This window comes from Ferruginivarius sediminum (assembly GCF_003344765.1).
In the GTDB taxonomy this organism is placed as follows: Bacteria; Pseudomonadota; Alphaproteobacteria; order Kiloniellales; family Rhodovibrionaceae; genus Ferruginivarius; species Ferruginivarius sediminum.
In genome coordinates this window covers 1-55,533 of the sequence record NZ_QPMH01000014.1, presented here as the reverse complement: position 1 = coordinate 55,533, position 55,533 = coordinate 1, and the positions used below count along the sequence as shown (strand labels likewise).

The window sequence follows — 55,533 nt, the reverse complement described above, 5'->3', positions numbered from 1 at the left end:
GCCGTCGAGATCGCCCGCGAACTGGGGCTGCCGAGGGTTCTGGTGCCGCGCTTTCCCGGCCTGACGTCGGCGCTTGGCTGCATCCTGGCGGACGTGCGCCACGACTTCGTGCAGACCGTGAACACGCCGGTGCGGGAGCTTGAGTCTGCCGATGTCGACCGCTGGCTCGCCGATCAGGCGAAGGCCGGCAAGACCTTGCTGGAACGCGAGGGCGTCACCGTCGAGACCGTCGAGGTGCGGCACGAGTTCGACCTGCTCTACCAGGGTCAGTCCCATGTCATCCGCCTGCCGCAGCGCGGCGCGTCCTTCGATCCGGAGACCGTGCTGGCCGACATGACGGCACACTACCAGGAGCGTTTCGGGATCACGCTGCCCGAGATGGTGCCGGTCCTGGTGAATATCCGCACGACCGTCATCGGCGTGCGCAAGCGTCCCGACCTGGCCCTGTTCGGCGGTGGCGAGGCGAAGGCCGAGGTGCCCGACGCGTCCGGACAGCGCCCTGTCTACTTCGGCGAGCGTTGGTACGACACCAAGGTCTACCGCCGCGAGGACATGGGGGATGGCAGCTGGATCGCCGGTCCCGCCATTGTCGAGCAACTCGACACCACCATCGTGATCGACCCCGGTGCCGCCGGGCGGACCGACGCCTTCGGCAACATGATCATCGACGTGAACGCCAACGCCGCATCCGCGGAGGCCAGCGCATGACCATCGATCCCGTTACTCTGACCGTCATCGAGAAGGGGCTGCAGCAGGTTTGCAGCGAAATGGACCTGGTGCACGAGAAGACCTCCTTCTCGCCCGTCATCTCCGAAGCCTTCGACCGCTCCAACGGCATCTACGGCCTGGCCGACGGACGGGTGATCGCGCAGGGCGAGCTGGGCCTGCCGATCTTCGTCGGCGTCATGCAGGAGACCACCCGCTCCGTCATTGCCGAGCGGCAGGACCTGGAGGACGGCGACGTCATCCTGGTGAACGACCCCTACCTGGGCGGGACGCATCTGATGGACGTCAAGATGGTGCGGCCCTTCTACTATCGCGGCCGGCCGTGGTGCTATCTGGCGAACACCGGCCACTGGCCCGACACCGGCGGCATGGTGCCGGGCGGCTTCAACAGCACCGCCACCGAGATCCACCAGGAAGGCCTGCGCATCCCGCCCGTCAAGCTGGTGCAGCGCGGCGAGATGGACGACGACCTGGTCAAGCTGGTGCTTGCCAACATCCGCGTCGCCGAGGAGCGCATCGGCGATATCCGCGCGCAGATCGCCGCCCTTGCCACCGGCGCGCGGCGGCTGACGGCGCTGCTGGACCGCTACGGCGAGGAAACCGTCGAGGCTGCGATCGCCGAGCTTGAGCAGCGCTCGGAACGGATGATGCGCAGCCACATCGAGGCCATCCCCGACGGAACCTACGCGGCCTCGGCCTACATGGACAGCGACGGCGTAGTGAACGCGCCGCTTGAGGTGGCCGTCGACGTCCGCGTCGAGGGCTCGGACATTCACTTCGACCTGTCACGCTCCAGCCCGCCGTGCCAGGGGCCGATGAACTCGGTTTGGGCGAGCACGCTGTCCGCCGTCTATCTGGCGATGAAGCACATCTTCCCGGACGTGCCGCTCAACGCCGGCTGCTTCGCTCCGATTCACGTCGAGCCGCCGGAGGGGACGTTCCTCTACGCCCACTATCCGCGCCCGGTTGCCGGCTGTGCGGCCGAGGTCTCGCAGCGCGTGGTGGAATCGGTCCTGCTTGCCCTGTCGGAAGCGATCCCCGACCGGCTGTTCGCAGCACCCGCCGGAACCAGCGGCAACCTCAGCATGGGCGGCTTCGACCCGGAAACGGGGCGGAGCTACATCATGTATTATTTCTCCGGCGGCGGTTACGGTGGCTGGTGGGCTGGCGACGGGATCAGCAACGGCTGTTCCACCATCGGCATCTCGAAGAGCCAGCCGGTCGAGATCCTGGAACAGCGCTATCCCATCCTCATCGAGCAGTTCGCGCTCCGCGAAGGCTCGGGCGGCGCCGGGCGCTACCGGGGCGGCTTCGGCGTTCGCTATCGCGTGCGCCTGCTACGCGGCAACGCCAAGGCATCGTTCCTGATGGAGCACGGGCGCTTCGGTCCGCCCGGCATTCTGGGCGGCGACGCCGGCGCGCCAAACGTCATCCGGATCTGCCGCAATGGCGAAATGACCTCGCCCGAACATCTCTCGAAGGGCGAGGGCTACCTGCTGGGCGAAGGCGACTGGATCGAGGTGGAGACGCCCGGTGGCGGCGGCTATGGCCCCGCCGGGGAGCGCGCGCCCGAGTTGATCGAGCGCGACCGCTTGCGCGGCTACTTCGACGCTGGTCCCGGCGGTCCGGATGCGCCCGCGAATGCCACGACCCGGAAGGAAAGTGCCTGACATGACGACGCCCTGCATCATCACCGTCGCGATTACCGGCTCCGTCCCGCGCAAGTCGCACAACCCCGCCGTGCCGATCACGGTCGACGAGCAGGTGGAATCGACGCACGCCGCTTTCGAGGCAGGCGCCACCATCGCGCATGTCCACGTCCGCAACGACGACGAGACACCGTCGTCGGACCCGGAGAAATTCGCGGCCTACCTGGACGGCGTGCGCCGGCATTGCCCCGGCATGATCGTCCAGTTCTCCACCGGCGGGCGGGGGCGCTCCACCGAGGCGCGCGGCAGCATGCTCCATCTGCGCCCGGAGATGGCGTCGCTCGCTACCGGCTCCGTCAACTTCCCCAGCATGATCTACGAGAACCATCCGGATTTCGTGAAGGAACTGGCCGACCGGATGCGGTGCGAGGGCATCAAGCCGGAGATCGAGATCTTCGACCTGTCGATGCTCTACAAGGCGGTCGAGATGGCGGCGGTCGGCGAGCTTGTCCGCCCTGTCCACGTGCAGTTCGTGCTGGGCGTGAAGAATGCGCTGCCAGCACGGCGCGATATCCTCGATTTTGAGGTGGCCCAACTTCGCGAGCTTCTGCCCGATGCTACCTGGACGGCGGCCGGGATCGGCCGGCATCAGCTTGAGGTCAACCACTGGGCGTTGGAGATGGGCGGCCACTGCCGTACGGGGCTTGAGGACAACATCCGCTTCGACAAGAGCCGGCTGGCCGAGAGCAACGCGGAACTGGTCGCCCGCGTGGCCGACCTCTGTGCCGACTACGACCGTCACCCGGCGACGGCGGTGGAGGCACGGCGGCTTCTGTCGATCCCGCAGGCTTGAGCCGGGCGGCTGGAGCGCGCCCGCGACGCTCAGGCCGCGCCGGCCCCTTGCAGCGAGTCGCGTAGCACGACGGCCAGGTGGTGCGCCTTTCGCCCGGTTGCGTCGGCGATCTGGTGGCGGCAGGAGGTGCCGTCGGCAACCAGGATCGCATCTTCCGGCGCCTGCCGGATGGCCGGCAGCAGCGACAGTTCGGCCATCCGCATCGACACCTCGTAGTGCTCTGCCTCGTAGCCGAAGGCACCGGCCATGCCGCAGCAGGAGGACTCGATGGCATTGACCTCCAGGCCGGGCACCAGTTCCAGGACCGTCTTCACCGCGCCGAACGCGCCGAAGGCCTTCTCGTGGCAGTGACCGTGCAGGTAGGCGGACGTGCAGGGCAGCGCGTTGAGCGGCAAATCCAACCGGCGCGTCGCGTGCTCTTGCGCCAGGAACTCGGCGAAGGTCTTGGCCTGCATGCCCACCGCCTCCGCCGCGCGGCCCGGTAGCACCGCCGCGAGTTCGTCGCGCAGGGTGAGGAGGCAGGAGGGCTCCAGGCCGACGATGGGAACGCCACGCTCCGCCAGGGGGCTCAGCACTGTCAGTGTCCGTTCCAGTTCCGCGCGCGCCTCGTCGACCAAGCCGGTGGCCAGGAAGGTACGTCCGCAGCATAGAGGCCTGCCGCCGTCGTCGGGGCGGGCGACGTTCACGCGGCAGCCGGCGGCCTCCAGCACGGCGATGGCCGCGCGGGCCGTCTCCGGCTCGTGGTAGGCGCTGAAGGTATCGACGAACAGCGCGACCTCGCGGGTGTCGGCCGACTTGGCGCGGCTGGTCTCGGCCACGTCCGGCCGGAAGCGGTCCGACCGCCACGCGGGCAGCGAGCGATGACGGGACAGGCCCAGCAGCTTCTCGCGCGCCGCACCCAGCCCCGGCAGCCGCGCGGCGAAGTTCAGCAGCGGCGCGAAGCGGCTGGCCAGCGGAGCGTAGCGGGGCAGGTAGGCGATGAGGCGGTCGCGGGCGGAAAGCGGCGCAACTTTTCGATACTGCGCGGTGGCCTCGATCTTCATCCGCGCCATGTCCACGCCGGTCGGGCACTCCCGCCGGCAGCCCTTGCAGCCGACGCACAGTGACAGCGTCTCGCGCATCTCCGGCGACGTCAGCGCGTCCCTGCCAAGCTGGCCGCTCAGCGCGAGGCGCAGGCTGTTGGCGCGGCCGCGCGTGGCGTCGCGCTCGTCCATCGTCACCCGGTAGGAGGGGCACATGACGCCCGGCGCGAACTTCCGGCAGGCGCCGTTGTTGTTGCACATCTCCGTCGCGCCCAGGAAGCCGCCCCAGGCGGACCAGTCCAGCACCGTTTCCGCCGGCCCTTGGTCGGCGTAGCCCGGCTTGAAGCGGAACAGCGTGCGGTCGTCGCTTTGCGGCGCGCGGACGATCTTGCCCGGATTGAAGGTCTCATCTGGATCGAAGGCGTCCTTGACCACCTCGAACGCATCGACCAGCCGCGGGCCGTACATCTTCTCGTGCCAGGACGAGCGGGCGAGGCCGTCGCCGTGCTCGCCGGAGTGGGAGCCTTCGTAGCGGCGCACGAGGTCCAGCGCCTCCTCGTGGATCGCCCGCATTTGGCGCGCGCCGGCCTCGGTCTTCAGGTTCAGGATCGGCCGCACGTGCAGGCAGCCGACCGAGGCATGGGCGTACCAGGTTCCGCGCGTGCCGTGGCGCGCGAACACCTCGTTCAGCTCCGCCGTGTAGGCGGCCAGGCGGTCCAGTGGCACGGCGCAGTCCTCGATGAACGACACCGGCTTGCCGTCGCCCTTCATCGCCATGACGATGTTGAGGCCGGCCTTGCGAACCTCCCAGATCTCTTGCTGAAAAGACGCGTCTTCGGCCGTCACTACGCTGTCGGGAAAACCGAGGCGCGCCATTTCCGCGTCCAGCGCACCGAGGCGGTCGCGAAGCTCGCCGGCGTCCTCCCCGGCGAACTCGACGATCAGCAGGCAGTCGGGCTCGCCGCGGACGAACCTTTTCATGGACTCGCGGAACAGGGGAATGCCGCCGGCGATCTCCAGGATGTTGCGGTCGACCAGTTCCACCGCGCTGGGGCCCAGCCTGACCAGATGCTGGGCACTGTCCATCGCGTCGAAGAACGTCGGGAAATGGCAGACGCCGAGAACCCGTTGCGAGGGAAGTGGCTGTAACGGCAGCGTCAGACGGCGGAAGAACGCCAGCGTGCCCTCGGAGCCGACCAGCAGCTTCGCCATGTTGTGGCCGCCGCTTTCGACGCTGTCGAGGTTATAGCCGCCGACGCGACGCTGCACCTTCGGGATGCGCCGCGCCATCTCGTCGCGCTCCCGCTCGGCCAGGGCACGCATTCCCTGTACGAGGTCGAGGACGCGCGGGTCGAGCGAGGTATCGTCCAGGTTGCCGGGTACCTCGGCGAAGCGATGGGCGCTGCCGTCGGCCAGCACCGCGTCGATGGCCTCCACGTTGTCCTTCATGATGCCATAGCGCAGCGAGCGCGAGCCGGCCGAGTTGTTCCCTGCCATGCCGCCCAGGGTGGCGCGGCTGGATGTCGAGACATCCACCGGGAAGAACAGGCCGTCGCGCTTCAGCCGGGCGTTCAGGCGGTCCAGCACGACGCCGGGCTGTACCGACACGCGCCGCGCGGTGGCGTCGTACTCGATCACCTCGTTCAGGTATTTCGAGGTATCGAGGATGATTGCCTCGCCGATGGCCTGGCCGTTCTGGGAGGTGCCGCCGCCGCGCGGGATGACGGGCAGGCCCTCCTCGCGCGCGATCTCCAGAACGGCGGCGATATCCTCTTCGCGCCGTGGCAGCACGACGCCGATGGGTTCGACCTGATAGTGCGAGGCGTCGGTGGCATAGCGCCCGCGCGTGAACGCATCGAAACGCACCTCGCCCACGACGCCCGCCGCCAGCCGCCGCGCCAGGCGGGAATCGCCGATGCGCCGGTGCCGTGGATAGCCGGCCACGCGCCGTTCGCTCATGCCTTCTCTCGCTCCAACAACGCCGGCGCAAAGCTAGCAGACCGGGCGCCGAAAATGCCATCGCGGGAAATGGCGCGCTTGCGGCTAACGCCGATGACTCCGCCCTGCATGTCGTTCAACGTCGTCAGCGGCGCCAGTTTACTTCTCCAACAGCGCTGATATTGACATCGGTATGCCCGCCGGAAAATTTTGACTCGCTGATAAACAAATGTAGCGTGGCGGCATCAAGGGCGTGCGCAATCATCGAATGGCGGGGCAATCACATGCCGGCGGACACTTCCTCGAATCTTCCCTGGATGCTTGGCGTCGACATCGGCACCGACAGCATCGGCTGGGCCGCTTTCCGATGCTGCGCGGGGCCGGACCGGCCGGCGGCGGAAAAGCTGCTGGCCGGCGGCGTCCGTCTGTTCGATAGCGGCCGTGACCCGGAGACGCAGACCTCCAAGCAGCGCGAGCGGGGCGAAAAGCGCCGCGCCCGCCGGCCCAAGCGCGCCCGCCGCTGGCGCAAGGCGCAGCTTGAGGCGTGCCTGAAACAGGCCGGCATCGACGGGCATCCTGGTGATGGCGCCGATCCCTATGCCCTCCGCGCCAAGGCGGCGAAGGGGGCCGTCGAGCCGGCGGAGCTGCGCGCCGTCCTGCTGCACATGAACAAGCACCGCGGCTTTCGCAGCAACCTTCTGGACCGCCGCCAGGCCGACACGCGCGCCGACTCGAAAAAGGGAAAGAAAGCCAATAAGGACGGCGGCCAGGAGGACAGTGGCCAGAATGAGGAGACCAATTTCTGGCTGGGCGCCGAGGCGCACCTGCGCGAGCGCATGGCAGCGACTGGGGCGCCCACCGTCGGCGCGCTCTTCGCGGCGGATCTGGCGCAGGGGCGGCCGGTGCGCATGCGCTATGGCGGCGGCGACGCCTATGCCCCGACGCGCGCGCTGATCGAGGAAGAGCTGGGCAAGATCCGCGAGATGCAGGAGGCGGCGTTTCCAGGGCTGGACTGGGATGCCGTCGCCGAACTGGTGCTGGATCAGCGTCCGCTGCGCTCGCCCGAGGCGGGGCGCTGCGGCTACCTGCCGGAGGAAGACCGCGCCTGGCGCGCCCTGCCGTCGGTGCAGGAGTTCATCCTGCGCCAGACGCTGGGCAACTTGCGCCTCCCACAGGGCTTCGACGAGGCGGACCGGCCGCTGACGGCGGTGGAATACGAGGCCGCGCTCACGGAACTGCGCCAGGTGCCCCGCCTGGAGTGGCCGAAACTGCGCAAGGCCATCGGTATCGGGCGGAACAAGTTCACGGTGGAGCTGCAGGCCGGGGCGGGCAAGCAGGCCAGCCGCGCGGCCGAGGGACACCAGACCGACGCCCTGTTCGCGCCCCTGATCCCCGGCTGGAACGAACGCTCGCTGACGGAGAAAGACGCGCTGTTCACCGAGCTGTGGGAGCGGCGCGGCCGGCGCGCCGGGCTTCTGGCGTATATCCGCGACTCTCGCCAGGGGCTTGGCCTGGACGGCGAGCGCGCCGGGATGCTGGCCGATGCCGTGCAGTTCGAGCTGCCGACCGGCCGCGCGCAGATCTCCGCCGCCGCGGCGCACAGGATCCTGCCGTACATGACGCCGGGCGTGCGGGTGCACGATGCCGTGGTGGAAGCGCTGGGCCGCGATCCGACCGACGCGCGCCCGGCCCACCGCTACGCGCGCCTGCCGTACTATGCCCAGGCGATGCCGGACGTCGGCATGAACGGCACCGGCGCGCCGGAGGACTTGGACGACCCGGAGCGGTTCCATGGCCGCATCGCCAACATCTCCGTCCACATCGCGCTGAACGAGCTGCGCAAGCTGGTGAACAAGCTGCTGGACCGCTATGGCTCCGACCTGCGGCTGGTTGTGGTGGAGACCACGCGCGAGTTGAAGGCCGGCGCGGAGGAGCGCCAGACCCGCCAGCGCGATCAGGCGGCGAAGGAGGCGGACAACGCCGCCATCGACGCCGAGTTGCGCCGCCAGGGCCAGTGGCTTTCCAACGCGCGCGAGCGCCGCCGCCGCCACCGTCTGGCGAAGCGGCAGAACCACCTGTGCCCCTATACCGGCAATCGCATCGCCGCCGCCGACCTGTTGAGCGAGGCCTATGAGGTCGATCACGTGATTCCGGTCAGCCTGGGTGGCCGCGACGTGGAATCCAACATGGTCATATGCGAGGCGGCCGCGAACCGCCGCAAGGGCGATCGCACCCCGTGGGAGGCCTTCCACGACGACCCGGCGTGGCAGGCGCGGGTGGACAACTTCCTGGAAGGTCTCGACCCGTCCGAGCGCAAGGCGATCGCCTGGCGTTTCGGCGAGAAGGCGGCGGCGCTGGCCAAGCGGGGCGGGGACGACGAGGACGACGAGTCGAGCTGGGCACCGCGCCAGATCACCGACACCAGCTATATCGCCCGCACGTCCGTGCGCTATTTGCGCCACGTCGTGGCGGAACGTCCCGGCAACGACGTCATCGCCAGCAACGGCCGCCTGACAGGCTGGCTGCGCGCGGCCTGGGACCTGACGCCGCCGATGCGCGGGCGCGACCTGATCCCGCTCAGCCATGCGGCGCTGGGCGATCCCCAGCTTCTGGACCAGGAGCTTGCCGCGCTTGAGCCCGCGCATCTGCGCAAGGCGGTCGACAGCCTGATCAAGGCCTGGACGCCGAAGGTGAGCAAGCGGCTGCCCGACGCCAACCGTGCCGACGTCGCCGCCTATCTGGTGCGCGGCGCCGGGGGCCGGAAGAACCGGCTGGACCATCGCCATCACTTCATCGACGCCGCCGTGATCGCCACGACCGACAGGCCGATGGTGCAATGGATCAACACGCTGCACAGCCGCCATGGCGCAGACGGGCTGCCCAACCCCGCAGAGGCCGAGGTGGCGGAGCCCTATGAAGGCTTCCGTGCCGACGTCATGCGCACCTACGAACGCATCTGGCCGTCCTTCCGCCCGCGCCACCGGACGGAGGGGCAGCTTCACGAAGAGACGCTCTACGGTGTTCGCGACGCCACGAACGGCGACGCGCCGGGCAAGAACCTGGTGCTTCGCCGCCCCGTGGAGCGGCTGTTCCAGGACGCCAACGGCAAGCCGCTGCCCGACGACAAGGTCGAGAAGACCATGTCCGCATTCGCCTCGCCCCGAATGCGCGAGCGCTTCGAGGCCGTGGTGGGGGAATACCGCGCCGCTGAGCCCGAGGCGTCCCTGTCCGACCTCTGCCTGAAAGCCGCCCGCGACCCGCGCTGGGGCCCACGCGGCATGACCGGCAACACGGTGGTGACGGGGACGTATGATGGGGATGAGACCCGGAGCGTCATCTGGAATTTCCGAGGCAACACGGGCGCGGCCGTGATTACCGGCGGAAACACTTTCTACCATGTGTGGGAACTGACGGGCCGGAACGGCAAGGTGAAATGGCAGGCGGAAGTGGTGCCTCGGTTCCATGCCCGGAACGGGAACCGGCCGGAGCCACCGCAGCCCGGTGCAAGGCTTGTCATGACCCTGTCGCAAGGCGATCTGCTCTACTGGCCGGGGCAGACGGCGGAACGCATCTTTCAGGTGAAGAAAATGGTGACGGATGGTCGCCTGTACGTCTGGCCCGCTCGCCATGCGACGGGCAGGGAAGCGGCCGCTTATGTCCAGGCGTTATTCCCTGCCATCAATCTGAACGGCGACCAGGGCTACAAGTTTTCGTCTGCGGAAGGTCTCCGCAAGGCGGATATTCGACCGGCAACCATATCGATCTTGGGCCGACTCCGAGTTAAGTGACTAGCCCGCCACTTTGATGCCAATCTCTACCGAACGTATTATCTGGGGTTGATTTGTGTTCCGTAGCCCCGGCTGTCATGGGGATGGTAAGCTTATCGGGGCATCACTCGCCACCACTCTTTAGTTCCGTAGCCCCGGCTGTCATGGGGATGGTAAGCTGTCCGGCGGGAAATCCACCAATACGCCGCCGGTTCCGTAGCCCCGGCTGTCATGGGGATGGTAAGCTCTCGCTGGAGGTGAGCCGCTTTGCCGAGCAGTTCCGTAGCCCCGGCTGTCATGGGGATGGTAAGCTGTCGTCGTGGAACACCGCGTCAAGCTGATAGTTCCGTAGCCCCGGCTGTCATGGGGATGGTAAGCTTGCCGTCCCACAGCATTTCGACCGAATCGTAGTTCCGTAGCCCCGGCTGTCATGGGGATGGTAAGCTTGAGGCTACCTAACACCGCACGCGCCGGTAGTTCCGTAGCCCCGGCTGTCATGGGGATGGTAAGCTCCCGGCGGACGGTGAAGAACTGGCTCGGCTGTTCCGTAGCCCCGGCTGTCATGGGGATGGTAAGCTTTCGCGCGTCGCGCGCTGCAGCGCGCCCTGGTTCCGTAGCCCCGGCTGTCATGGGGATGGTAAGCTTTGGCGCAAGTCGGGCAGACACTCACCAGTGTTCCGTAGCCCCGGCTGTCATGGGGATGGTAAGCTCAGCGAGATGGACGTCCCGGAATATTCCGAGTTCCGTAGCCCCGGCTGTCATGGGGATGGTAAGCTGAGGCACCTCGGGGGTGAGACGAGGTTGGGGTTCCGTAGCCCCGGCTGTCATGGGGATGGTAAGCTGCCGCGACGATCCAGCCGATGGACGTGTGGGTTCCGTAGCCCCGGCTGTCATGGGGATGGTAAGCTTGAAATCTGGGTGCGCTTCACGTTGCGTGAGTTCCGTAGCCCCGGCTGTCATGGGGATGGTAAGCTCCGGCTTCCAGACGGTCGTACAGTCAAATTGTTCCGTAGCCCCGGCTGTCATGGGGATGGTAAGCTAGCGCCCCGAGGTCGCGGCACGCTACTACGGTTCCGTAGCCCCGGCTGTCATGGGGATGGTAAGCTGCGATGCAGCGTACGGCAGCCGTCCGGCCCGTTCCGTAGCCCCGGCTGTCATGGGGATGGTAAGCTAACGCCACGAACTACAAGAGCATTCCCATGGTTCCGTAGCCCCGGCTGTCATGGGGATGGTAAGCTACGTGCCGCCGTTGACCGACTGCGCGCCGCGTTCCGTAGCCCCGGCTGTCATGGGGATGGTAAGCTCGCCGTGTCGCCGGCCCGCGCGGCTGCATAGTTCCGTAGCCCCGGCTGTCATGGGGATGGTAAGCTGCCAGCGGCTTCGCACTGGTCGCGGACCTCGTTCCGTAGCCCCGGCTGTCATGGGGATGGTAAGCTCAATCGGCCTGTCGGTTCCGGGGACGAACTGTTCCGTAGCCCCGGCTGTCATGGGGATGGTAAGCTGCGCTTGGTCAGGATCTGGTAGCGGTGCCAGTTCCGTAGCCCCGGCTGTCATGGGGATGGTAAGCTTGCAGGACTAGACATCGAGTCCAGCCGCCCGTTCCGTAGCCCCGGCTGTCATGGGGATGGTAAGCTCCGATGGTCTGCGTGCTGCCGACGCTGGACGTTCCGTAGCCCCGGCTGTCATGGGGATGGTAAGCTCGTACGGCCGATAAGCTCTTGAGATAGAGGGCTTATCGGCCGGTTTTTCGTGCAGGCTTCGCGGCGCATCAGAATAACCTGTACTGCTCTGGCGGCGTGAACTGGGCACTTTCGTGCGGGTCGTATCCGCCCTTTATCCACCGCCGCATGTTCGCCATCTGCCTGTCGGTCAGCTTCAGCAGGCAGACATAGCCACGCTTCGGCACCGCCTTTTCGACGCGGCGCTCATAGGTGTTGGCGCGCTCCATCGATCCGCAAAAGCGATTGTAGATCGAATAGTGAACGCGGTCGAATCCCTGGCGCACCAGGAACTCGTGGAATTTCCGGGCCGCGCGGCGCTCGTTCGGCCCCGCCACCGGCAGGTCATAGAATACGAGAACCCACATCTTCCGCCATCCGTCCGGCATCGTCCTCGCTCCCAATCGAATCCGGCAGGACAAGCGCGGTGCCGCCGCCGTCGATCGCGTCGCGAAGCGAGCGGGCCAGCCGCGCGGCGGCCGTGCGGCAGCGCACCCACTCGCGGCCGCTCTTCACCGGCCAGTCGGGCAGCTCCGCAAGGCGCGCGCGTGTTTGCTTGTCCATCTCCGCGCCCTCTGTCAGCAGGGCGCGGACCCGTGTGTCGACGACCGGACGAAACGGCTCGATCAGGTCGTCGGAGAGGTTGCCGTCGTTCTCTTCGTTCTCGTGGTGCAGGCCCAGCGAGCGGTGCAGCCCGGCGGCGTGAAGCTGGCGCGAGATGACGGCGCGGACGACGGCGTAGCCGAAGTCCAGCATGGCGTTCGCGTCGTCGCTGGCGTGCCGGCGGAAGTCCGAGCCCAACAGCGCCGGCCAGTAGAGGCGGGCGGCCTGGGCCTCGATGTTGCCGGGATCGCCGGGGGCGATCTCGCCCGACAGCCGGATGAGGCGCCTCGCCGCGTGGCTTTGCTGGGGCAGGGCGGCGGCCTGCATGCGCAGCTTCGCCTGCACGATCCGCCGCCAAAGCGCGCGCCGCCGGCGGGGCGTCAGCGCCGCCTGCCGGCGCAGGATGCGCGGGGCGAGCGTTGCGCCGGCGGCGACCGGGAACAGGCTTGCCACCGGCCTGTGCCTAGTGTCGCAGGTCACGAACTCCACCCCGTTCTCCGCCAGCAGGGCAAGCACCGCGCCGGACACCGATACGGCCGCCGTCTCGGCGATGACGAGGTCGATGTCCTCCACCGGGATCAGGGTGGCGTTGACGGACAGCATTCCCTTGCGAACGGCAAGGGAAGTTCCTGGCGTTGCGATTTCAATCACGCTCATCGCAAAAACTCCCTTGACGAAACGAATATAATTTCCGAGTATAAAAATGCTTACCATCGCCATGACAGCCGGCGATCTACGGAACAAAACAAAGTGTCATTTGGAGCGGAATCGCTCTTTCATAACGACGCGGACAGGGCCCGGCCGATCACCGGGCCCTGTCGTCATTCCGGGTGGTCTCGATTGACGTGACGCCGGCGCCTCGCGCTCACGCCGCCGGGTTGGCGCGTTCCTCGCGTGGGGTGCGGTCGAAGAATTCGCGGTAGCACTTGGAGAAGTGGCTGGCGGAGACGAAGCCGCAGGCCAGCGCCACGTCCAGCACCGACATCGACGTCTGGTGCAGCAGCATGCGCGCCCGGTTCAGGCGCATCTCCAGGTAATAGCGGGTCGGCGTGCGGCCCAGATATTTGCGGAACAAGCGTTCGAGCTGACGGGTGGAGAGGCCGGCGCGGTGGGCCAGGTCGGCGCGCGAGAGGGGTTCCTCCACGTGCTCTTCCATCAGGTCGATGACACCCAGCAGCTTGGGGTGGCTGACGCCCAGGCGCGTGCGCAGGGCCATGCGCTGGTGATCGTTCGTGTCGCGGATGCGCTCGTGGATGAAGTTCTCGGAGACCTGTGTGGCAAGGTCGCGGCCATGCTCCAGCGCGATCAGGGAAAGGATCATGTCCAGCGCCGCCTCGCCGCCGGAGCAGGTGAGGCGGTTGCGGTCGATCTCGAACAACTCGTCGGTGATGTCCAGGTTCGGGAACTCCTCGCCGAACGCCGCCAGCGACTCCCAGTGGATGGTGCAGCGATAGCCGTCGAGCAGCCCGGCGCGCGCCAGCAGGTAGGTGCCCGTCGAGATCGCCCCAAGGCGCACGCCCTGACGCGCCAGCCGCCGCAGCCAGGCGAAAAGCGCCCTGTCCTCAAGCTCCGATTCGCCCAGGCCGCTGACCACCAGAAGCGTCTGCAGCCGCCCGGCATCCTCCAGCCCGCTGTCGCAAAGCACGCCGACGCCGCTGGACGAGCGAACCGGCTGGCCGTCGGCGGAGATCACTTTCCAGTCGTAAAGCTTGCGCCCGCTGGCGCGGTTCGCCGCGCGCAGGGGCTCCAGCCCGGAACTGAACGCGATCAGCGAGAACCGCGGTATGAGCAGGAAGCCGAATGTCTGCGTCGGCGCATCGCTCCAGTCGGCGCGCGCTTCGTTGTTGCCGGCATCGCTCATGCCGTTTTCCGCCCCTCGTTCGCGGGTTCCGCGGCGAATGTCTTATGAGGCCAGTCGGTGTCGCCTACGGAACAAAGTCCCCGGAACCAACTATGATTTCATCTTGAAGCAGAGCAAGAAAAATCGTCCTGTGGTGCGCGCCGGGGTGTTCGACCGGCCTGCTTCCCCGACGGAAGCGCCGCGCGCGCCTGGCCAGGCGGACCCAATCCAGGAAAGGGGGTGGAGATGACCCGTCGTCGTCGCAGTGCAGCGCGTCGCGGGGCGCCCGGTATCAAGCAGCTTCCGTGGACCCGTGTTCGTAACCCGTATGCGCCGGTGGAGGTGTTCACCGCCGAGCAGCTCGACAAGGTGCACGATGCCTCCATGCGTATCCTGGAGGAGATCGGCATCGAGTTCATGAGCAAGCAGGCCTTGAGCATGCTGGACAAGGCCGGCGCCGAGGTCGATCACGCCAGCGGCCTCGTCAAGTTCGACCGCGACATGGTCCTCGACCTGGTGGCCAAGGCGCCCAGCGAGGTGACGCTCCGCCCCCGCAATCCCGAGCATTCGATTACGCTGGGCGGCAACCACATCAACTTCGGCCTGGTCGCCGGCCCGCCGAACGTGCAGGACCGCGTCAACGGCCGGCGGCAAGGCAACTACGAGGACTATGCGACACTTCTGAAGCTGGCGCAGTCGCTGAACATCGTCCACCTGATCGGCAACCAGCCCACCGCGCCCGTGGAGCTTCCGGCGCACACCCGGCACCTGGACTGCTACGCCGCGAACGTCACCTACACCGACCGGGTCTACCACTGCTCGTCCATCGGGGCGGACCGCGCGCTGGACGGCGTCGACATCGCGGCCATCGCGCGCGGCCAGACGCGCGAGGATCTGGTCGACGATCCGGCCGTGCTGACCATCATCTCGGTCAATTCGCCCCGGCGCTTCGACGGCGAGATGGCCGACGGCCTGATCGCCATGTCGACCTGGGGCCAGTGCGTGGTGGTGACGCCGTTCACGCTGATGGGCGCGATGACGCCGGTGACGTTGCCGGCGGCGCTGGCGCAGCAGAACGCCGAGGCGCTGGCCGGCATCGCGCTGACCCAGCTTGCCCGACCCGGCAGCCCGGTGTGTTATGGCGCCTTCACCTCCAACGTGGACATGCGCACCGGCGCGCCAGCCTTCGGCACACCCGAGAACGCGAAGGCGCAGCTTGCCGCCGGCCAGCTTGCGCGGCGCTACAACCTGCCCTACCGCGCCTCCAACGCAAACGCCAGCAACGCCGTGGATGCCCAGGCGGCCTATGAGTCCGAGATGGCGATCTGGGGCGGCGTGATGGGTCACTGCAACCTGCTGTATCACGGTGCCGGCTGGCTGGAAGGCGGGCTGACTGCCTCGTTCGAGAAGGTGGTGCTCGACGCCGAGCTGTTGCAGATGATGGCCGAGACGCTGAAGCCCATCGAGGTCGACGATGATACCTTGGCGCTCGACGCCATCCGCGAGGTCGGGCCCGGCGGGCACTTCTTCGGCGCCAGCCACACGATGGAACGCTATGAGACGGCGTTTTACGCGCCGATGCTTTCCGACTGGCGCAACTACGAAACCTGGTTGGAGGCCGGCGGCGAAACGGCGGAGGTCCGCGCCACCAAGATCTGGCAGACGCTGCTTGAGAATTACCAGCAGCCGGAGATGGACGAGGCCAGGCAGGAGCAGCTTCAGGCCTTCCTCGCCAGACGCAAGGAAGAGCTGTCGAAGACCGCCGCGTAAGGGCGGCCCCGGGATGGCGGGGCGGCACATCGCATGAGTTCCGGCAGCGGCATCGCGGCGATTGCCGAAGCGGTGGCGGCACACGGACTGCTGCTGCGCGGCGGCTTTCATCCCGAAGGCGCGGTGGATGCGCCGGCGTTGGACGACGGTCGGACGCCGGGCACCTTGCTGCTTGTCGGCAACGCCGGGCCGGCGATGTGGCGGGTGTTCTCCGCCAGCGCCGAGGCGGCAGACGGGCAACCGCACCCGATGGATCGCTGGAGCCGCCGCGTCATTGGCGAACTGGCGCGGCGCTTCGGCGCCCGGGCGATCTTCCCGTTCGAGGGACCGCCGTACTATCCCTTCCAGCGCTGGGCGCGGCGGGCGGAGGCGGTGCATGTCTCGCCGCTGGGTATCCTGATCCACCCCGAGTATGGGCTGTGGCACGCCTATCGCGGGGCGCTGGCGTTCCCGGGACGGCTGGCGCTTCCACCGCCGGACGAGCGTCCGTCGCCCTGCGACAGCTGTCCGGACAAGCCGTGCCTGTCCGCCTGTCCGGTTCACGCCTTCTCTTCCCGCGGTTACGATGTCGCCGCCTGTGCGGGCTATCTGGATTCGCCCGGCGGGCGTGATTGCCTTGACAAGGGCTGCCTAGCGCGGCGGGCCTGTCCGGTCGGGCGCGAGTACCTATATGAGCCGGGGCAGGCGGCCTATCATATGGCCGCCTTCCATCTGAGCGCGAGTGGGGCGAAACGGGAATGAGCGGTAAAGTTCTGCAGATCATTCAGATGGATTCGGCGCGCGACGACCGCGTGTCGCGCTGGCTGACCCGGCACGGCTACGAGCTGGACCGGCGGCTGGTGGCAAAGGGCGATCCGCTGCCCTCGGCGCGGTCGGACTACGACGCCGTGGTAGTCTATGGCGGGCCGCAGAGCGCGAACGAGGTCGAGGAAAAGCCGTATCTCCAGGACGAGATCGACTTCATCCGCGACTGGACCGCCCAGGACCGGCCGTTCCTGGGGCTGTGCCTGGGGGCGCAGCTTCTCGCCCGCGCCTACGACGGCAAGGTGGAAAGGCACCCCGAGGGCCTGCACGAGATCGGCTATGTCCAGGTGACGCCCACCCCGGCGGGCCGCGACCTGTTTCCGGCGCCGATGCACGTCTACCACTGGCACACCGAGGGCTTCGAGGTGCCGGACGAGGGTGAGCTTCTGGCCGAGGGGCCGGTCTATCCCAACCAGGCGTTCCGGATTGGCGACAACGCCTATGGCCTGCAGTTCCACCCAGAGACCACGGTGCCGATCTTTACCTCCTGGATGGCCGAGGCCGGGCACATGCTGGAAGCGCCGGGTGCCCAGCCGCGCGAGGAGCAGTTTCGCCTCGCCACGCAGCATGACGCGCCCCTCGCCGAATGGCTGGACGGCTTCATGTCCCGTCTGCTGAACGGGCGGGCCGGGTAGGGCGGGGCATCCCCCTCAGCCCGCCAGTGTCTCAATGTTCGGGACGTGCGCGGTGGGCAGGCGGAAGCGGCGGCGGTATTCGGCCGGGGTAATGCCGACGAGGCGCTTGAACAGGCTGCGCATATAGCTGGGATCGGCATAGCCGACGGCCGCGGCGACGTCCTCCACCGGCATGTCGGTCGTCTCCAGAAGCTGCTTTGATTCCTCGATCCGCAGGTTTTGCAGGTAGGCCTTCGGCGCATAGCCGGTCGCCTTGCGGAAGCGCCGCGCGAAGGTGCGCTCGGGCAACCCGGTGCGGGCAATCAGCCGGGCGATGGGCTGCTCGCTGTCGTAATTCTCGGCCAGCCACGCCTGGCACCGGCCGACCAGCGCGTCCCGGTGCTGCGTCCTTTGCAGCAGGCCGGCGTAGGGCGAAAGCCCCTCCGCGTGCGAGCGGAAGTGGAACACCTTGGCCAGCTTCATCGCCTCCGCCTCGCCGGCGTGCCGGGCGACGACATAGAGGACGAGGTCCTGCCAGGCCGAGCCGCCTCCCGAGGACACGATGGTTTGCCCCGGCCCGCTCTGGACCAGTGCGCGGCTGGGGTAGAGGCGGACGTTCGGGAACGCCTGCTCGAAAGTGCGCACGAAGCTCCAGTGGATGGTGGCGGCGCCGCCGTCCAGCAGGCCGGCCTCCGCAAGCAGCATCACACCGCCGCACGAGGCATAGACCGCGGCACCGGCGTCGTACATTTCCCGGATCCACGCGATGGCCCGCCGGTCGATGCCGCGCAGAGTTGCGATGCTGTTGGCGAAGATCGTCGGCACGAAAAGGATGTCGGTGCGCGCGACCTCGCCGATCGCGGCGTCCGGCACGATCTTGGCGCCTGTCATGGTGCGGAACGGCTCGCGGGTGAGCCCGACAATGCGCGGGCGAAACAGGCGTCTGCCCAGGCCCTCGCCGGTCAGGCGCGGGTAGACGACGCCCGCGCTCCACAGCACGTCGTACACGCCCATCAGGATCGACGGCTCTGTCTGCGGCAAGGCCAGCAGGCTGACCCGCGGCGGCTTACCCGTCATCTTCCACCTACCGTGGCCGATCCGCCTCCATTGTGACCAATCTGCCCCTGCACACCAAGAGACGCGAAGCGGTATCTTCATGATACAGGTGGTATGTGCCAGTAGCGGTTGTTAGAAAGTCGAAACAATCGCGTGCAGCTAAAAAGCAGAGAGGTCCGACATGCAGGTGGATCAGCAACGCCTGGAAGCGCTTCTGGGCAAGATGGTGGGCGACATGGGCGCGGCCGTGAACGGCGCCCTGGTGATCGTTGGCGAGAAGCTCGGGCTCTACCGCGCGCTTGCCGCCGAGGGCGGGGCGACGCCGACGGAACTGGCGACGGCCACGGGCACCGCCGAGCGCTATGTCCGGGAGTGGCTATCGGCGCAGGCGGCCATGGGCTACGCCACCTACGACGCGGCAAGCGGCAAGTTCTCGCTGAGCCCCGAACAGGCCGCGATCTTCGCCGATCCGGAAAGCCCGTTCCTGATGACGGGCGGCTTCCAATCCATCGCGGCTGTCTATGACGATGCCTTCAAGCTGGCCGATCACTTCCGTACCGGCGAGGGAATGGGGTGGGGCGACCACTGCAACTGCCTGTTCTGCGGCGTCGAGAAGTTCTTCCGGCCGAACTACAAGGGCCATCTGGTGCCCGACTGGCTGCCCTCGCTGGACGGCGTGGTCGACAAGCTGCACCAGGGCGGCAAGGTAGCCGATGTCGGCTGCGGTCACGGCGCCTCCACGCTGCTGATGGCGGAGGCCTTTCCGCAGACCGAGTTCGTCGGCTTCGATTTCCACGATGCCTCTGTCGAGACCGCGCGGCAGCGTGCGGCGGAAAGCGGGCGGTCAAACGTCCGCTTCGAGGTGGCGACGGCGAAATCCTATTCCGACGGGGGCTTCGATCTCGTCACCTTCTTCGACTGCCTCCACGACATGGGCGATCCGGTCGGCGCCATGCGTCACACGCGTCAGGCGCTGAAGCCCGACGGGGCGGTCATGCTGGTGGAACCGATGGCGGGGAACGAGCTGAGCGACAATCTGAACCCCGTCGGCGCCGTCTTCTACGGTTTCTCGACAAGCGTTTGCGTGCCGACCTCGCTGGCGCAGGAAACCGGCGCCGCGCTGGGCGCGCAGGCAGGCGAGGCGCGCCTGCGCGAGGTCGCCGAGACGGCGGGCTTCTCCTCGTTCCGGCGGGCGAATGAAACGCCGTTCAACATGATCCTCGAAGCACGCCCTTGAGCGGTTTGCCGGCCGGTCGGACCCTTCATCGGGTCTGGCCGGCAACGCGTTCATTGCTTTGGATTCTTACGAAGGCGTGACCCGACAAAGGCGTGACCCGGCCGCTCCAAGACACTATGTTTACAAGGGTTGATTACCGCTGCGGCAGATCGTAAATCAAGACGACTGCGGTCAGGATTTCCGATAAGGCCTATCGGACCTGGTGCCCGCGGCGGCCGGGTCTGACGAAGGTGCTTGGCATGAACGAGCTTGAGCAGAAATGTATTGACGCCGGATTGAAGATGACGGGGCAGCGCCGCGTCATCCTTGAGGTGCTGGGAAATGCCGACGATCATCCGTCGGTGGAGACGGTGTACCTGCGCTCCCGCGAGAAAGACACCAGCATTTCCATCGCAACGGTGTATCGCACCTTGAATCTTCTCGACCAGATGAACCTGGTCAAAAAGCACGACTTCAACGAGAACCACGCGCGGTTCGAAGCCAACCTGGAAAATCACTATCATTTTATCGACGTTCAAAGCGGCGAGGTGGTAGAGTTCAAGGATGAGAAGCTCGAGCAAAGGTTGCGGGAGCTGGCGCGGGAGCTCGGTTTCGAGCTGGTCGATCGTAGGGTGGAGCTTTATGGTCACAAGAAGCAGCAAGGGACGGACGATGATTGATCGCCCGCGGGCCGAGGGGTCGGCGCTCGCCTGTGAGTCGCTGGACCCGAACATCCCCTGCAAGTGCCGCGATGCCGTCGTGCGGTCGTATCGCGAGATGCTGGCCAGCGGCGCCTCGCACACCGATGCGCACATGGTGGCGGCCCGCGTCTACAGCTACCACCACCCCGGCTATCCGGCGGACAAGGTGAACCGCCTGATCGCCCGGCTGATCGAGCCCGGTGTCCTGCACTGATCTCCATGGCCGAGGCGCGGCCGGGGCGCCCTGCTTCACGAATGGTTGAAGCGACGTAGCGTTGCGCCGCGGCGCGCGGACATTATCTGCTTTCCAGACCGAAGCATTCGAAACCTTTTCCGGCCGGCCGCGCGCAATCACGGCCGGCCGTTCGCGTGACAGCAAGGGAACGACCCGATGATCGAGCTTTATAGCTGGCCGACGCCGAACGGCCACAAGGTCCACATCATGCTGGAGGAAACCGGCCTCGACTACGAGGTGCATGCCATCGACATCACCGCCGGTGACCAGTTCAATGAGGATTTCCTGCGCATCTCGCCGAACAACAAGATGCCGGCCATCATCGACCGCGACGGCCCGGATGGCCATCCGCTGCCGCTGTTCGAGTCCGGCGCCATCCTGATGTATCTGGCGGAGAAGACCGGCTATCTGCTGCCCAAGGAGGAGACCAAGCGCTATCGCGTCATCCAGTGGCTGATGTGGCAGATGGGCGGCCTGGGCCCGATGCTGGGACAGGCGCACCACTTTCGCCAGTACGCGCCGGAGCGGATCCAGTACGCCTATGACCGCTATACGAACGAGGCCAGGCGCCTCTACGGCGTCATGGACAGGCGCCTCGGCGAGGCGCCCTATCTGGCCGGCGAGCATTACAGCATCGCGGATATCGCATCCTTCCCGTGGACGCGCAGCCACGAGAACCAGGGCATCGACCTGGCGGACTATCCGAACGTCAAGCGCTGGTTCGACGACATCGCCGCACGCCCGGCGGTGCAGCGCGGCGTGCAGGTGCTGGCCGACCGACGCAAGTCCGGCGGTTTCGACGACAAGGCGCGCGAGCTGCTGTTCGGCGCGGCGCAGTACCAGCGGCGATAGAGTGCGGCATCCCGGTAATCCGGGCGACGTTCCCGCTTGGCATTTGCCGCGTGGCGGGGCAGGCTCCGCCGTGTCATGAGCAAGCGCAAGCCACCCCATCCCGAAACCTGGGTCGCGAAGGGGCTGCACGATCCGGCGGCGGACGGCGGGGCGGTCGTCCCGCCGCTGCAGCCCAGCACCACCTTCGCCCGCGACGCCGATTACAGGCTGATCGGCGGCGACGTCTATCAGCGGCCGGACAGCCCGACGCTGCGTCCGGCCGAGGACGTGCTGGCGCGTCTGGAGGGCGGGGCCGAGGCGCTGCTGTTCGCTTCCGGCATGGCGGCGGCGGCCGCGGTGGTGCAGGCGCTGCGCCCCGGCGATCACGTCGTCGCGCAGCGGACCATGTACTGGAGCCTGCGCAACTGGCTGGTCGGTTTCTGCCGCGACTGGGGCATCGGCCTCGACCTTGTGGACGCAGCGGACCCCGACGCCGTCGCCAGGGCGGTGCGCAAGGGCGAGACGAAGCTGGTCTGGGTGGAAACGCCCTGCAACCCGACGTGGGACGTGGTGGATATCGCCGCCGCGGCGGAGGCGGCGCACGAGGCGGGGGCATCCCTCGCCGTCGATTCCACCTCCGCCACGCCGGTGCACAGCCGGCCGCTGGAGCTGGGCGCGGACATCGTCCACCACTCGGCGACGAAGTTCCTGAACGGGCACAGCGACGTGGTCGCGGGCGCACTGGTGGCGAAGGACACCGGGAGTCCCCTGTGGCAGCGCGTGCGCGCCAACCGGCGGGACCACGGCGGCATCCTGGGGCCGTTCGAGGGCTGGCTGCTGTTGCGCGGGATGCGCACGCTGTTCCTGCGCGTTACCAGGGCCAGCGCAACGGCGATGAAGATCGCCCGCCACTTTGAGCGGCATCCGAAGATCGCCGCCGTCCTCTATCCCGGCCTGGAATCGCATCCGGGGCACGGCACGGCGGCGATGCAGATGCACGACGGCTTCGGCGCCATGCTGTCGCTGCGGGTGGCCGGCGGGCGCGAGGCGGCGCTGCGCGTGGCCGGCGGCTGCGAGGTGTTCCTGCGCGCGACCTCGCTCGGCGGGGTGGAGAGCCTGATCGAGCATCGCGCCAGCATCGAGGGGCCGGAAAGCCCCATTCCCGACGACCTGCTGCGCCTGTCCATCGGCATCGAGCACCCGGACGACCTGATCGCCGACCTTGAGCGGGCGCTGAAAGCGGTCTGAGACGGTCGGGGGCGCTATCGCGAACCGGCACGGGCGCGCCGGATGGCCTGAAGAGCAAGAAAGGGGAGCAGCGGCTTGACCATCGACCTTTATACCTGGGGCACGCCGAACGGGCGCAAGGTCTCCATCATGCTGGAGGAGCTGGGGCTGGCGTACGACGTCCACCTCATCGACATCACCAAGGATGAGCAGTTCGCGCCCGAGTTCCTGAAGATCTCGCCGAACAACAAGATCCCCGCCATCGTCGATCCCGACGGCCCGGACGGCCGCCCCTTCCCGCTGTTCGAGACGGGCGCCATCCTGATCTATCTGGCGGAGAAGACGGGCCGCTTCATGCCCACCGACGCGGCCGGGCGCTATCGCTGCCTGGAATGGCTGATGTGGCAGATGGGAAACTTCGGCCCGATGCTGGGCCAGGCGCACCACTTCCGCCGATTCGCCAAGGAGAACGTGCCCTACGCCATCGAGCGCTACACGAACGAGACGAAGCGCCTCTACCGTGTTCTCGACGGGCGCCTGGGCAAGGTGGCCTACATGGCGGGCGAGGACTACTCCATCGCCGACATGGCGACCTTCCCCTGGGCCGCGCGGCACGAGTGGCAGGGCATCGATCTGACCGACTATCCCAACGTCAAGCGCTGGTACGACACCATCGCCGCGCGCCCGGCGGTGAAGGCCGGGATGGACGTGCCGAAACGAAATTGAACTGAAACCCCACATCGCCCCCGCCGCCGCATTGACAACCCGGCGGCGGGCTGGCTAGAAGGGCGTCCCTGACGGTTGGCGCGCCACAGGCGCAATGCACGCGACGCCAACCCCGATATAGCGCCGGATGGAGAGGTGGCCGAGTGGTCGAAGGCGCTCCCCTGCTAAGGGAGTAAGCGGTTAACCCCGCTTCGAGGGTTCGAATCCCTCCCTCTCCGCCATTCCGGTACGAAAGTGGGTACTCGGGCGCCTGCCGACGTGGATGCCTGGTCAGCTCGGCTTGAAGCGCAATCACTCGACTGGCTTGTAGTCTCAGTCCTGTCCCACCGCCGTCCGGATCAAGCTCGGCTGCAGCACGCAAGAAGCGGTCCCCTGATCCGCAGATTACGAGCTCACCCTCAAAAACATCAATCTTGTGGATGAAAGACTGTAGGTAGGGACGAACAGTTTTCGGGTCTTTGGTTCGAACCAGCTGGGACAATTTCCCCGAGAGTTCTTGTATGGCTTCGTCATTGACAAACGCCACCCTGATATTCAATTCAGATTGAAGTTTATCTTTCTGGGATTCGAGATCGCGGACTCGTTTACGATTCTTGGTCAGCCTTTCCTCAATTAAATCAGAATGGCTGGAACTTTCCAGAGCCTCGATCAGGTTCTTGTTTGCTTTTTTCCACTTGCTTATCTCCCTTTGAGTGGAATATTGCATTTCCTCCGCGCGCTGTTTCGTCGCGGAATCATCTTGAAGCAGGGGACGATAATCGTCTTCAGCCGATCCACGTTGAGTACTCGATCGATGAAACGTTCAACCATCAAGTCATCTATTTTCTCATCGGGAAGCTCATGCCACCGCATTTACAGCGTTTCTTTTTCTGTTTATTGTTGCATTTATAGTATCGATAGCGACCAAATTTCCCTGTGCTGATACTCATAGCACGACCGGTGTGCCCACACTTCAGCAGTCCGCCGAAAAGGATTTCGCTAGTCGTATATCTTGGGGGCGTTTTTGGGGATTTTGCTGCGTCAATCGGTCTTGAATCTTTCGGAATTGATCAATGCCTATAATTGCTGGGCACTCTACGGCAATCCAGTCTTCAGGGGAGTTTTTGCCGTTTAGGCCCTTTGATCTTTGATTAAAGTAATATGTGCCTGTATATATGGAGTATCTCAATATCTTGTTCACTTTACCCACGGTGAAATCATTCCCACGCATTATAAATCCTTTTTTATTTAACTCTTTCTCAATTTTTACAATTCCGTAGTCTGACATATAAAGATCAAATATGACCTTAATGTTGGGCCTCATTTGCGTTGATCTCGATTTCCTTCTTTTCTTTGCTGCCGCGCGTCTCAGCGACAAATGTCTGATAACCGAACGGTGGACGAGGCCCGTTCCAAAACCCTTGTCGAGCATTCCCGAGACGCGCACGGGTCACGTGGCGGCTGTTCTCGTCACTCATGAACTGGTCGGAGGCAGCAAGAATGGTGCGGAGAAGGTGCCCTTCCGGGGACTCGTCAATGGGCTGCGTGGTCAAATGCAGTTTGATCCCGCGTGTACGAAGCGCGAAATAGTTCCTGAGATGATCTTGAGTTTTCCGGGCGAAACGAGACGTCGAGTAGGCGATAACGTGCTCGAAAGGCCGAGGCAGTTGTTCGGCGTCCGACATGAAACCTTGGAAGCCACGGCGTTTGTCGTTCCGGCCGGTTGCACCGGCGTCCACATATTCGGCTACAACTTGGTAGCCGTGGTCGCACGCGTACTGCTGGAGCCGACGGCGTTGGCTTGGAACGGAGACATCAGCCTCGGCTTGTGCGAGGGGCGAAACCCGGATGTACAAAACGAGGACGCTCTGGTCACATTTGCACATCTTGGCTCCGAAAAAGCAGATGATTAGGGTGGGAACCGATCCGCTCCTTAAAGGAGTTGTCCTGTGTCACACAACAACCGCCGCCCCTTCGATCCCGAAGCCGCTCTCGCCAAGGTCGGCGAGGGGAGGAGCAGCAGGACCTACGCCAAGGGCCAGGCCGTCTTCGCCCAGGGCAACGCCGCAGACGCCGTCTACTACGTCCAGAGCGGCAAGGTGAAGATCTCCGTTGTCTCCCAGCAAGGCAAGGAAGCGATCGTCGGGATTCTGGGACCGGGCGACTTTTTCGGGGAGGCCTGCCTCGGCGGGCAGCGGCGACGGCTCGCAACCGCCTCGGCCATGACAGAGTCCACGGTCGTTCGGCTGGAGAAGACAGCGATCTTTCGCCTGCTGCATAACGAGCCGGAATTCTCCGAGGTATTCATCAACCATCTCCTGCAACGCGCGATCCGCGTCGAGGCGGACCTCGTCGACCAACTGTTCAACTCAAGCGAGAAGCGACTCGCCCGGACCCTGCTGCTCTTGGCGAACTTCGGCAAGGAGGGGCGGCCGGAGAAGATCATTAACCAGATCAGCCAGGAGACGCTGGCCGAGATGGTCGGCACCACCCGCTCCCGCGTCAGCTTTTTCATGAACAAGTTCCGGCGGCTGGGCTTCATCGATTACAATGGTGGCATCGAGGTTCATAGCTCGCTCTTGAGTGTCGTGCTGAACGACCAGGCCCACGAAATCTCGAATGAGGAGCGTGGCGACGAGAGCTGACATCTCCGGTCTTGCCGCCGCGGGGCCGCGCGGGGCCCGATCCGCGCATCGTCTGATTGTGAGCAATGGGGCTCAGATTCCCCAGCGAGTTTGACGTAGCGTCAAGCTCATCTCCTGGTCGAGAAGGTCGGTGCAACTCACTCTATCCGGCAACGCACCGCCACCAGGAGTCCGACACCGCGTCGCACGACATGCCCGGCGCCGTGTCCCCATTAACCCGCCCCGGCCCGGGCGCTCACAGGAGAAATACGATGAACTGGGACAAGATCGAAGGTAACTGGAAGCAGCTTAAGGGCAGCGTCCAGGCTCAATGGGGTAAGCTGACCGACGACGACATCGATGTCGTCGAAGGCAATCGCGAGAAGCTCGCCGGCCGCATTCAGGAGCAGTACGGCATCTCCCGGGACGAGGCCGAGCGCCAAATCGACGACTGGCTCGGGCGCTAGTGACATTCCCCTGGCGCGCCCGATGCCCAGGTGCGCCAGGGGCAAGCACGCTACTGGACTCGTGGTCGCACCACGCCCGCGAGCCTCAGCGGCGCTGCAACAGGATCAATGCCGATTCAAACACCTGATTCTCGACATGGTCCAGATCATCGGCCTCACCGTCTGCCACTACCAGAACAAGCCCCTGGGCGAGGTTCGCAGCCTGCCGGTCCTCAACACCGACAGCAAGAGGCGCCCGCGCATTGACCGGCAGAAGGTCAAGGCGGCCGGGGAGCAGGACGGGCAATGACAACGACACCTATTACAGGAACCTGGTGAACTGGCCCGATCGGAACGTCGAGGTATAACGGGGCGCGTTCGACGTCGCGCATGCCATTCACAGCCCGAAAAAGGGCACAAGGCACGTCGAGCCCTGCTCCATCGTTGCGCGCGTAGTGCCCCCACGGGTCCTTCCCCTCTATCAGACGGAAACGTGAGCAATACCGCTCAGACTCGCTGCCAGCATCGGTGTAGCGTCGTTGGCACGGGAAGCTCGTCTCCCGTCGAACAGGTCTTGCCGCTGACCCGATGCGGCAGCCGGCCCTGCAGCTCGGCGCCGGATGCAAAAACACCCCGAGCCGATCCCGTCAAAGGGGGCCGCCCGCAGGGCACACCCGGTCCACCAGAAACCCGACCACAAACCCAGGATAACAAAAATGAATCAGGCGAAATCGGAGGAGGCGATCCCAACCACGGGTGCCGACTACGATGCGGTGGTCGCGCGACTTGCGGCGCCGTCCTTTTCCTCTATGCCCATCGGAAGCCCCCGGGCCAAAGTGTCAGCCGCAGCGCGGCCAGAGCCAGCGCCGGCCTCAATCGCCGAGGGCGAGCTCGCGGCGCTGGCGGCCTTCGTCGCCGCCTTCGTGCTCGCCCGCCAGCTGCGTCGCCGACAGACGCCGTGAACACGGCGCTTCCCGGCATCTCGACGAGGTTTTGTGACCATGTCGCGTAAAGAGGCCGGCCCGCACGCCCCGACCGCGGACGGGCGCGGGTTGTTCGCAAGGATAGACCGCGTGGCACTGCTCACCGTGGCGGAGGTGATTATCGCGCTGGTCGTCATTGTGACAGCGCTCGGCTACGCGAAGGAGATCGCGGTGCCCACCGTGCTCGCCGCTCTGAGCGCGATCGCCCTTGCGCCGCTGGCGCGCTGGCTCGAGCGCTGGGGTGCGCCGGCCGCGCTGGCCGCCGGATTGATCGTGGCCGGCACGCTGGGCAGCGCGGCCGGCACGCTCTACGTCCTTGCCCCTTCGGCCGAGGCCTGGAACGACCGCGCGCCGCAAATCCTGCGCAACATCGAGCTCAGGGTACGACAGATCAACTATGAAGTCGTGCAGTCGGTCGGGGTCGAGTCGAAGCCAGAAACGGGAGCCAGTCCGGGCACCGTCTCCGGTGATAGTGCCACTCAGGGAGGCGATGCCAAGGCAACCGCCGTGAAGGGGGGCGATGCCGAGGGAAACGATGCAATCAGCAAGCTCGTAGAGGGCGGCCAGCGATTGATGAGCGATCTCGCGATCAGCGCCCCGGGCTTTGTGCTCGGCGGCGTCTACTGGGCATTTCTTACCTTCTTTCTGCTGCGCGACCGCGTGGCGCTGTCGCGCCGCCTCATGGGCCTCGGCTCCACCTTCTCGGCGCGCATGGCGCTCGGCCGCGCCATGGGTGACGTGCAGGCCGACGTGTCGCGCTACTTGTTGGCGATCACGGTGATCAACATCGCGCTGGGGCTGTGCATAGCCGGAGCGTTCTACCTGATAGGCGTGCCGAACGCCGCGTTGTGGGGCGTGGCCGCGGGGCTTTTGAACTTCATGCCGTTCATCGGCATGGCTGTGATGGTTGTAATCACGCTGGGCGTCGCCATGGTCAGCTTCGAGGAGCCGATGGTCGCCTTCGCGCCAGTGGCGGTGGTGATCGTGCTCAACACCATCGAAAGCCAGCTGGTGACGCCGATGATGATCGGCGCGCGGATGCGGCTCTCCGCGCTCGGGATCTTCGTGGCCATCGCGTTCGGCACTTGGCTCTGGGGCGCCGCTGGGGCGCTGATCGCCACACCGACGCTGATCGTGGCCAGCGCCTTCGTCACGCGGCTCGAAGCAGTGATCTCGCGTCCTCGCACTAGCGAGAAATCCAAGCGTAACTTCGTCAGCTGAACCCAAAGTATCCGAGTATGAACAGGACGATGACGACCGCTCCAACGAGCCAGATGATATTGTTCATGCCATGCTCCCTGTTTCAGATTGTTCGCTGGCGGGCCTCGATGAGGTCTGACCGAGCAAAGCCAACCGCCAAAATGACTTTACCACACCGAGCGCGCCGCAAAAATATGTGTGAAGGCCCCGTCGAACACGAACGCGCCAAATACCACATAATTGGGAGTATATGATGCCGACACGTATGAGAGACATTGAACCTGGGCTGTTCGTTTACTGGAATGCCCACAGTTGACACTCATCCGTGATCCTGCGAGGAAGTGTGTTAACGAAATGATATCAACTTTTATTTAAAAAATTTACTTGCCAAAATAGTTGATGTGAAAATAAAGAATCGACTGTGGGATAGCATGCACATCGGTCGCCAGAAAAATAAATATATCAGGACAATTTTTGTATATTTGATATATATTCAGAAATTTTATCACCGTTGTCGATCCTATAATTACTTTTTATGTCCTTTCTGTTAAAAATCGTTATTCTGATATTTATTGCCTATTTTATAAGACGTTGAATAACCGACGGGATGTTGATGCTCCGGGAGCGCAGCCCAAATTCGCTGACTCAGGCAACCATTTCTGCGTCTAATTCCCAATCAGGCTTTGACCACCAAGTCCCGCGGGACGTTGGCCAGGCACTCGGCGCCGGTTTCTGTGACGCGAAAGGTTTCCGAGATCTCAAGGCCCCAGTCGTCCATCCAGATACCCAGGATCATGTGGAAGCACATGTTGGGCTCCAGCTCGGTGCGGTCGCCGGGGCGCAGGCTCATGGTGTGCTCGCCCCAGTCCGGCGGGTAATTGAGGCCGGTGGAGTAGCCGATACGGGAATCCTTGGTCAGGCCGTACTTGGCGACGCACTCGCGCCAGGCCGCCTCGACGTCCTCGCACAGGATGCCGGGCCTGACCGCGGCGAGCGCGGCCTCCATGCCCTCCAGCACCCACTTGGTGGCGTCGGTCAGCTTCTGCGGCGGCTCGCCCAGGAACATAGTGCGCGCCTGCGGGCAGTGGTAGCGCCGGCGGCAGCCCGCCAGCTCCAGGATCGTCGCCTCGCCCTCGACGAAGGGTTTGTCGCTCCACGTCAGGTGTGGCGTCGATGTGCCCTCGCCGGTGGGCAGCATGGGCACGATCGCCGTGTAGTCGCCGCCGAACTCCGGCGTGCCGGTGATCTGCGCGTGATAGATGTGGGCGACCGCGTCGCACTGGCGCACGCCGGGCTCGATCGCGTCGATGGCGGTCCGCATCACGTTCTCGATGATGCGCGCGGCCTGGCGCATGTAGTCGACCTCGGCCTCCGACTTCACCGAGCGCACCCAATTGACCAGCGAGTAGAGGTCCTGAAAGCGGGCGTTGGGGAGCTTGTACTGGAGGGAGAAGAAGCTCTGCGCGGTGAAGTAGTAGTTGTCCATCTCCACGCCGATCGTACGGTTGTCCCAGCCGCGCTCGGCGATCTTGTCGGCGACGTAGTCGAAGGGGTGCTTGGTGATCGACTGGACGTAGTCGTCCGGGTAGCCGATCACGCTCTCTTGCTTCAGGTAGGTGGTCACGTGCGCGGCGTTCACGTCCATCTTGCGGCCAATCCAGATCGGCTCCGGCTCGTCGACCGCCAGAACCACGCACTGCGGCACGTAGAACGACCAACCGTCGTAGCCCGTGAGGTAGCACATGTTCGCCGGGTCGACGGTGATTAGTACATCGATGCCGCGCGCCTCCATGCGCTCTTTAGTTTTGGTCAGGCGTACATCGTACTCGGCGCGTTCGAACTGCATCTTGCCTCCATCCAACGCCCGGCGTTCCAGTCAGCCGGCGCCAAGCCCGTCACCGGAATATCGACACGTTGGTACGGCGCTTCGCGCCAAGCCCACCCACAGCATCGCAGCGCCTGTCGCGCAAGACAATGCGCCTGCCGCTCGGCACACTTCGCGTTTCGGCAGCCCGATTGTCACTAAACCGTTGATCGGAAAGGGGCTACGCTGGTCCGCCTAGGTTCTCCGTGGCTTGGCGGCGAGCCTCTCCGATTGACACGACGAGTGTTCGGTCCAGCAACATCGTCGCATATTCGCTGTATAATCGACTCATAGGAGGCCGTTATGTTGCGAGCGTTTATTTTCCCCGGCCGCGGATCCGAATCGGTTGGGATGGGCTTGGAGTACGCGATGGCCTATCCGGCGGCGCGCTACGTGTTTCAAGAGGTCGACGAAGCGCTGGGCGAGGATTTGTCTAGACTGATCTTCGAAGGGCCCGCCGCCAAATTGGCGAGGCCCGAGTACGCCGATCCGGCCCTCCTGGCCGTGAGTCTCGCCGGCGTCAAAGCGCTTGAGGAACAAGGCAGAATCTGGCTTTCCGAGACGGCGGCCTTCGTCGCCGGGCATGGAAAAGGCGAATTTGCGGCTCTCGCCGCGGTCGACGCAATCAGCGCCGGCGATACCGCGAGCCTGCTAAGAACGCGCGCGAGAGTGGTTCAAGCCGCGCTCCCTGAGGATGCTGGTGCGATGTGCACGGTGAGCGGGCTCGGGCTGGACAAGGTTCAGGCGCTTGCGGACGAGGCGGCACAGGGCGCGGTTTGCGAGATTGCACGCGACGACGCGCCGAATTGGCTCGCCGTGAGCGGCGAGCGCGCCGCGGTTGAGCGCTTCATAAAGCTCGCCGAGCAGAACGGCGCTGATCAAACGAGTCTGATGACCGGAATCCCGCCGCTTCACTGTAGCCTCATGGCCGATGTCGTGGCTGAGCTGGATGCCGCGCTCGCGGAAATCGACGTTGTGCCCGCAAAGCTGCCCGTCGTCTCGAACGTCACCGGATACGCGCTGGAGTCGGCCGACGAAATCCGGGCCCGACTGGCGCAGCAAGTGGCCCGTCGGATCCGGTGGCGCGAGTGTGTGGAATATATGCAGGCGAAGGGGGTCACTGATTTCATCGAAATCGGCCATGGCGATGATTTGAGCAAATTTGTCACTGGAGTGGATCGTTCGTTGAACGCTGTAGCGATCGAAGATTCCCAGGACATCGAGAAATTCCTCGATCAGTTTCACCGCGAAACCGCGGCGAAAGAGAGCTGAGCGCGATTTTTCGTGTGTGTGACAGCGAGAAAAAGCCAGACACCCATTCGGAGTTACAGGCAGCGCGCCACCACTGCTAAGGTATCACCGCGCGATCCAGCCCTGGATGCGGCGGCAGTAGAGGACGCCAGCCGGCGGCGTCGAGCTTCTTCAGGATTAGGCCGATCGGCGCGCCGAAGGCCTGCAGGGCCTCGTAGGTTCGGTCCAGTAACCGGCGAGAAAAGTCAACGCTGGACATCGGGACCCGCCCGCTTCTCTTCACGAAAGGCTGGCGCTATGTGGTTTTGCCGGCGTGATGGCGGCGGCGTGGCCCAAGGAGATGCGGGCACGCGTGGTCGCGTGGCACTCTCTGTAAGGTCTGAACCATTAGAGTCCGTTCACTAGAGCATTTTCGCGTTCAGTGGAATCGCTCAAACGCTCTAGCTCTTTGATTTGACGCATTTTCGGATGGCGAACCGGTTCCCACTTCGCCTGAAAATGCTCTAAGCGAGCAATCTTCGTGTTTCACGAGGTCACACGGCCTCGTACGCCGATTTTTCTGGACGGCCCAGGACCGTTGCCATTGGCGTGGGGCGCACGATGCCGGTCAGACTGGCCCTCCGCTTCGTCTTTGGCGCGGGACTGGAGCGGGTTCTCCAGACCGCATAAATTGCGAGCAGCGCGAAGACGATGGCAATCCACATGAACAAGGCGTTTGCCGCAAAGCGCTGCATCAATGCAGCCGCTGCGATTGGACCCGCCGTTGCGCCGAGCCCCCATGTCAATAGAAGGCCGCCCGATGCCTCGACGTAGCTATCCGGATCAACAAGGTCATTCACGTGTGCCGCGACCACTCCGTACAGCGGAAAAGCTGCGATTCCATACATGAAGCCAAACGTTGTCCACACGGTCATTGGATGCAGTCCAGTGGCGGCGATTGCCAGGCTCGCTGGACCGTTCCCTGTCGACGCCCAGAGGGCAAGTGCGAAGATAGTTGCCCACAACGCGAGTGCGATCACGACTAAACGCCGGTCGATTCGGTCCGAGACCCAACCCACCGGCATCTGTACAAGGACCCCTCCAAGCATCGCCGAGCTAACAAAACCTGCGGCGACCAGAGGCGTAAAGCCAAGGTCGGACAAAAACACGACAGCGAGAAATGTGAAAGCACCGTTTGCCATGCCGATGAGTAAGCCCCCCACCATGCCCACTGGCGAAAGCCGGTAAAGACGGCCGAGCCGAAGACTTACACGCAGCACAGGCGCCGGGCCGATCGTCGTGGTCAAGCCAACAGGAAGTGTTGCCAGGCAAACACCGATGGCAACGACGACAAATAGTGTTTCATCGCTGGGCGGTGCCAGCCCAACACCCAGTTGGCCCACCATCAGGCTGCCCGAATTTATAATTAAATAGAAGCTCAGGACTCGACCGCGCACAGCGTTCGAGGCAGATGCGTTAAGCCAGCTTTCGATCACTGTGAAAAGGCCGGCGAGCGTGAGACCGGAAACCGCCCTCAGTCCGAGCCATGTCAGCGGTTGTGGTGTCAGTGTATAGCCAAGGACGGTGATTGCGAGCACAGCACCGAGCACGCTGAACGCTCGGATATGTCCCACCCGCCGCAATAGAGGAGCCGCGGTAAGACATCCGATCACGAACCCGCCGGCATAGGCCGACCCTAGCAGACCGAGCACCACTGTAGAGAAGTCGCGCACCGTACCCGCGAGCGGCATCAGGACACCTTGCAGGCCATTCGCTGCATAGAGGAGGAGTGCGCTAGAGAAAACAGCGACGAGTGAGCGCATACCTAGCGGATCGCCTCCGGCAGAAGAGTCCCCGCAGAAATTTCTCTCCGTCCCGCGGCTGCCGTCAAGGCGATGCGAACGGCTCTCCGAATGGCCGGTTCACGCCTGGCGTCAGGCGGCAGGCTGCTGCCATTCAGCGGGGGCGGCTGAGCGACTTGCCTTGAAAATCGTCCGGCTGTTCAGGTGGCGGTCGTGGTTGAAATGGTTGTGGACAGAGGCATGGACCGAGGCGAACTTCCGCAGGGTCTTCGCTCTTCGAAAGGCGACCCCGTCCAAAGGAATCGAGCCTAGTCGCGGCCCGGAACGCTGCCCATGAGTTAGATCAAGCAAGCGCGGTAAGGCCGTGGTGCTCCCGGCAGCCATCACACGCAGTCGCGCGGGATCGAGACGTCCCAGCGCCCCGACGATCCACAACTGGGTGCGCCGGGCCGACCGTGATGGCGGACGAGGCGACGGCGGCCCGACGTCGGCGGAGCGCCAGGAGTTGCACCGTCTCCGGCGGGAGAACAAGCAACTGGGCCAGGTGCGCGAAATCCTCTCAAAGGCCGCGGCCTGGTTTGCCAGGGAGAGCGGCTCGATGCCGTGCGGGTGTTCGAGTTCGTGAGGGCAAATCAGGCGATGGACCCGGTGAGCACGATGTGCCGCGTGCTGGGCGTCTCCCGGAGCGGCTTCTATGCCTGGCGGGATCGCGCCCGCTCACGGATGGCGGCCGACGACGCCGAGCTGCTGGAGCGGGTTCGCGACATCCACCGGCGCTCCTACGGAACCTATGGCGCGCCGCGGGTTCATGCCGAACTCGCCGACGCGGGTGTCCGTGTTGGTCGCAAGCGGGTCGCCGGCTCATGGCGGCCGACGGGCTGCAGGGGGTGAGCCGGCGCAAAGGCCCGCGGACGACGACCCGCTCGCAGGGGGAACGCCCAGCGCCGGATCTCGTGGACCGCGACTTCGCTGTCGCCGCGCCAGACCGGCTGTGGGTGGGCGACGCTTACGACAATGCGCTGGGCGAGAGCTTCTTCGCCTCCCTCGAGTGCGAACTGCTCGATCAGCGCCGGTTCCAGAGCCAGGCGGAGGCCCGGATGGCAGTTTTCACCTACATCGAAGGCTGGCACAATCCGAGCCGCCGGGATTCCGCGATCGGCTATCTCTCGCCGGTCGCCTACGAGGCCGAGGCCGTCAAACCGACGGTTGAGGTCTCAAACCAGTGACCGTCCACGGGACCGGGTCAAGTCCAAGTCCACAGGTTGCTCAATCCAACCGTAACAGAGACACCCTATGGCCGGCGCCCATCTCTGAGACCAATCCCAAGAACGCAGACCCGCCGGCTTGTTGGTGCCCCGTGACAGAAAGGCGCTGTGGCGCGCAAGGTGGTGCGGAATAGCCCCAATTGCCGAACAGACTATCTCGCTCTTGCGCATGGAGGCTCATCATTTTCGCAGTTTGGCGCGGGTTTGCCAGTGCCCACTTTCTTCACACCCTTCCCGCCAGATTTCCAATTATCCGACCCGACAGGGTGAAATACGGATCCGACTTTAATCCATGAGCCGATGCGGGCATTCAAAATCCCCAATCTGAATGCGTTTTCTGCGTGCAGTGCCGATGTTCGAGACTCGTAGTTCGGTATTTGGCGAATGCTATCAATGGCTTGGCCGGTAACCAAAATTAACCGCCACTAATCGCGGTGAATACCAACAGTTCGCTGCCGGGCTGAAGCGGTGTCCCTAGCGTGGCGGGCTCGCCGTCGACGAAGACGTTCACGTGACGCCGGATCGCCGGTCGGGAGTCGCAAATGCGGTCGCGCATGCCTGGCCAGCAGGCGTCGAGCGCGTCGATTGCCTCGTTCACGCTGGCGGCGGTCAGCGCCACTTCCCGCCGGGAGTCGGGGAACAGTCGCACCAGCGCGTCCGGCAATCGGATTTGCACGGTCGGCGGGGCGGGGGAGTGTTGCGGCATGGCGGGCCTCCCGTGTGGCCGGCGGCTATGCATCGACCTCAAGCGTCTCGACCGAGAGGATCGTCGGCAGGTGCTGCGCGATGCAGGTCCAGTTGTCGCCCTCGTCGGCGCTGGCGAAGAGTGCGCCGGTATTGGTGCCGAAGTAGACGCCCGTTGGCTCCAGGCGATCCGTGGCCATAGCTTGGCGCAGCACGTTAAAAAATACATTGGTTTGCGGCAGGCCATCGCGCAGCGCCTGCCAACTGTTGCCGCCGTCGCGGCTGCGCCAGGCCGCGGCCTTGCCATCCGGCACATAACGGCCATTAATATCGCCGTTGAGGGGCAGTAAATAGAGCGTCTCCGGTTCGCGCGGATGCACCGCGACAGGGAAGCCGAAGCTTGACGGCAGGCCGGCCTCGATGCTCTCCCACTGCTGCCCGCCGTCATGGCTCCGGTACATGCCGCAATGGTTCTGTTGATAGAGCCGGTCGGGACGGCCCGGCGCCATCGCCAGGCTGTGCACGCACTGGCCGTACTCAGGATAGTTCTGTCCCTCTGGCAGGAAATCGGCGCGGGTACCGCGGTTGCGCGGCTCCCAGGTCTCGCCGCCGTCCGCCGTGTAGAAGATCCCGGCGGCGGAGATCGCGACCCAGAGCTGGTCCGCGTCCTCGGGATGTGGCACCAGGGAATGCAGGATCAGGCCGCCTCCGCCTGGGTGCCAGTCCGGGCGGGACGGATGCTCGCGCAGGCCGCCGACGTGGGTCCAGGACTGACCGGCGTCCGCGCTGCGGAACAGGCCGGCCGGCTCGACCCCGGCATAGAGCATCCCATTGGCGGGGGCCAGGCTCCAGACCGACTTGATCGGCTCCTCGCCGGCGGCGTAGGCCAGTCCTTCGCTGGAATGGGTCCAACTGGTGCCGAGGTCTTCGGACTTCCAGACCGCCGGACCGAACCACTCGTTGCCACCGGCGGCGTAGACCGTCCCCGACACCGAGTCGGCGATGACGTGGTTCATCGGCCAAGTCTCGCAGAACGGGCCGCGCAGCGCCCAGTCGCGCCGGTCGGCGTTGCTTTCGAGGATGAACGCGCCCTTGCGCGTTCCGAGCAGGAGCAGGGCCTTTCGCGCCATCGCCGTCTTCCTTTCTCAGCCGAAGCCGACTTTCACGGACCCGCGTGCCCCGCTCCGATCGGGCCGATACCCGTTTCAGACTTGACAAGTAACGTTGATATCAACGTAATGGACTTATGTCAAGTTCCAACTACCTTACTCGCAACCTTACCCTTCACGTCCGCGACACCTGCCTTTGCCTGCATGTCCGGCGGGCGGCGCGAGCCGTGGCGCGACGCTACGACGAGGCCCTGCGGTCGCTCGGGATTACCAACGGCCAGTTCTCTTTGATGATGGCGTTGAACCGGCCTGCGCCGCCGACCATGGGGGAGGTGGCGCGGGTGCTGGCGATGGACCGCACCACGCTCACGGCCAACCTGAAGCCGCTGGAGCGTCGGGGCCTCGTGGAGGTAACCCAAGACCCGGCGGACAAACGCAGCCGCCGCATGGCCCTGACCCCGTCCGGCCGCGAGTTGCTGGCCACCGCGCTTCCGCTGTGGCGAGACGCGCAGTCGGAATCGGCAAGGCTCTTGGGCCAGGCTGATCCACAACGCCTGCTTGCCGACCTTCGTGCCTTGAGCTGAGAGTGGGATCGGCTAAAGTCGCGCCTGAATGTGCGCCGTCTGGCGCACATTAAATTCTTCAATTGCCCTCGAAATGGCCTGAAAACCCAATGGTGCCGGCGGCAGGACTTGAACCCGCAACCTACCGCTTACAAGGCGGTTGCTCTACCAATTGAGCTACGCCGGCATGGCGGGATGGCTTGGGCGCGAATGTAGACCGGCGCCGGGGCGCTCGCAAGGTGTCAGGCGGAAAGTTTGCGGCCAATCGTCCCGCTACCGCCCCGTGCGGCCGTCCAGCGTCATGAGAGGGCCGTAGAGGTCGGGGCGGCGGTCGCGGAAGAGGCCCCAGGAGGCCCGCTGGGCCGCCATTTCCTCCAGGTCGAAGGTGGCGGTGACGATCTCGCGGGCGTCGCCGCCGGCCTCAGCCACGATGGCGCCGGTGTTGTCGGCGATGAACGAGTGGCCGTAGAAGGTGAGGGCGCAGCTTTCGCCCTCTTCCCGCCCGATTCGATTGGAGGCGACGAGCGGCGTGCAGTTGGCGGCCGCGTGCCCCTGCATCGCGCGTTGCCAGTGACCCCGGCTGTCGATTGTCGGGTCCTGTGGCTCACTACCGATGGCGGTGGGATAGAACAGGATCTCCGCGCCCTGCAGGGCCATCGCCCGCGCGCACTCGGGGAACCACTGGTCCCAGCAGATTGCGGCGCCCAGCCGGCCGTGGCGCGTGTCGAAGACGCGGAAGCCGGTGTCACCGGGGTTGAAGTAGAACTTCTCCTGATAGCCGGGGCCGTCGGGGATGTGGGACTTGCGGTAGACGCCCAGCACCTCGCCGTCGGCGTCCACCATCGCCAGCGAATTGTAGTGCGCGTTGTTCGCCCGCTCGAAGAACGAGACCGGCAGCACGACTTCCAGTTCCCGTGCCAGCGCCGCCATGCGCGCCAGCGTCGGGTGCCGCTCGGCCGGGCGGGCGAGGGCGAAGAGGTCCTGGCGCTGGTCCTTGCAGAAATAGGGCGTCTCGAACAGCTCCTGGATCAGCACGACGTTCGCGCCGGCGGCCGCCGCCTCGCGCACCAGCGCTTCGGCGGTAGCGACGTTGGCCTCCGTATCCCAGGTGCAGGCCATCTGCGTGGCGGCGACGGTGACGCGGCGCATTGCGGTTCCTCCGGGGCTGGTGCCCGTTCTCAGATCATACCCATGTCCTGCGCCGTCAAGTCGAGGCTTCGGCGCAGCGTCTCCACCGCCTCGTCGATATGCGCCTTCTCGAAGATCAGCGGCGGGGAGATCACCATCGCGTCGCGCACCGCGCGCAGCACCACGCCGCTGCCGATGCAGTGATCGCGGCAGATGACGCCTGCCTTGCCGACGGGATCGAAGTGGGTGCGGTTCGCCTTGTCGGCGCAAAGCTCCACCGCGCCGACGAGGCCGAGGGAGCGCACCTCCCCGACGATAGAGTGGTCGCTCAAGTCCCGCAGCCGCTCCGCCAGATAGGGGCCGGTCTCGTTTTGCACCTTCTCGATCAGGCCCTCGCGCTTGATAATGTCGAGGTTGGCGAGCGCGACGGCGCAGCACACCGGATGGCCGGAATAGGTGAAGCCGTGGAAGAACTCGCCTCCTTCACGCACCAGGGTATCGGCGACGCGATCGCCCACCATCACCGCCGAGAGCGGCAGGTAGCCCGAGGTGATGCCCTTCGCCAGCGGCATGATGTCCGGCTTCAGGCCATAGTGCTCGCTGGCGAACCAGTGGCCGGTGCGGCCAAAGCCGGTGATGACCTCGTCGACGATTAGCAGCACGTCGTACTGCCGGCAGATGCGCGCCACCTCCGGCCAGTAGCTTTCCGGCGGGATGATGACGCCGCCGGCACCCTGGATCGGCTCGCCGATGAAGGCCGCGACCTTCTCCGGCCCGATGGCGAGGATCTTGTCCTCCACCGCCCGCGCGGCAGCCTCGCCGAACGCCTCGGGCGAGAGCGTGTCGCCATAATCGAACCAGTAGGGGGGCATGACGTGCTCGAAGCCGGGCAGCGGCAGGCCGCCCTGGCCGTGCATCGCCGCCTGGCCGCCCAGCGAGGCCGAGGCCATGGTGGAGCCGTGGTAGGCGTGCTCGCGGCTGATGAAGACCTGCTTCTCCGGCTTGCCCTCCAGCGCCCAGTAGTGCCGCACCATGCGCACGATGGTGTCGTTCGCCTCGGACCCGGAAGAGCCGAAGAAGACGTGGTTCAGGCCCTCCGGCGCCAGCGCGGTCAGGCGCTCGGCCAGCTCGATCGATGGCGGCGTCGCCGTCTTGAAGAAGGTGTTGTAGTACGGCAGCTCCTGCATCTGGTCGAAGGCCGCCTGCGCCAACTCCCGCCGGCCATAGCCGACGTTGACGCACCACAGCCCGGCCATGGCGTCGAGGATGCGGTGCCCTTCGCTATCGGTCAGGTGCACGCCCTCGGCGTGGGTGATGATGCGGCTGCCGCCTTCCTCGGCAAGCGCCTTGTAGTCGGTGAAGGGGTGCAGGTGGTGGCGGGTGTCGCTGGCCTTCCAGCGGGCGGTGCTGTTGCTGCCGGTCTGCATGGCTTGTTCGGACATCGCGATAATCTCCTGAGCGTGCGGTTCGACGGGACCGGGGCGGGCCGGGTCTGGCCCGGTCGCCGCGCTCAGGGGTTGAAGCCGATCCGCGCGCAGCAGATCAGCACTTCACCGGCGATATCGCGGATGTCCATCTTCGTCATGACTACACGTTCAGCAGCAGGTGCTCGCGCTCCCAGGAGCTGATGACGCGCTGGTAGGCGTCCAGCTCCGCATCCTTCACGGCGGTGACGACGCCGACGACGTCCTCGCCCAGCACGCGCTTCAGCCCGCTGGAGCGGGAGAAGCGGTAGAGCGCATCGTATAGCGTGCGGGGCAGGGTGTGCGCCAGCCTGTATCCGCTGCCCTCCACCGGCTTCGTCGGCTCAAGTTCCTCCACCATGCCCAGATAGCCGCAGGCCAGCGACGCGGCGATGGCGAGATAGGGGTTGGCGTCGGCGCCGGCGCAGCGGTTCTCCACCCGTCGCGCCTCGCCCGAGGAGACCGGCACCCGGAAGCCGACGGTGCGATTGTCCAGCCCCCAGTGCGTGTTGATCGGCGCGTCGGAGTGGCGCATCAGCCGACGGTAGGAGTTCACGTTCGGCGCCAGCAGCGGCATCACCGCCGGCAGGTACTTCTGCAGCCCGGCGATGTAGGACAGGAACAGCGGCGTATTCTCGCCGTTCTCGTCGGCGAAGAGGTTGCGGCCGGTCTTCCTGTCGCACACCGACTGATGGATGTGCATGGAACTACCCGGCTCCTTCTCCATCGGCTTGGCCATGAAGGTCGCGTAGACCTTGTGCCGCAGCGCCGTCTCGCGGACCGTGCGCTTGAACAGGAAGGTCTGGTCGGCCAGATCCAGCGGGTCGCCGTGGTTGAAGTTCATCTCCATCTGCGCGGCGCCGGACTCGTGCGTCAACGTGTCGATGTCGATGCCCTGCGCCTCGCAGAAGTCGTAGACCTCCTCGAACAGCGGATCGAACTCGTTCACCGCGTCGACGCCGTAGGACTGGCGCGCGGTCTCCCGCCGGCCGGAGCGGCCGATGGGCGGGACCAGCGGATAGTCCGGGTCGGTATTGACCTCGACCAGGAAGAACTCCAGTTCGGGTGCCACCAGCGGCTTCCAGCCGCGCTCCTCGAACAGTTCCAGCACTCGGGTGAGCGTGCGCCTTGGGGCGATCTCGACCGGGCCGTTGTCGAAGTAGAAGGTGTCGCAAATGACCTGCGCGGTCGGGTCCTCGTACCAGGGCACGATGCGCATCGTCCTGACGTCCGGCTGCAGGTAGACGTCGATGGTGGCCGGGCTGGTGACGGGGTCGTCCAGGGCGTAGTCGCCGTTCACCGTCTGGATGAAGATCTGCTCCGGGATGCGCAGGCCGGTCTCGCGCATGCCCTTCAGGAACTTCTCCGCTGGCAGGATCTTGCCGCGGGCAATGCCGGCGAGGTCGGGGACGAGGCATTCCACCTCGTCGATGTTGTTGTGTTTGAGAAAGGTTTCGGCGGTCTGTATGTCGGCGGTGTCCGAACTCATGAATGGCTCATCATTGGGTCATGCCCGCCGGGGCACCGCATGACGCGGTTGCGGCCGGATCGCAAAACGGGTTCGAGTCCGCTGGGCGGGCTTGTCGGCCGGCGGCATCGCGCCGACCTTTGCGACCGGCGCCATCCTACTGGCCGTCCAAATCGGAGGCAAGCGAGCACGCTCGCAAGTAGAACCGGCAGGGACTTGACCGCCGAAGCGCAATCGGCACGCTCTGCTCTAACGGCGCGACGTACCCTCGAATCCCGGAGAGCCCATGCCCCGAATGCCGCATGTCGACTCCTACTACGCCGCCTCGGCCCATCCCGCGCCCGAGCGGCCACGCCTGCAAGGGCAGGAGCGCGCCGACGTCTGCATCGTCGGCGCCGGGTTCGCGGGCCTCTCGGCCGCGCTGAGCCTGACCGAACGAGGATACAGTGTGATCGTGCTGGAAAAGGCGCGGGTCGGTTGGGGGGCTTCCGGGCGCAACGGCGGGCAACTCAGCGGCGCCTACGCCACCGACATGAGCAATATCCGCAACTGGGTCGGGCGGGAGGACGCCCGCCGCCTGTTCGAGTTCGGGGAAGAGGCTAAGCGGATCATCGCCCGGCGGGTGGAAAAGCACGGCATCGACTGCGATCTCGTCTGGTCCTACCTGCACGCGGCGAACAAGCCCCGCCATTTCGAAGAACTCCGGAAGATGCAGGCGGAGTGGGCGGAGGAATACGGCTACAACGGCATGACGTTGGTGGGCCGCGATACGCTTGGCCAGCACATCGACAGCCCCGCCTACGCCGGCGGCCTGTACGACCCGAACAGCGGCCACCTGCATCCGCTGAACTACTGCCTCGGCCTTGCCGCCGCGGCGGAGGCTGCCGGCGTGCGGATCTACGAGGACAGCGCGGTGACGTCGCTGGATACCGGTACTTCACCCGTCGCCCGCACGGAAGAGGGTGAGGTGCGGGCGGACTATGTCGTGCTCTGCGGCAACGCCTACCTGGGCAATCTGGTGCCGAGCATCGAGTCCAAGGTGATGCCGGTCGGCACTTATATCGGCGCCACCCCGCCGCTTGGCCGGGAACGGGCGCTGGGCCTGTTGCCGACCAATGCGGCTGTGTGCGACAGCAACTTCGTGCTCGACTACTTCCGGCTGTCGGCGGACTGGCGGATGCTGTTCGGCGGACGCGTCAGCTATTCGACGCTGATGCCGCCGAACCTGCCGCGGGTGATGCGGGCACGCATGCTGCGCGTGTTCCCGCAGCTTGCCGACCAGACGTTCGAGTACACCTGGGGCGGCTACGTCGCCATCACGATGGAGCGCACGCCGCACATCGGTCGGTTGGGCGGCAACGTCTACTTCGCGCAGGGCTTCTCGGGCCACGGCGTGGCGCTGACCGGCGTGGTCGGCGACATCCTGGCCGACGCCGTCGCCGGGCAGGCGGAGCGCTTCGACATCATGGCGAAGCTGCCGCACACGACGTTCCCGGGCGGTCGGCTGTTCCGCACGCCAACTCTGGTGCTGGCGATGATATGGTACCGAATGCGCGACTACATGCCATAGAAGGAGGATTGCCGCCGGCTCAGGACTTCCGTTGCAGATCCTCAAGTACCGCCGCCAGGAAGCGGGCCGCTTCGCCGCCGGTGACGGCGCGATGGTCGAAGGTGAGGGAGAGCGGCAGCATGCGGTGGGCGACCGGCTTGCCCCGCACCGCGACGATGCGCTGCTCGATGCGCCCGGCGCTGAGGATGGCGACCTGCGGCGGGACGACGACCGGCGCGGCATAGCGCCCGGCGATGGTGCCGAAGTTCGACAGCGTGATCGTCGCGCCGCGCAGTTCCTCCGAGGGGATGCTGCGGCTCTGGATGTCCTCCTTCATACGGTTCAGCCCGCGCCGCAGGTCGTCCACGTCGCGGTTGCCGACATCGCGCAGCACGGGGACGAACAGCCCTTCCTCGGTGTCCACGGCGATACCCAGGTCCACGCCTCGGTGCAGCCGCCGGCCTTCGGTTTCGCTCTCGTACCAGGCGTTGAGGGCGGGCTCCGCCGCCGCGCCAACCGCGACGGCGCGGATCAGGCGCAGCGTGACGTCCTGCGATTTCGGCCAGGCATGGATGTCGGCATCGTCCATGACAGTAGCCGGCACCACCTCGGCGTGGGCGCGGGCCATGCGGTGCGCCATAGCCCGGCGCACGCCGCGCAGGGGCTCCAGCGGCCCGGCCTTGGAGAGCGTTTCCGCCGCCCGCTTCACGTCGTCTGTGGTGACCGTTTCTTCCCCGCCGCTTGGACTGACCATCGACAAGTCGACGCCCAGGCGCCGCCCCAGGGCCCGCACTGCGGGTGTGGCCTTGACCCGGCCGGCCGCGCGCCATGCGGCGCCGCCTTCAGGACGCTTCGCCTCCGCCTGCGTCTCGCGCCTGCCGCCCGACTTCAGTTCGCCGACGATGCCGCCAGGCGTTTGCGTCTCTGCTTCGCCTTCGCCCTCGAATGCCAGCAGCGGCTTGCCCACCTGGACGATGTCGCCCGGCTCGGCGAACAGGCGCGCGACCTTGCCGGCTGACGGGGAGGGTACTTCGACAACGGCCTTGTCCGTCTCCACCGACACAATCGGCTGGTCAGCCACCACGTGGTCGCCCGGCGAGACGTGCCAGGAGACGATCTCCGCCTCCTGCAGCCCCTCGCCGAGGTCGGGCAGGTTGAAGGTCTGCATGACGGCCTCCTCAACCGTAGGCCAGCGCCCGGCGCGCCGCCGCCTTGATGCGGGCGCGGCTTGGCATGTAGCGGTCCTCCAGGCGCAGAAGCGGCATGATGGTGTCGTAGCCCGTCACACGCTCCACCGGCGCTAGCAGGGAAAGCAGCCCCTCACTGGCCAGTTGCGCCGCGATCTCCGCGCCGACGCCGCCGGTCAGCGCCGCCTCGTGCACGATGACACAGCGCCCCGTGCGCGCGACAGATGCCACGATGGTGTCCATGTCGAGCGGCTTCACCGTGGCGACGTCGATCACCTCGGCGTCCACGCCTTCCTCCGCCAGCTCGCGCGCGGCGGCCAGGGTATCTTCCACGCATGCGCCCCAGGTGACCAGGGTCACGTCGATGCCCTCGCGCAGGGTGAAGCAGAAGTCCAGCGGCGCGGCCTCGCCGTCGTCCGCGACCTCTTCCTTGACGACGCGGTAGATGCGTTTCGGCTCCAGGAACACGACGGGGTCGGGATCGCGGATGGCGGCCAATAGCAGCCCGTAGGCCCGTGTCGGCGAGGAGGGGATGACGACCCGCAGGCCGGGGATGTGCGCGAAGATCGCCTCGGTGCTTTCGGAGTGATGCTCGGGCGCGCGGATACCGCCGCCGAAGGGTGCGCGCAGCACCATCGGGCAGGACAGCCGCCCGCGCGTGCGGTTCCGCATGCGGGAAGCGTGGCTGATGATCTGATCGAGCGTCGGGTAGATGAAGCCCATGAACTGAATCTCGGCGACCGGCTTCAGGCCCTGCGCGGCCATGCCGATGGCGCTGCCGGCGATGCCGCATTCGCTCAGCGGCGTGTCGATGACCCTCTCGGGGCCAAAGCGGTCCAGCAGTCCTTCCGTGGCGCGGAAGACGCCGCCGTCCACGCCGATGTCCTCGCCCAGCAGAAGCACGTTCTCGTCGTCACTCAGGGCGCGGGCGAGGGCCATGTTCACCGCGCCGACCAACGTGACCTCAGCCATCGCCGCCGTCCTCGTCGTCCTCGCCGCCGGCCGCGAGACGCCGCTGCTCTACCAGCGCCGTCGGCAACTCGGCGTAGAGATAGTCGAACATCGCTTCCGGCGGCTGCGGCGGTGTCGCGAGGTAGGCGTCGACGGCCTCCGTCAGTTCCGCTTCCACCTCTTCCAGCAGCTTTTCCTCGTCCGCCTTGGTCCAGAGGCCGGCGTTGGCAAGGTAGCTGCGCAGACGTACGATCGGGTCTTCCTTCCACTTCGCGCTGACCTCCGCTTCCTCGCGATAGCGGCTGGCGTCGTCGGCGGTGGTGTGGTCGCCAAGGCGGTAGGTCAGCGCCTCGATCAGGGACGGCCCCTCGCCGGCGCGGGCTCGGGCGACGGCGCGCGCCACCGCGTGCCGCACGGCCAGGACGTCGTTGCCGTCCACCTGCTCGCCGGGGATGCCCGCCGCGACCGCTTTCTGCGCCAGCGACTGCGCCGCCGTCTGCCGTCTCAGCGGGACGGAGATGGCATAGCGGTTGTTGGAGACAACGAAGACGGCGGGGACGTGCCAGACGCCGGCCATGTTGATGGCCTCGTAGAAATCGCCGCGCGAGGTTCCACCATCGCCCAGCACGGCCACGGTGGCGCGTTTCTGGCGGCGCAGCTTGAATGCGTAGGCGCAGCCCGTGGCGTGGAGTGCCTGACTGCCGACGGGAACCGAGATCGGAAAGTCCTCGCGCGGGACCTGGTAGTCCATGCCGCGCTCGTCCCCGCCCCAGTACAGCAGGATTTCCAGCGGTGTCACGCCGCGCCAGAGTTGGGTGCCGGCCTCGCGGTAAGAGGGAACGAGCACGTCGTCGGCGGCCATCGCCGCGCCGATGCCCACGCTGGTCGCCTCCTGTCCCAGCGACGAGGCGTAGGTGCCCAGGCGGCCGGTGCGTTGCAGGGAGACGGCCTTGGCGTCGAAACGCCGCGTACGGACCATACCCCGATAGAGATCGACAAGCGCCTCGCGGTCCCCGGCGAAATCGGGCAACTCACCGACAAGCGCGCCCGAGGGGTCGAGAACGCGGGTGTACCGAAACTCGAACCTGGCGACCGTGCTCAAGCCCGCCGCTCCGTACCGTTGCCGGAGGAAACTCTAACATCGCGCCGGCGGTCGCGCCGAGATCGGATGGGCTACCCCCAACGCCGCAGCGCCATGGCTTCCCGCACGCGTGCCTCGGCAATTTCCAGCGCCGCCTGGCGAGGCGGGGTGCCGGCGTCGCGCGCGTGCTGCAGGACGGTGCGCGTGTTGTCGGTCAGCTTTTCCTCGATGCTCTGCATGGCGAGCGTGCAATTGCCGCCGTGGTGCTCGACCGAGGCGCAAATTACGCCACCGGCATTGGCGGCGAAATCCGGCAGCACCAGCACGCCGCGCTGGTGCAGGGCGGATTCCGCGCCGGGCGTGGCGGGGATGTTGGCGCCCTGGGCGACCATCCGAGCCTTCAGGCGACCCACGTTGTCCTCTGTCAGCACGTCCGGGCGGGCGGCTGGTATCCAGATGTCGCAGTCCACGTCCAGGATGGCGTCGCGCTCGCCACTGCCGCCTGGAAAGCTCGCGAGGTTCTCGCCGCCGGCCTTGTGGTCGATCAGTGCCTGCACATCAAGGCCGTCAGCATTGGCGACCATCCCGTGGGAATCGCTCGCGGCCACCAGGATGGCGTCTTTCTCCACCAGAAAGCGGGCCGCGTGCTTGCCCACTGCACCGAAGCCCTGCACGGCGATGCGCGCGCCGTCGAGCCGGACGTCGCAGAACTCCTGGGCCACGTCGATGGCGGTGGCCAGCCCGAAGCCGGTGGCACCGATTTCGTCCAGCGGAATGCCGCCCAGCACCGCAGGCAGGCCGACAGCGCGCCCGATCTCGTCGTGGACCCAGGCCATGCAGCGCTCGTTCGTGCCCATGTCCGGGCCGACGATATAATCCTTCAAGTCCCGCGCCGCGCAGGCGAAGGCGCGGATCAGGCGTTCCTTCTCGGCATCCGCCATGCCGGGGTCGCCGACCAGTACCGATTTGCCGCCGCCATGGGGAAGCCCGGCGACGGCATTCTTGAACGTCATCGCGCGGGCCAGGCGAAAGCATTCCTCTGCGCTGACCTCGAGACCCATGCGCAGGCCGCCGATGGAAGGGCCGGCGGCGACGTTATCGATGACCACGAACGCCTTGAGCCCGGCCGCCGGTTCGTGAATCTGCACCACCTTGGCCGGCCCGGCTTCGTCGAGAAATCGGAAGTCCGACAACATGAACGATGATCCTCCGATGCCGTTCATCGTGAAGGCGCGTTTAGCTTGGGCATCTTCGCAGCATACGGGAAGATAATGAGCGTGCGATACCTCCACTTCTCTCCATCGTTCGAGGGCTTTCGTAGGCGGTTGGGTAAGCTCGGCTCTCCGTCTATGACCAACCGACACCCCTTTAATACAGCTTCTGAGCACTCCGCCGACCACCCAGAAGATGGTATTTTTAAAGTACCAATCTGCTGCCGTGGCAGCCGAGAGCCAGGATTTGGAGTGCCAACATGACTGACATAATGATCAAAGGCCTGAACGGCGAGTCCGTCGACGTGCCACAAGAAGCGATTGAGGCCCTGCGGTCCGCCGGTCGCGGAACGGTATTCCTGCCGGGCGAAGATGGATACGACGTGGCGCGTACGCTCTGGAACGGCATGGTGGACCGGCGTCCTGCCCTGATCGTGCGCTGCGCGGGGGCTGGAGATGTGATGAAGGCGGTCAAACTGGCGCAGGATCACGGCCTTCTGCTGGCCGTGCGCGGCGGAGGCCACAACATTGCCGGTAATGCCGTGTGTGACGGCGGGATGATGATCGATCTTTCGCCGATGAAATCGGTCCGGGTCGACCCGGCGGCGCGGCGGGCTTGGGTGGAACCAGGCGTAACTTTGGGTGAACTGGACAACGAGACCCAGGCACATGCCCTGGCGGTCCCGACGGGCATCAATTCGACGACTGGAATTGCAGGTTTGACCCTTGGCGGCGGCTTCGGCTGGACCACGCGAATGTACGGTATGACCGTGGACAATCTTGTCTCGGCCGATGTCGTCACGGCCGATGGCCGGTTGGTGCGCGCCAGTTCGCAGGAAAACCCCGAGCTTTTCTGGGCTATTCGCGGGGGCGGCGGTAACTTTGGCGTCGTGACCGCTTTCGAGTTCCAGCTTCACCCGGTCGGCCCGGAGGTTCTCTCGGGGCTGATCGTGCACCCCTTCGCGAACGCGCGCGACCTGCTTAAGCGATATCGCGAGATTGTCGCAAGTGCGCCGGACGAACTGACCTGCTGGGCGGTTCTGCGCAAGGCGCCGCCGTTGCCGTTCCTGCCGGAAGACGTACACGGTACGGAGGTTCTCGTCTTCGCTCTGTGCTACACCGGCGATATTCAGGCCGGCGAGCAGGCCGTTGCGGAGCTTCGCGCGCTTGGCGAGCCTATTGCCGATGTCGTGGGGCCGCATCCTTTCACGGGATGGCAGGCGGCGTTCGACCCTCTTCTGACCCCCGGTGCGCGGAACTACTGGAAATCTCACGATTTCCTTGAACTTGGCGATCCGGCGATCGACATCTTGCTGGCGTATGCCGGGCGTCTTCCCACGCCCGAGTGCGAGATCTTCATCGCTCACGTGGGCGGGGCGATGAGTCGTGTCCCGGCGGATGCGACGGCCTTCACGCAGCGCAATGCGCATTTCGTCATGAACGTTCACACGCGTTGGCAGGACGCGACGCAGGACGAGACCTGTATCCAGTGGGCGCGCGATTTCTTCAATGACGCCGCGTCGTATGCCGCGGGAAGCGTTTACGTCAACTTCATGCCGGACGATGAGGCGGACCGGGTCGGCGGTGCCTATGGCAGCAATTACGACCGGCTTACGCAGGTCAAGGCCAATTACGATCCCGGCAATCTGTTCCGGATGAACCAGAACATCCCGCCGACTACGGAGGAGCGGGCCGCAGAGTGATGGGGTCACGCGCCGTACCGTTCCTCAAGCCGGGGCGGACGGCGCTTCCGCGAATAGGAGTTCCAGGTAATTCCGGTAGTGTCCAAGCTGCTGGGAGACGACATTCGGGTCGCTCAGGCTCTTGGACAGCATGAAGGCGCCCTCGAAAGCGACAGTGATCATGTCCGCCAGGCTGTCGGCATCGACGTCCAGGCGGGGCGGGTGCTTGGCCATGGCCTCTTCGATCTTGGCGCCCAGCCGGGTGCGCCACGTCGTCATGGTGTCGCGGATGATCTGCAGCGTGTCCTGGTCGAACAGGCCAGCCTCGCTGCAATAGGAGGCGAAGAGGCAGCCTGGATAGGGTTCGGTCAGTGCTTCCGCCGCTTCCTCGAATAGCCCGACGAAGATCAAGAGCTGCTGCAGCGGGTCGCGGCTGAGCTTTTCCGCGCGCGCCAGATTGCTTTCCAGATTATTGAGGTCGTGTTCCGCGTAGCGTTCGACCAGCGCCCGCGCCAGCCCCGCCTTGCTTTGGAAGTGGTAAAAGAACGTCCCCTTGGTGACGCCCGCGCGGTCGATCACGCGGTCCACCGACGTCGCCGAGAACCCGGTTTCCAGGATCAGCGCTTCGGCGGCATCCATGATCGTCGTGCGCGTCGTCGAACCGTTGCGGGGCATCCGCTCCTCCTTTCGATTATTCTGGTAAATAACATATTATACTATCCGGTCAGTTCAATAAGGAAATCGGGCGGAGGCTTGCCGCGTGCCGCGACATGGCGCCGCACAGCGGGTTGATAGCCTGCTGGTGTTAAAAACTTTTAGCGAATTTGCCGTTGACAGTTTTGGCTGGTCTCGTGTTTATACCGACCAGTCAGTTTTTATACTGACTGGTCAGGTTAATGATAGGCAGGAGGAGACAATGACAACGGCAACCTCGCCCGCGGTGGACAGTCGGGCTTTCGACGAGGCGCGCGCGGAGGCGTTCGGCGAGCGTCTAGTAGACGTGCTGAATTCCGGGGCCCTGTGCTTGATGACCTCGATCGGGCATCGCACCGGGCTGTTCGACACGATGGCGGAGATCGGACCGGCCACCACCACTGGCTTGGCCGATGCGGCCGGCCTGAAGGAGCGCTATGTGCGCGAGTGGCTGGGCGCGATGACGGTTGGTGGAATCGTCGAGCATGATCCCGAGGAGGGAACCTACACGCTGCCGGCGGAGCACGCGGCCAGCCTCAGCCGCTCGGCGCCCACCGACAACATCGCGGTTTTCGCGCAGTACATCCCGCAGCTTGGCTCGGTGGAAGAGGATATCGTCCACTGCTTCAGGAACGGCGGCGGCGTTCCTTACGAACGCTACCACCGCTTCCACGACATCATGGCCGAGGACAGCGGGCAGTCGGTATTGCCGGCCTTGCGGAACCACATCCTGCCGTTGGTGTCGGGCCTTGGCGACAAGCTGGAGTCCGGTATCCGCGTGCTCGATGTGGGCTGCGGACGGGGCAAGGCGCTGAATCTGCTGGCATCGTGGTATCCGAACAGCCGCTTCGTCGGCTATGACCTCTCGGAAGAGGCCGTCGCCTTCGCCCGCAACGAGGCGGCCGAGCTCGGCAACACGAACGTCATCTTTGAGGCGCGCGACCTCTCGACCTTCGACCGGGATGCCGAGCCGGCGGCATTCGACTTCGTCACCACCTTCGATGCCGTACACGACCAGAAGGACCCATTGGCCGTTCTGCGCGGCATTCGCCGATCGCTGACGGCCGATGGCGTCTATCTGGCGCAGGACATCAAGGGCTCAAGCCATGTCCATCTGAACTGCGAACAGCCTATCGCCCCGCTGCTCTACACCATTTCCTGCATGCACTGCATGACGGTGTCGCTGGCCCAGGACGGCGAGGGCCTGGGTGCGATGTGGGGCAAGGAGAAGGCGCTGGAATACTTCAACGCCGCCGGCTTCGGCAGCGTGGAGGTGAACGAGCTGGACCACGACATCCAAAACTATTGGTACGTCTGCCGCCCGTGACGGGATGGCGGAAAAGGTTAGCGGAGAGCGGTAGTGGCCGAGACCCTGAGGTTGCTGCTGATCGGCATCGCCGGTCCAGCCACGCCGCCCCTCATAGCTGGGCGCGATGGCCCAGGCGGGAGAATCCGAAATGGCGATTATGACGAAGAGCGACCACCTCCAGGCCGAGGAGGTGGAGCGCGCCGCGCTTGCCGACCTGCATGCCGCCGCGCCGGCGGAACTGCGCCAGCGACTGGGCATGCGGCTTGAGGAGATCGACGGGGGGCTTGCCTCCATCATCCCGGCGATTCCGAGCATTGTGCTGAACCGCGTCCAGGGCCTCGGCCTTGATGCGCCGGTCCGGCGGGAAGCCATCGGGCGCATCCGGGAAGCCTATGCCGATGCCGGGGTCGAGCGCTACTTCGTTCACGTACACCCGGAGGCGCGGCCGGCGGAGTTGCGCGGCTGGCTGGAAGACGCGGGTTTCCGGCCCCGGCGGCGCTGGATGAAGTTCATTCGCGGGCGCGATGCCGCACCGGCCGCACGCAGCGACTTGAACGTGCGGGAGATCGGCCCGGAAGATGCCGGGGCGTTCGCGCGAATCGTTTCCGAGGGCTTCGACCTCGGCGAGGGGGGTGTGGAATTGCTGCCTTCGCTAGTCGGACGTCCTGGCTGGCACATCTATATGAGCTTCGACGGAAGCGAGCCGGCGGGCACGGGTGCGCTCTTCATCCATGGCAAGGCCGCGTGGTTCGACTACGGCGCGACGACGAAGGCGAAGCGCGGTCGGGGCGGGCAGGCGGCCCTGCTATCGCGCCGGATCGCGCATGCACTGGACGTCGGGTGCGAGATCATGTTCACCACGACCGGCGAATGGGTGGAGGGAGATCCGCAGCACTCCTATCGCAACATCCAGCGTTCGGGTTTCCAGGAGGATTACGCGCGCGACAACTATGCCCTCTCGTGAGTGCAGCAGGAGCGGCGGCGGGCGCATTCAGGCTTGACCTCGATAGGCGATCGGTCGATCTGTGGGGGCATGACCGAGACCGTGACCGCCGCGCTCCTGATCATCGGCAACGAGATCCTTTCCGGGCGCACGCACGACAAGAACCTGCCGTTCCTGGGCCGCCGGCTGAACGAGCTTGGCGTGCGCCTGGCCGAGGCGCGGGTAATCCCCGACGTGCGCGAAACCATCGTCGATCAGGTGAACGAGCTTCGTGCCCGGCACACCTACGTCTTCACGACGGGCGGAATCGGGCCGACGCACGACGACATCACCGCCGAGTGCATCGCCCATGCAGTCGGGCGTCCGCTGATGGAGCACCCGGAAGCCCGCGCCATCCTGGATCGGCGCTATAAGCCCGAGGATTTGACGGCCGCCCGACTGCGCATGGCCCGGACGCCGGAGGGGGCGGATCTTATCGAGAATCCGGTGAGCGGTGTGCCGGGCTTCAAAATCGGCAACGTCTACGTCATGGCCGGCATTCCGGCGGTGATGCAGGCGATGTTCGAATCGGTCGCGCACGAACTGGTGGGCGGGCGTCCGCTGCTGACCGGCACCGTGGTGGCCGAGTTGCCAGAGGGTGTCCTGGCGGAGCCGCTGGGCGAACTCCAGGCCCGCTATCCGGACGTCGAGATGGGCAGCTATCCCTTCTATGGGCAGGGACGCTTCGGCGCCAGCCTGGTGCTGCGCGTCGCCGACCCCGCGCGCCTGGAACTGGCGATGGGCGAGTTGAAGGACATGGTTCGCCGCCTTGGCGCCGAGCCGCGTGAAGAGGCCGTGGAGGCAGAGGCCGAAGACACCGGGACGGCGGGCGCGGCAGGGCACACGGGCGGAACGGGATGACACGCCGCCTGCCGGGACAGCGATGGCTCGCCCGGCTGCTTCCGAAAGACGCGCCACAGTACGAAGGCGTGCGCTTCCTTCTTCATCACGTGGTGGGCGGTATCGTCGGGGCGGTTGCGTTCCTGGCGCTAATCCTGGCCTTCGATCTGGGCGGCCTGCGCCAACTTATCCTGGAATCCCGGCACGGCTGGCTGGCCGGGGCACTGCTGCTTTTCGGCCTGATCGTGACCTTCGGTTCGGTGGCGATGGCCGCCGCCGTGATGCTGTTGGGGCGTGACCGCGACTGAAACCCGGCCGGTCGACCGATCCATTTTGCCGCACCGTCGTACAATGTCATGTCGGACGGGCGTCAGGGAGGATAGAACGATGACCGGCCTTATCGCCTTCGCGCGTATTGGAAGTCTTTTCGCGGCCTGCTTCGCCGCCGACTGCCTCGGCGGCCGCGGCAAACGGCAGGAAAGCCCAAAAACCTCAATTTAACGGTAAGGAAAATTCAGTAACGTGCTGAAGTTACTGAACGCTCTTGGGTCCTTTTAGGTCGACGGGGCCTGCCTCGGGTAGCACGCCCAGCCGGCGTGCAACCTCCTGGTAGGCCTCTTCGACGCCGCCGAGGTCGCGGCGGAAGCGATCCTTATCCATGCGCTCGCCGGTCTCGACGTCCCACAGCCGGCAGGAGTCCGGGCTGATCTCGTCGGCCAGGACCAGGCGCATCTGCTCATCCTCCCAGAGACGTCCGAACTCCAATTTGAAGTCGACGAGACGCAGGCCGCAGCCCCGGAACAGGCCCGACAGGTAGTCGTTCACCCGCAGTGCCATCTGCACCATCTCGTCGAGATCCTGGATCGCGGCCCAGCCAAAGGCGGTGATGTGCTCCTCGGTGACCAGCGGATCACCGAGTTCGTCGGACTTGTAATAGTACTCGACGATCGCACGGGGCAGGGGGGTGCCTTCGTCGACCTTGAAGCGCTTGGCGAACTGGCCGGCCGCAACGTTGCGTACGACGACCTCCAGCGGCACGATCTCCACTTCCCGGACAAGCTGTTCGCGCATGTTCAGCCGGCGCACGAAGTGCGTGGGAATGCCGACCTCGTTCAGCCGGGTCATGATGAATTCGGATATCCGGTTGTTCAGCACGCCCTTGCCGGTGATCGTCCCGCGCTTTTCGGCATTGAAAGCGGTGGCGTCGTCCTTGAAATACTGGACCAGGGTGCCGGGCTCGGGCCCCTCGAACAGAACTTTCGCCTTGCCCTCGTAGAGACGTTTACGTCGCATGTCTGCCTTTATCTCGCGCTTGGCCGCGGCACACGTCGGGGTGCGGATGCCCCCGGACGCACGCGGCGCAGGTCATATAACAACTGTCCGGCGGTAAAACAATTCCAGCCGCCCAGCCTAGCCCGACACCGGCCGGTAGGGCGTGCGGTCCGGCGGGCCGGCGGCAAACAGAAACTCGGCGGGGCGCGGTTCCTCGTCCAGGGTCGCGGGGGGCGCGGGCAGGGCGACCAGGGCGGAGGAGACCGTAGCGAATCCGTTTTCCGTGCGGAACGTCATAGCTCCCTTGTTGCCGAAGCGGCCGTCGTCGTGGTCGCCGCGCGCAAGCAAAGCTTGCCACGCCTTCCAGTCGCCGCGCGCTGGATCGGGTGCCTCGGCGGCGCGGAAGTCCGGCAGGAACCGGCGGATTCGCGGGCCGCGGTCGTCGTTGAGGTCGAAGGCCGTGACCATCGAAAGGCCCTCGGGAATCGGATGGACCTCGATGCCGCGGCCGCGGCTGCCGTTCGTCTCGTCCTCGCCGGGGTTCTTGATCCAGAAGGCGGCACGCGCGTCGGCGACGATGAGATTGAAGCTGCGATAGGCGGCCGGCTCCAGGTCGGCCAGTGCCTCGGCCGCCATCCGTGCCTCGGCGTGGTCCAGGGCTTCCAGCACCAACTCGCCCCGGCTGCGCTTGTCTGGCGCCGGCCCCAGGCTGCCATAGCGGTTCAGGACGGCGGCCATGACCCCATGGTCGTTGACGCCCAGCCACGAGCCACCCGACAGCTCGTCCATGCCGGCGACGACCTCGGGGCGGTCCGGCCAGTGCCGCCCCGGCGCGCGCCACGGGCGATCTTCCATCTCGTCGCGGTTGCCGGCGAAGATCAGCGGCCACGCGCTTTCGGGCCGGCGCAGGATGACGGCGGTGCACATCGCTTGCGAATAAGCTCCTTCGAGGCGGTTCACCTTGCCTCGACTTGTCGTTATAAGATAGGCCGCGCTTACCACCCAGCCCAGCGACGGGCAATGTCTCACGCCTTTGAGGAGGCCAGTTGATGAATTTCAAGGAACGCGAAGAGGCCTTCGAGTCCAAGTACAAGCATGACGAAGACCTGCGTTTCCGCGCGATCGCGCGCCGCAACAAGCTGTTCGGGCTGTGGGTGGCCGAGCAACTCGGTCTCAAGGACGACGACGCACAGCACTATGCGCGCACGGTCGTGCAGGCGGACATGAAGATGCCGGGCGACCAGGATGTGATCGATAAGGTCAAGGCCGACCTGGACGAGGCCAACGTCGACCTTTCCGAGCACCGCCTGCAGAAGCGCCTGGAAGAATGCTTCGACGAGGCCAGACGGCAGATGATGAACGAATAGGCACTGGCCGCGGCATGCCGCCAGCGACGCTCCTCAATTCTCTTCGCGGGCAGGTTCCCCCGCCAGGGAGCGATTGCTTCTTAGCCGTCTCCCCCTCAGGGACCTTTGCGAAATGGGCGAGGTGTGATTCCCTGCTTGTGGTTGGCGCAGTGAGGTTGGAATGGCGTTGAAGCGGACGGGTCAGTTGAGCTTTACCGAGGCGTTTCAGTCGGCGAGCGTGGGCCGGCCGGGGCGGCTGGATCGGCTGTCGGCGCTGGTTTGCTGGGAGCGTTTCGAGCGGCTTCTGACAGGGTTGCGGGATCCGG

The 55,533-nt window shown here is 65.6% G+C and carries 51 protein-coding genes, 2 tRNA genes, 1 pseudogene and 1 CRISPR repeat array (1 of these 55 only partly in view); of the genes and pseudogenes, 30 read left to right on the top strand and 24 right to left on the bottom strand.

The features are described from left to right. The 3 genes in view from DRB17_RS14110 to DRB17_RS14100 are tightly spaced (at most 1 nt apart) and all read left to right on the top strand, a layout consistent with a single transcriptional unit that may run on beyond the window. Positions 1-708: the end of a hydantoinase/oxoprolinase family protein gene (locus tag DRB17_RS14110; protein WP_206607899.1), read on the top strand. It extends 1,356 nt beyond the left edge of the window; only the last 708 of its 2,064 coding nucleotides appear in the window; the start codon falls outside the window, past its left edge; the stop codon is at positions 706-708. After that, positions 705-2,396: a hydantoinase B/oxoprolinase family protein gene (locus DRB17_RS14105; protein WP_114582863.1), complete on the top strand. Its 1,692-nt coding sequence runs from the start codon at positions 705-707 to the stop codon at positions 2,394-2,396. The genes DRB17_RS14110 and DRB17_RS14105 overlap by 4 nt, the downstream gene beginning before the upstream one ends. 1 nt (position 2,397) lies before the next feature. Beyond that, the gene (locus tag DRB17_RS14100) at positions 2,398-3,228 is read left to right on the top strand and encodes a 3-oxoadipate:acetyl-CoA acetyltransferase (RefSeq protein WP_114582862.1); all 831 of its coding nucleotides are present in this window, start codon (positions 2,398-2,400) and stop codon (positions 3,226-3,228) included. Positions 3,229-3,257: 29 nt separating this feature from the next. Here the strand turns inward: DRB17_RS14100 and DRB17_RS14095 are convergent, their stop codons facing one another. After that, positions 3,258-6,209, bottom strand: coding sequence for an FAD-binding and (Fe-S)-binding domain-containing protein (locus tag DRB17_RS14095; protein ID WP_114582861.1), 2,952 nt, complete (start codon positions 6,207-6,209; stop codon positions 3,258-3,260). Between the two features lie 263 nt (positions 6,210-6,472). Here DRB17_RS14095 and cas9 point away from each other — a divergent pair, with 263 nt between their 5' ends. Further along, a complete protein-coding gene (gene cas9 / locus DRB17_RS14090) occupies positions 6,473-9,976 on the top strand; it encodes a type II CRISPR RNA-guided endonuclease Cas9 (protein WP_114582860.1) in 3,504 nt (1,167 codons plus the stop codon). Between the two features lie 57 nt (positions 9,977-10,033). Next, a CRISPR array of direct repeats spans positions 10,034-11,655; the repeat unit is 36 nt; unit sequence GTTCCGTAGCCCCGGCTGTCATGGGGATGGTAAGCT. Between the two features lie 68 nt (positions 11,656-11,723). Here cas9 and cas2 read toward each other — a convergent pair. From cas2 to DRB17_RS14075, 3 genes are all read right to left on the bottom strand, one after another. Further along, positions 11,724-12,041, bottom strand: a complete 318-nt coding sequence (cas2, locus tag DRB17_RS14085; protein ID WP_241503841.1) for a CRISPR-associated endonuclease Cas2 — start codon at positions 12,039-12,041, stop codon at positions 11,724-11,726. Beyond that, complete coding sequence (gene cas1 / locus DRB17_RS14080) at positions 12,019-12,933, bottom strand: type II CRISPR-associated endonuclease Cas1 (protein ID WP_161958830.1); 915 nt, start codon at positions 12,931-12,933, stop codon at positions 12,019-12,021. Before cas1 ends, cas2 begins: the two co-directional genes overlap by 23 nt. A gap of 208 nt (positions 12,934-13,141) precedes the next feature. Beyond that, positions 13,142-14,137, bottom strand: a complete 996-nt coding sequence (locus DRB17_RS14075) for a GlxA family transcriptional regulator (RefSeq protein WP_114582857.1) — start codon at positions 14,135-14,137, stop codon at positions 13,142-13,144. 225 nt (positions 14,138-14,362) lie between these two features. On the opposite strand from DRB17_RS14075, the gene DRB17_RS14070 reads away from it, so the two are divergent. Genes DRB17_RS14070 through DRB17_RS14060 form a run of 3 tightly spaced genes read left to right on the top strand, consistent with a single transcriptional unit; the run spans position 14,363 to position 17,325 of the window. Then, the gene (locus DRB17_RS14070) at positions 14,363-15,886 is read left to right on the top strand and encodes a trimethylamine methyltransferase family protein (RefSeq protein WP_114582856.1); all 1,524 of its coding nucleotides are present in this window, start codon (positions 14,363-14,365) and stop codon (positions 15,884-15,886) included. 33 nt (positions 15,887-15,919) lie between these two features. Then, entirely contained in the window at positions 15,920-16,627 is a 708-nt protein-coding gene (locus tag DRB17_RS14065) for a 4Fe-4S dicluster domain-containing protein (protein ID WP_114582855.1), read from the top strand. Next, the gene (locus tag DRB17_RS14060) at positions 16,624-17,325 is read left to right on the top strand and encodes a glutamine amidotransferase-related protein (protein WP_114582854.1); all 702 of its coding nucleotides are present in this window, start codon (positions 16,624-16,626) and stop codon (positions 17,323-17,325) included. Before DRB17_RS14065 ends, DRB17_RS14060 begins: the two co-directional genes overlap by 4 nt. A gap of 15 nt (positions 17,326-17,340) precedes the next feature. On the opposite strand, the gene DRB17_RS14055 is transcribed toward DRB17_RS14060, so the two are convergent. After that, on the bottom strand, positions 17,341-18,381 hold the full coding sequence (locus DRB17_RS14055; protein ID WP_161958829.1) for a GlxA family transcriptional regulator: 1,041 nt from the start codon (positions 18,379-18,381) through the stop codon (positions 17,341-17,343). A gap of 160 nt (positions 18,382-18,541) precedes the next feature. Between DRB17_RS14055 and DRB17_RS14050 the strand changes: the two genes are divergently transcribed. From DRB17_RS14050 to DRB17_RS14020, 7 genes are all read left to right on the top strand, one after another. After that, the gene (locus tag DRB17_RS14050) at positions 18,542-19,597 is read left to right on the top strand and encodes a class I SAM-dependent methyltransferase (protein ID WP_114582852.1); all 1,056 of its coding nucleotides are present in this window, start codon (positions 18,542-18,544) and stop codon (positions 19,595-19,597) included. 239 nt (positions 19,598-19,836) lie between these two features. Further along, positions 19,837-20,256, top strand: coding sequence for a Fur family transcriptional regulator (locus tag DRB17_RS14045; RefSeq protein WP_114582851.1), 420 nt, complete (start codon positions 19,837-19,839; stop codon positions 20,254-20,256). Beyond that, positions 20,249-20,491, top strand: a complete 243-nt coding sequence (locus DRB17_RS14040; protein WP_114582850.1) for a hypothetical protein — start codon at positions 20,249-20,251, stop codon at positions 20,489-20,491. The genes DRB17_RS14045 and DRB17_RS14040 overlap by 8 nt, the downstream gene beginning before the upstream one ends. Positions 20,492-20,668: 177 nt before the next feature. After that, positions 20,669-21,364, top strand: a complete 696-nt coding sequence (locus DRB17_RS14035) for a glutathione binding-like protein (protein ID WP_114582849.1) — start codon at positions 20,669-20,671, stop codon at positions 21,362-21,364. Positions 21,365-21,439: 75 nt separating this feature from the next. Beyond that, positions 21,440-22,591, top strand: coding sequence for a trans-sulfuration enzyme family protein (locus DRB17_RS14030; RefSeq protein ID WP_114582848.1), 1,152 nt, complete (start codon positions 21,440-21,442; stop codon positions 22,589-22,591). 75 nt (positions 22,592-22,666) lie between these two features. Then, positions 22,667-23,296: a glutathione binding-like protein gene (locus DRB17_RS14025; RefSeq protein WP_114582847.1), complete on the top strand. Its 630-nt coding sequence runs from the start codon at positions 22,667-22,669 to the stop codon at positions 23,294-23,296. 129 nt (positions 23,297-23,425) lie between these two features. After that, positions 23,426-23,517 (top strand) — tRNA-Ser (locus tag DRB17_RS14020). Positions 23,518-24,114: 597 nt separating this feature from the next. Here the strand turns inward: DRB17_RS14020 and DRB17_RS21000 are convergent. From DRB17_RS21000 to DRB17_RS20990, 3 genes are read right to left on the bottom strand one after another with little or no spacing between them, the layout of a single operon-like run. Further along, positions 24,115-24,255, bottom strand: a complete 141-nt coding sequence (locus tag DRB17_RS21000) for a recombinase zinc ribbon domain-containing protein (RefSeq protein WP_421778891.1) — start codon at positions 24,253-24,255, stop codon at positions 24,115-24,117. Beyond that, positions 24,249-24,563 (bottom strand): recombinase family protein, encoded by a 315-nt coding sequence (locus DRB17_RS20995; RefSeq protein ID WP_161958828.1) that lies wholly within the window; start codon positions 24,561-24,563, stop codon positions 24,249-24,251. Before DRB17_RS20995 ends, DRB17_RS21000 begins: the two co-directional genes overlap by 7 nt. Positions 24,564-24,582: 19 nt before the next feature. After that, positions 24,583-25,161 (bottom strand): recombinase family protein, encoded by a 579-nt coding sequence (locus tag DRB17_RS20990; RefSeq protein ID WP_114582844.1) that lies wholly within the window; start codon positions 25,159-25,161, stop codon positions 24,583-24,585. A 63-nt stretch (positions 25,162-25,224) separates the two neighbouring features. Between DRB17_RS20990 and DRB17_RS14000 the strand changes: the two genes are divergently transcribed. The 5 genes from DRB17_RS14000 to DRB17_RS13985 all read left to right on the top strand — a co-directional run bounded on the left by DRB17_RS14000 (position 25,225) and on the right by DRB17_RS13985 (position 28,549). Continuing rightward, positions 25,225-25,920, top strand: coding sequence for a Crp/Fnr family transcriptional regulator (locus DRB17_RS14000; RefSeq protein ID WP_114582843.1), 696 nt, complete (start codon positions 25,225-25,227; stop codon positions 25,918-25,920). A 251-nt stretch (positions 25,921-26,171) separates the two neighbouring features. Beyond that, positions 26,172-26,366 (top strand): CsbD family protein, encoded by a 195-nt coding sequence (locus DRB17_RS13995; RefSeq protein WP_114582842.1) that lies wholly within the window; start codon positions 26,172-26,174, stop codon positions 26,364-26,366. Between the two features lie 136 nt (positions 26,367-26,502). After that, positions 26,503-26,655: a hypothetical protein gene (locus DRB17_RS20235; RefSeq protein WP_153242375.1), complete on the top strand. Its 153-nt coding sequence runs from the start codon at positions 26,503-26,505 to the stop codon at positions 26,653-26,655. Between the two features lie 406 nt (positions 26,656-27,061). Beyond that, positions 27,062-27,307, top strand: a complete 246-nt coding sequence (locus tag DRB17_RS13990; RefSeq protein ID WP_114582841.1) for a hypothetical protein — start codon at positions 27,062-27,064, stop codon at positions 27,305-27,307. Positions 27,308-27,346: 39 nt separating this feature from the next. Continuing rightward, complete coding sequence (locus tag DRB17_RS13985; RefSeq protein WP_114582840.1) at positions 27,347-28,549, top strand: AI-2E family transporter; 1,203 nt, start codon at positions 27,347-27,349, stop codon at positions 28,547-28,549. A 655-nt stretch (positions 28,550-29,204) separates the two neighbouring features. Here the strand turns inward: DRB17_RS13985 and DRB17_RS13980 are convergent. Continuing rightward, positions 29,205-30,374, bottom strand: a complete 1,170-nt coding sequence (locus DRB17_RS13980; RefSeq protein ID WP_114582839.1) for a M24 family metallopeptidase — start codon at positions 30,372-30,374, stop codon at positions 29,205-29,207. Positions 30,375-30,695: 321 nt separating this feature from the next. Here DRB17_RS13980 and DRB17_RS13975 point away from each other — a divergent pair, with 321 nt between their 5' ends. Then, positions 30,696-31,664: an ACP S-malonyltransferase gene (locus DRB17_RS13975; protein WP_114582838.1), complete on the top strand. Its 969-nt coding sequence runs from the start codon at positions 30,696-30,698 to the stop codon at positions 31,662-31,664. 76 nt (positions 31,665-31,740) lie between these two features. Here DRB17_RS13975 and DRB17_RS20230 read toward each other — a convergent pair whose 3' ends face one another. Then, on the bottom strand, positions 31,741-31,902 hold the full coding sequence (locus DRB17_RS20230) for a hypothetical protein (protein ID WP_153242374.1): 162 nt from the start codon (positions 31,900-31,902) through the stop codon (positions 31,741-31,743). Between the two features lie 274 nt (positions 31,903-32,176). Next, entirely contained in the window at positions 32,177-33,445 is a 1,269-nt protein-coding gene (locus tag DRB17_RS13970) for an MFS transporter (RefSeq protein WP_114582837.1), read from the bottom strand. 588 nt (positions 33,446-34,033) lie between these two features. Between DRB17_RS13970 and DRB17_RS20985 the strand changes: the two genes are divergently transcribed. Then, positions 34,034-34,315, top strand: a complete 282-nt coding sequence (locus DRB17_RS20985) for an IS3 family transposase (RefSeq protein WP_161958826.1) — start codon at positions 34,034-34,036, stop codon at positions 34,313-34,315. Positions 34,316-34,419: 104 nt separating this feature from the next. Further along, positions 34,420-34,650 (top strand): annotated as a pseudogene (locus DRB17_RS20980) (IS3 family transposase); the annotation flags it as partial. A 454-nt stretch (positions 34,651-35,104) separates the two neighbouring features. On the opposite strand, the gene DRB17_RS13960 reads toward DRB17_RS20980, so the two are convergent. Then, positions 35,105-35,395: a MoaD/ThiS family protein gene (locus tag DRB17_RS13960; RefSeq protein ID WP_114582835.1), complete on the bottom strand. Its 291-nt coding sequence runs from the start codon at positions 35,393-35,395 to the stop codon at positions 35,105-35,107. Positions 35,396-35,420: 25 nt separating this feature from the next. Then, positions 35,421-36,503 (bottom strand): WD40/YVTN/BNR-like repeat-containing protein, encoded by a 1,083-nt coding sequence (locus DRB17_RS13955; RefSeq protein WP_114582834.1) that lies wholly within the window; start codon positions 36,501-36,503, stop codon positions 35,421-35,423. Between the two features lie 116 nt (positions 36,504-36,619). Here DRB17_RS13955 and DRB17_RS13950 point away from each other — a divergent pair, with 116 nt between their 5' ends. Beyond that, positions 36,620-37,066 carry a MarR family winged helix-turn-helix transcriptional regulator gene (locus DRB17_RS13950; protein ID WP_114582833.1) on the top strand — a complete coding sequence of 149 codons (447 nt, stop codon included), beginning with the start codon at positions 36,620-36,622 and terminating at the stop codon, positions 37,064-37,066. 90 nt (positions 37,067-37,156) lie between these two features. Here the strand turns inward: DRB17_RS13950 and DRB17_RS13945 are convergent. The 4 genes from DRB17_RS13945 to DRB17_RS13930 all read right to left on the bottom strand — a co-directional run bounded on the left by DRB17_RS13945 (position 37,157) and on the right by DRB17_RS13930 (position 41,125). After that, positions 37,157-37,232: transfer RNA gene (locus tag DRB17_RS13945), tRNA-Thr, on the bottom strand. Between the two features lie 86 nt (positions 37,233-37,318). After that, positions 37,319-38,194 (bottom strand): N-carbamoylputrescine amidase, encoded by an 876-nt coding sequence (aguB, locus tag DRB17_RS13940; protein ID WP_114582832.1) that lies wholly within the window; start codon positions 38,192-38,194, stop codon positions 37,319-37,321. 29 nt (positions 38,195-38,223) lie between these two features. After that, the gene (locus DRB17_RS13935) at positions 38,224-39,615 is read right to left on the bottom strand and encodes an aspartate aminotransferase family protein (protein WP_277738577.1); all 1,392 of its coding nucleotides are present in this window, start codon (positions 39,613-39,615) and stop codon (positions 38,224-38,226) included. Between the two features lie 145 nt (positions 39,616-39,760). Beyond that, complete coding sequence (locus DRB17_RS13930) at positions 39,761-41,125, bottom strand: glutamine synthetase family protein (RefSeq protein WP_114582831.1); 1,365 nt, start codon at positions 41,123-41,125, stop codon at positions 39,761-39,763. A gap of 265 nt (positions 41,126-41,390) precedes the next feature. Here DRB17_RS13930 and DRB17_RS13925 point away from each other — a divergent pair, with 265 nt between their 5' ends. After that, the gene (locus tag DRB17_RS13925) at positions 41,391-42,674 is read left to right on the top strand and encodes an NAD(P)/FAD-dependent oxidoreductase (protein ID WP_114582830.1); all 1,284 of its coding nucleotides are present in this window, start codon (positions 41,391-41,393) and stop codon (positions 42,672-42,674) included. A 19-nt stretch (positions 42,675-42,693) separates the two neighbouring features. On the opposite strand, the gene DRB17_RS13920 is transcribed toward DRB17_RS13925, so the two are convergent. The 4 genes from DRB17_RS13920 to DRB17_RS13905 all read right to left on the bottom strand — a co-directional run bounded on the left by DRB17_RS13920 (position 42,694) and on the right by DRB17_RS13905 (position 47,068). Next, the gene (locus tag DRB17_RS13920; RefSeq protein WP_114582829.1) at positions 42,694-43,821 is read right to left on the bottom strand and encodes a dihydrolipoamide acetyltransferase family protein; all 1,128 of its coding nucleotides are present in this window, start codon (positions 43,819-43,821) and stop codon (positions 42,694-42,696) included. Positions 43,822-43,831: 10 nt separating this feature from the next. Beyond that, a complete protein-coding gene (locus tag DRB17_RS13915) occupies positions 43,832-44,812 on the bottom strand; it encodes an alpha-ketoacid dehydrogenase subunit beta (protein ID WP_114582828.1) in 981 nt (326 codons plus the stop codon). Continuing rightward, positions 44,805-45,893, bottom strand: a complete 1,089-nt coding sequence (pdhA, locus tag DRB17_RS13910) for a pyruvate dehydrogenase (acetyl-transferring) E1 component subunit alpha (protein ID WP_114582827.1) — start codon at positions 45,891-45,893, stop codon at positions 44,805-44,807. The genes DRB17_RS13915 and pdhA overlap by 8 nt, the downstream gene beginning before the upstream one ends. Before the next feature lie 71 nt (positions 45,894-45,964). Then, positions 45,965-47,068: a Glu/Leu/Phe/Val family dehydrogenase gene (locus DRB17_RS13905; protein ID WP_114582899.1), complete on the bottom strand. Its 1,104-nt coding sequence runs from the start codon at positions 47,066-47,068 to the stop codon at positions 45,965-45,967. A gap of 275 nt (positions 47,069-47,343) precedes the next feature. On the opposite strand from DRB17_RS13905, the gene DRB17_RS13900 reads away from it, so the two are divergent. Next, complete coding sequence (locus DRB17_RS13900; protein ID WP_114582826.1) at positions 47,344-48,786, top strand: FAD-binding oxidoreductase; 1,443 nt, start codon at positions 47,344-47,346, stop codon at positions 48,784-48,786. A 24-nt stretch (positions 48,787-48,810) separates the two neighbouring features. On the opposite strand, the gene DRB17_RS13895 is transcribed toward DRB17_RS13900, so the two are convergent. Then, positions 48,811-49,440 (bottom strand): TetR/AcrR family transcriptional regulator, encoded by a 630-nt coding sequence (locus DRB17_RS13895; RefSeq protein ID WP_114582825.1) that lies wholly within the window; start codon positions 49,438-49,440, stop codon positions 48,811-48,813. Positions 49,441-49,681: 241 nt separating this feature from the next. Between DRB17_RS13895 and DRB17_RS13890 the strand changes: the two genes are divergently transcribed. The 4 genes from DRB17_RS13890 to DRB17_RS13875 all read left to right on the top strand — a co-directional run bounded on the left by DRB17_RS13890 (position 49,682) and on the right by DRB17_RS13875 (position 52,897). Beyond that, on the top strand, positions 49,682-50,785 hold the full coding sequence (locus DRB17_RS13890; protein ID WP_114582824.1) for a class I SAM-dependent methyltransferase: 1,104 nt from the start codon (positions 49,682-49,684) through the stop codon (positions 50,783-50,785). 130 nt (positions 50,786-50,915) lie between these two features. Then, positions 50,916-51,731, top strand: a complete 816-nt coding sequence (locus DRB17_RS13885) for a hypothetical protein (RefSeq protein ID WP_114582823.1) — start codon at positions 50,916-50,918, stop codon at positions 51,729-51,731. Positions 51,732-51,800: 69 nt separating this feature from the next. Continuing rightward, positions 51,801-52,610 carry a competence/damage-inducible protein A gene (locus DRB17_RS13880; RefSeq protein WP_114582822.1) on the top strand — a complete coding sequence of 270 codons (810 nt, stop codon included), beginning with the start codon at positions 51,801-51,803 and terminating at the stop codon, positions 52,608-52,610. Next, complete coding sequence (locus DRB17_RS13875) at positions 52,607-52,897, top strand: hypothetical protein (RefSeq protein ID WP_114582821.1); 291 nt, start codon at positions 52,607-52,609, stop codon at positions 52,895-52,897. The genes DRB17_RS13880 and DRB17_RS13875 overlap by 4 nt, the downstream gene beginning before the upstream one ends. A gap of 223 nt (positions 52,898-53,120) precedes the next feature. On the opposite strand, the gene purC is transcribed toward DRB17_RS13875, so the two are convergent. Both purC and DRB17_RS13865 read right to left on the bottom strand, forming a co-directional pair. After that, on the bottom strand, positions 53,121-53,882 hold the full coding sequence (gene purC / locus DRB17_RS13870) for a phosphoribosylaminoimidazolesuccinocarboxamide synthase (RefSeq protein WP_114582820.1): 762 nt from the start codon (positions 53,880-53,882) through the stop codon (positions 53,121-53,123). Positions 53,883-53,999: 117 nt separating this feature from the next. Next, on the bottom strand, positions 54,000-54,788 hold the full coding sequence (locus tag DRB17_RS13865) for an NRDE family protein (RefSeq protein WP_114582819.1): 789 nt from the start codon (positions 54,786-54,788) through the stop codon (positions 54,000-54,002). Between the two features lie 122 nt (positions 54,789-54,910). Between DRB17_RS13865 and DRB17_RS13860 the strand changes: the two genes are divergently transcribed. After that, entirely contained in the window at positions 54,911-55,228 is a 318-nt protein-coding gene (locus tag DRB17_RS13860; protein WP_206607897.1) for a DUF1476 domain-containing protein, read from the top strand. The last annotated feature ends 305 nt before the right edge of the window (positions 55,229-55,533 follow it).

What these genes read in the sequence shown, in the direction of transcription:
- DRB17_RS14105 (WP_114582863.1), top strand. Translation starts at nt 705, where the DNA reads ATGACCATCGATCCCGTTACTCTGACCGTCATCGAGAAGGGGCTGCAG.
- DRB17_RS14100 (WP_114582862.1), top strand. Translation starts at nt 2,398, where the DNA reads ATGACGACGCCCTGCATCATCACCGTCGCGATTACCGGCTCCGTCCCG.
- DRB17_RS14095 (WP_114582861.1), bottom strand. Translation starts at nt 6,209, where the DNA reads ATGAGCGAACGGCGCGTGGCCGGCTATCCACGGCACCGGCGCATCGGC.
- cas9 (WP_114582860.1), top strand. Translation starts at nt 6,473, where the DNA reads ATGCCGGCGGACACTTCCTCGAATCTTCCCTGGATGCTTGGCGTCGAC.
- cas2 (WP_241503841.1), bottom strand. Translation starts at nt 12,041, where the DNA reads ATGTGGGTTCTCGTATTCTATGACCTGCCGGTGGCGGGGCCGAACGAG.
- cas1 (WP_161958830.1), bottom strand. Translation starts at nt 12,933, where the DNA reads ATGAGCGTGATTGAAATCGCAACGCCAGGAACTTCCCTTGCCGTTCGC.
- DRB17_RS14075 (WP_114582857.1), bottom strand. Translation starts at nt 14,137, where the DNA reads ATGAGCGATGCCGGCAACAACGAAGCGCGCGCCGACTGGAGCGATGCG.
- DRB17_RS14070 (WP_114582856.1), top strand. Translation starts at nt 14,363, where the DNA reads ATGACCCGTCGTCGTCGCAGTGCAGCGCGTCGCGGGGCGCCCGGTATC.
- DRB17_RS14065 (WP_114582855.1), top strand. Translation starts at nt 15,920, where the DNA reads ATGAGTTCCGGCAGCGGCATCGCGGCGATTGCCGAAGCGGTGGCGGCA.
- DRB17_RS14060 (WP_114582854.1), top strand. Translation starts at nt 16,624, where the DNA reads ATGAGCGGTAAAGTTCTGCAGATCATTCAGATGGATTCGGCGCGCGAC.
- DRB17_RS14055 (WP_161958829.1), bottom strand. Translation starts at nt 18,381, where the DNA reads ATGACGGGTAAGCCGCCGCGGGTCAGCCTGCTGGCCTTGCCGCAGACA.
- DRB17_RS14050 (WP_114582852.1), top strand. Translation starts at nt 18,542, where the DNA reads ATGCAGGTGGATCAGCAACGCCTGGAAGCGCTTCTGGGCAAGATGGTG.
- DRB17_RS14045 (WP_114582851.1), top strand. Translation starts at nt 19,837, where the DNA reads ATGAACGAGCTTGAGCAGAAATGTATTGACGCCGGATTGAAGATGACG.
- DRB17_RS14040 (WP_114582850.1), top strand. Translation starts at nt 20,249, where the DNA reads ATGATTGATCGCCCGCGGGCCGAGGGGTCGGCGCTCGCCTGTGAGTCG.
- DRB17_RS14035 (WP_114582849.1), top strand. Translation starts at nt 20,669, where the DNA reads ATGATCGAGCTTTATAGCTGGCCGACGCCGAACGGCCACAAGGTCCAC.
- DRB17_RS14030 (WP_114582848.1), top strand. Translation starts at nt 21,440, where the DNA reads ATGAGCAAGCGCAAGCCACCCCATCCCGAAACCTGGGTCGCGAAGGGG.
- DRB17_RS20995 (WP_161958828.1), bottom strand. Translation starts at nt 24,563, where the DNA reads ATGTCAGACTACGGAATTGTAAAAATTGAGAAAGAGTTAAATAAAAAA.
- DRB17_RS20990 (WP_114582844.1), bottom strand. Translation starts at nt 25,161, where the DNA reads ATGTGCAAATGTGACCAGAGCGTCCTCGTTTTGTACATCCGGGTTTCG.
- DRB17_RS13995 (WP_114582842.1), top strand. Translation starts at nt 26,172, where the DNA reads ATGAACTGGGACAAGATCGAAGGTAACTGGAAGCAGCTTAAGGGCAGC.
- DRB17_RS20235 (WP_153242375.1), top strand. Translation starts at nt 26,503, where the DNA reads ATGGTCCAGATCATCGGCCTCACCGTCTGCCACTACCAGAACAAGCCC.
- DRB17_RS13990 (WP_114582841.1), top strand. Translation starts at nt 27,062, where the DNA reads ATGAATCAGGCGAAATCGGAGGAGGCGATCCCAACCACGGGTGCCGAC.
- DRB17_RS13985 (WP_114582840.1), top strand. Translation starts at nt 27,347, where the DNA reads ATGTCGCGTAAAGAGGCCGGCCCGCACGCCCCGACCGCGGACGGGCGC.
- DRB17_RS13980 (WP_114582839.1), bottom strand. Translation starts at nt 30,374, where the DNA reads ATGCAGTTCGAACGCGCCGAGTACGATGTACGCCTGACCAAAACTAAA.
- DRB17_RS13975 (WP_114582838.1), top strand. Translation starts at nt 30,696, where the DNA reads ATGTTGCGAGCGTTTATTTTCCCCGGCCGCGGATCCGAATCGGTTGGG.
- DRB17_RS20230 (WP_153242374.1), bottom strand. Translation starts at nt 31,902, where the DNA reads ATGTCCAGCGTTGACTTTTCTCGCCGGTTACTGGACCGAACCTACGAG.
- DRB17_RS13970 (WP_114582837.1), bottom strand. Translation starts at nt 33,445, where the DNA reads ATGCGCTCACTCGTCGCTGTTTTCTCTAGCGCACTCCTCCTCTATGCA.
- DRB17_RS13960 (WP_114582835.1), bottom strand. Translation starts at nt 35,395, where the DNA reads ATGCCGCAACACTCCCCCGCCCCGCCGACCGTGCAAATCCGATTGCCG.
- DRB17_RS13955 (WP_114582834.1), bottom strand. Translation starts at nt 36,503, where the DNA reads ATGGCGCGAAAGGCCCTGCTCCTGCTCGGAACGCGCAAGGGCGCGTTC.
- DRB17_RS13950 (WP_114582833.1), top strand. Translation starts at nt 36,620, where the DNA reads ATGTCAAGTTCCAACTACCTTACTCGCAACCTTACCCTTCACGTCCGC.
- aguB (WP_114582832.1), bottom strand. Translation starts at nt 38,194, where the DNA reads ATGCGCCGCGTCACCGTCGCCGCCACGCAGATGGCCTGCACCTGGGAT.
- DRB17_RS13935 (WP_277738577.1), bottom strand. Translation starts at nt 39,615, where the DNA reads ATGTCCGAACAAGCCATGCAGACCGGCAGCAACAGCACCGCCCGCTGG.
- DRB17_RS13930 (WP_114582831.1), bottom strand. Translation starts at nt 41,125, where the DNA reads ATGAGTTCGGACACCGCCGACATACAGACCGCCGAAACCTTTCTCAAA.
- DRB17_RS13925 (WP_114582830.1), top strand. Translation starts at nt 41,391, where the DNA reads ATGCCCCGAATGCCGCATGTCGACTCCTACTACGCCGCCTCGGCCCAT.
- DRB17_RS13920 (WP_114582829.1), bottom strand. Translation starts at nt 43,821, where the DNA reads ATGCAGACCTTCAACCTGCCCGACCTCGGCGAGGGGCTGCAGGAGGCG.
- DRB17_RS13915 (WP_114582828.1), bottom strand. Translation starts at nt 44,812, where the DNA reads ATGGCTGAGGTCACGTTGGTCGGCGCGGTGAACATGGCCCTCGCCCGC.
- DRB17_RS13905 (WP_114582899.1), bottom strand. Translation starts at nt 47,068, where the DNA reads ATGTTGTCGGACTTCCGATTTCTCGACGAAGCCGGGCCGGCCAAGGTG.
- DRB17_RS13900 (WP_114582826.1), top strand. Translation starts at nt 47,344, where the DNA reads ATGACTGACATAATGATCAAAGGCCTGAACGGCGAGTCCGTCGACGTG.
- DRB17_RS13895 (WP_114582825.1), bottom strand. Translation starts at nt 49,440, where the DNA reads ATGCCCCGCAACGGTTCGACGACGCGCACGACGATCATGGATGCCGCC.
- DRB17_RS13890 (WP_114582824.1), top strand. Translation starts at nt 49,682, where the DNA reads ATGACAACGGCAACCTCGCCCGCGGTGGACAGTCGGGCTTTCGACGAG.
- DRB17_RS13885 (WP_114582823.1), top strand. Translation starts at nt 50,916, where the DNA reads ATGGCGATTATGACGAAGAGCGACCACCTCCAGGCCGAGGAGGTGGAG.
- DRB17_RS13880 (WP_114582822.1), top strand. Translation starts at nt 51,801, where the DNA reads ATGACCGAGACCGTGACCGCCGCGCTCCTGATCATCGGCAACGAGATC.
- DRB17_RS13875 (WP_114582821.1), top strand. Translation starts at nt 52,607, where the DNA reads ATGACACGCCGCCTGCCGGGACAGCGATGGCTCGCCCGGCTGCTTCCG.
- purC (WP_114582820.1), bottom strand. Translation starts at nt 53,882, where the DNA reads ATGCGACGTAAACGTCTCTACGAGGGCAAGGCGAAAGTTCTGTTCGAG.
- DRB17_RS13865 (WP_114582819.1), bottom strand. Translation starts at nt 54,788, where the DNA reads ATGTGCACCGCCGTCATCCTGCGCCGGCCCGAAAGCGCGTGGCCGCTG.
- DRB17_RS13860 (WP_206607897.1), top strand. Translation starts at nt 54,911, where the DNA reads ATGAATTTCAAGGAACGCGAAGAGGCCTTCGAGTCCAAGTACAAGCAT.